Origin of the sequence: Hymenobacter lucidus (genome assembly GCF_020447265.1) — a bacterium.
Taxonomy (GTDB): Bacteria; Bacteroidota; Bacteroidia; order Cytophagales; family Hymenobacteraceae; genus Hymenobacter; species Hymenobacter lucidus.
Map to the genome: position 1 here is coordinate 1 of NZ_JAJADR010000006.1, position 57,671 is coordinate 57,671.

General features: G+C 60.8%; 49 protein-coding genes and 1 pseudogene (1 of these 50 running past the window's edge). 17 read left to right on the forward strand and 33 right to left on the reverse strand.

Annotated features, from left to right (window positions below):
* Positions 1–944, forward strand: a 944-nt coding sequence (locus LGH74_RS18255; RefSeq protein WP_226177819.1) for a hypothetical protein, incomplete at its 5' end; no start/stop codon positions are given.
* A gap of 157 nt (positions 945–1,101) precedes the next feature.
* Positions 1,102–1,749: an RNA 2'-phosphotransferase gene (locus tag LGH74_RS18260; protein ID WP_226177821.1), complete on the forward strand. Its 648-nt coding sequence runs from the start codon at positions 1,102–1,104 to the stop codon at positions 1,747–1,749.
* Here the strand turns inward: LGH74_RS18260 and LGH74_RS18265 are convergent.
* Both LGH74_RS18265 and LGH74_RS18270 read right to left on the reverse strand, forming a co-directional pair.
* Positions 1,744–2,220 carry an RES family NAD+ phosphorylase gene (locus LGH74_RS18265; RefSeq protein ID WP_226177823.1) on the reverse strand — a complete coding sequence of 159 codons (477 nt, stop codon included), beginning with the start codon at positions 2,218–2,220 and terminating at the stop codon, positions 1,744–1,746. The two genes, LGH74_RS18260 and LGH74_RS18265, sit on opposite strands and share 6 nt — an antisense overlap.
* Before the next feature lie 150 nt (positions 2,221–2,370).
* Positions 2,371–2,823 carry an Xre family toxin-antitoxin system antitoxin gene (locus tag LGH74_RS18270; RefSeq protein WP_226177824.1) on the reverse strand — a complete coding sequence of 151 codons (453 nt, stop codon included), beginning with the start codon at positions 2,821–2,823 and terminating at the stop codon, positions 2,371–2,373.
* 174 nt (positions 2,824–2,997) lie between these two features.
* Between LGH74_RS18270 and LGH74_RS18275 the strand changes: the two genes are divergently transcribed.
* The 6 genes from LGH74_RS18275 (at position 2,998) to LGH74_RS18300 (ending at position 10,306) form a co-directional block, all read left to right on the forward strand.
* Positions 2,998–3,336: a cupin domain-containing protein gene (locus tag LGH74_RS18275; protein ID WP_226177826.1), complete on the forward strand. Its 339-nt coding sequence runs from the start codon at positions 2,998–3,000 to the stop codon at positions 3,334–3,336.
* A 5-nt stretch (positions 3,337–3,341) separates the two neighbouring features.
* A complete protein-coding gene (locus LGH74_RS18280) occupies positions 3,342–4,037 on the forward strand; it encodes an HD domain-containing protein (protein ID WP_226177828.1) in 696 nt (231 codons plus the stop codon).
* Positions 4,038–4,097: 60 nt separating this feature from the next.
* On the forward strand, positions 4,098–4,340 hold the full coding sequence (locus LGH74_RS18285; protein WP_226177830.1) for a hypothetical protein: 243 nt from the start codon (positions 4,098–4,100) through the stop codon (positions 4,338–4,340).
* Between the two features lie 113 nt (positions 4,341–4,453).
* Positions 4,454–7,036, forward strand: coding sequence for a DNA gyrase subunit A (gyrA, locus tag LGH74_RS18290; RefSeq protein WP_226177832.1), 2,583 nt, complete (start codon positions 4,454–4,456; stop codon positions 7,034–7,036).
* Positions 7,037–7,206: 170 nt separating this feature from the next.
* On the forward strand, positions 7,207–8,346 hold the full coding sequence (locus LGH74_RS18295) for a tetratricopeptide repeat protein (RefSeq protein WP_226177834.1): 1,140 nt from the start codon (positions 7,207–7,209) through the stop codon (positions 8,344–8,346).
* 961 nt (positions 8,347–9,307) lie between these two features.
* Entirely contained in the window at positions 9,308–10,306 is a 999-nt protein-coding gene (locus tag LGH74_RS18300; RefSeq protein WP_226177836.1) for a hypothetical protein, read from the forward strand.
* Between the two features lie 152 nt (positions 10,307–10,458).
* Here the strand turns inward: LGH74_RS18300 and LGH74_RS18305 are convergent, their stop codons facing one another.
* The 9 genes from LGH74_RS18305 to hisG form a co-directional block, all read right to left on the reverse strand.
* A complete protein-coding gene (locus LGH74_RS18305) occupies positions 10,459–11,094 on the reverse strand; it encodes a lipid-A-disaccharide synthase N-terminal domain-containing protein (RefSeq protein WP_226178938.1) in 636 nt (211 codons plus the stop codon).
* Positions 11,095–11,251: 157 nt separating this feature from the next.
* Positions 11,252–11,896 carry a bifunctional phosphoribosyl-AMP cyclohydrolase/phosphoribosyl-ATP diphosphatase HisIE gene (gene hisIE / locus LGH74_RS18310; protein WP_226177838.1) on the reverse strand — a complete coding sequence of 215 codons (645 nt, stop codon included), beginning with the start codon at positions 11,894–11,896 and terminating at the stop codon, positions 11,252–11,254.
* 78 nt (positions 11,897–11,974) lie between these two features.
* Complete coding sequence (hisF, locus tag LGH74_RS18315; RefSeq protein WP_226177845.1) at positions 11,975–12,733, reverse strand: imidazole glycerol phosphate synthase subunit HisF; 759 nt, start codon at positions 12,731–12,733, stop codon at positions 11,975–11,977.
* A gap of 36 nt (positions 12,734–12,769) precedes the next feature.
* On the reverse strand, positions 12,770–13,486 hold the full coding sequence (gene hisA, locus LGH74_RS18320) for a 1-(5-phosphoribosyl)-5-[(5-phosphoribosylamino)methylideneamino]imidazole-4-carboxamide isomerase (protein WP_226177846.1): 717 nt from the start codon (positions 13,484–13,486) through the stop codon (positions 12,770–12,772).
* Between the two features lie 8 nt (positions 13,487–13,494).
* Entirely contained in the window at positions 13,495–14,082 is a 588-nt protein-coding gene (gene hisH, locus LGH74_RS18325) for an imidazole glycerol phosphate synthase subunit HisH (protein WP_226177847.1), read from the reverse strand.
* Between the two features lie 156 nt (positions 14,083–14,238).
* Positions 14,239–15,342 carry a bifunctional histidinol-phosphatase/imidazoleglycerol-phosphate dehydratase HisB gene (gene hisB / locus LGH74_RS18330; protein ID WP_226177848.1) on the reverse strand — a complete coding sequence of 368 codons (1,104 nt, stop codon included), beginning with the start codon at positions 15,340–15,342 and terminating at the stop codon, positions 14,239–14,241.
* Positions 15,343–15,393: 51 nt separating this feature from the next.
* A complete protein-coding gene (gene hisC / locus LGH74_RS18335; protein ID WP_226177849.1) occupies positions 15,394–16,449 on the reverse strand; it encodes a histidinol-phosphate transaminase in 1,056 nt (351 codons plus the stop codon).
* 68 nt (positions 16,450–16,517) lie between these two features.
* Complete coding sequence (gene hisD / locus LGH74_RS18340) at positions 16,518–17,813, reverse strand: histidinol dehydrogenase (RefSeq protein WP_226177850.1); 1,296 nt, start codon at positions 17,811–17,813, stop codon at positions 16,518–16,520.
* 161 nt (positions 17,814–17,974) lie between these two features.
* Positions 17,975–18,826 carry an ATP phosphoribosyltransferase gene (gene hisG / locus LGH74_RS18345; protein ID WP_226177852.1) on the reverse strand — a complete coding sequence of 284 codons (852 nt, stop codon included), beginning with the start codon at positions 18,824–18,826 and terminating at the stop codon, positions 17,975–17,977.
* 509 nt (positions 18,827–19,335) lie between these two features.
* Between hisG and LGH74_RS18350 the strand changes: the two genes are divergently transcribed.
* Entirely contained in the window at positions 19,336–20,286 is a 951-nt protein-coding gene (locus tag LGH74_RS18350) for a DUF2911 domain-containing protein (RefSeq protein ID WP_226177855.1), read from the forward strand.
* Positions 20,287–20,422: 136 nt separating this feature from the next.
* Here LGH74_RS18350 and LGH74_RS18355 read toward each other — a convergent pair whose 3' ends face one another.
* From LGH74_RS18355 to mnmA, 6 genes are all read right to left on the reverse strand, one after another.
* On the reverse strand, positions 20,423–22,966 hold the full coding sequence (locus LGH74_RS18355; protein ID WP_226177856.1) for a TonB-dependent receptor: 2,544 nt from the start codon (positions 22,964–22,966) through the stop codon (positions 20,423–20,425).
* Positions 22,966–23,673, reverse strand: a complete 708-nt coding sequence (rpe, locus tag LGH74_RS18360; protein WP_226177857.1) for a ribulose-phosphate 3-epimerase — start codon at positions 23,671–23,673, stop codon at positions 22,966–22,968. Before rpe ends, LGH74_RS18355 begins: the two co-directional genes overlap by 1 nt.
* 175 nt (positions 23,674–23,848) lie before the next feature.
* Positions 23,849–24,172, reverse strand: coding sequence for a hypothetical protein (locus LGH74_RS18365; protein WP_226177858.1), 324 nt, complete (start codon positions 24,170–24,172; stop codon positions 23,849–23,851).
* A 168-nt stretch (positions 24,173–24,340) separates the two neighbouring features.
* Complete coding sequence (locus LGH74_RS18370; RefSeq protein WP_226177859.1) at positions 24,341–26,044, reverse strand: S8 family serine peptidase; 1,704 nt, start codon at positions 26,042–26,044, stop codon at positions 24,341–24,343.
* Between the two features lie 181 nt (positions 26,045–26,225).
* On the reverse strand, positions 26,226–26,990 hold the full coding sequence (locus LGH74_RS18375; RefSeq protein WP_226177861.1) for a hypothetical protein: 765 nt from the start codon (positions 26,988–26,990) through the stop codon (positions 26,226–26,228).
* A complete protein-coding gene (gene mnmA / locus LGH74_RS18380; protein ID WP_226177863.1) occupies positions 26,987–28,141 on the reverse strand; it encodes a tRNA 2-thiouridine(34) synthase MnmA in 1,155 nt (384 codons plus the stop codon). The genes LGH74_RS18375 and mnmA overlap by 4 nt, the downstream gene beginning before the upstream one ends.
* 280 nt (positions 28,142–28,421) lie before the next feature.
* Here mnmA and LGH74_RS18385 point away from each other — a divergent pair, with 280 nt between their 5' ends.
* Complete coding sequence (locus LGH74_RS18385; protein ID WP_226177865.1) at positions 28,422–29,048, forward strand: beta/alpha barrel domain-containing protein; 627 nt, start codon at positions 28,422–28,424, stop codon at positions 29,046–29,048.
* A gap of 21 nt (positions 29,049–29,069) precedes the next feature.
* Here the strand turns inward: LGH74_RS18385 and LGH74_RS18390 are convergent, their stop codons facing one another.
* From LGH74_RS18390 to holA, 14 genes are all read right to left on the reverse strand, one after another.
* On the reverse strand, positions 29,070–29,912 hold the full coding sequence (locus LGH74_RS18390; RefSeq protein ID WP_226177867.1) for a maleylpyruvate isomerase N-terminal domain-containing protein: 843 nt from the start codon (positions 29,910–29,912) through the stop codon (positions 29,070–29,072).
* A 12-nt stretch (positions 29,913–29,924) separates the two neighbouring features.
* The gene (gene trmB / locus LGH74_RS18395) at positions 29,925–30,587 is read right to left on the reverse strand and encodes a tRNA (guanosine(46)-N7)-methyltransferase TrmB (protein WP_226177868.1); all 663 of its coding nucleotides are present in this window, start codon (positions 30,585–30,587) and stop codon (positions 29,925–29,927) included.
* Between the two features lie 104 nt (positions 30,588–30,691).
* The gene (locus LGH74_RS18400) at positions 30,692–31,993 is read right to left on the reverse strand and encodes a bifunctional folylpolyglutamate synthase/dihydrofolate synthase (RefSeq protein WP_226177870.1); all 1,302 of its coding nucleotides are present in this window, start codon (positions 31,991–31,993) and stop codon (positions 30,692–30,694) included.
* A gap of 122 nt (positions 31,994–32,115) precedes the next feature.
* Positions 32,116–33,000: a hypothetical protein gene (locus LGH74_RS18405; protein ID WP_226177872.1), complete on the reverse strand. Its 885-nt coding sequence runs from the start codon at positions 32,998–33,000 to the stop codon at positions 32,116–32,118.
* Positions 33,001–33,184: 184 nt separating this feature from the next.
* A complete protein-coding gene (locus LGH74_RS18410) occupies positions 33,185–33,595 on the reverse strand; it encodes an ExbD/TolR family protein (protein ID WP_226177874.1) in 411 nt (136 codons plus the stop codon).
* Positions 33,596–33,700: 105 nt separating this feature from the next.
* Positions 33,701–34,414 carry a MotA/TolQ/ExbB proton channel family protein gene (locus LGH74_RS18415; RefSeq protein WP_226177876.1) on the reverse strand — a complete coding sequence of 238 codons (714 nt, stop codon included), beginning with the start codon at positions 34,412–34,414 and terminating at the stop codon, positions 33,701–33,703.
* 1 nt (position 34,415) lies between these two features.
* Complete coding sequence (locus LGH74_RS18420; RefSeq protein ID WP_226177878.1) at positions 34,416–35,582, reverse strand: HU domain-containing protein; 1,167 nt, start codon at positions 35,580–35,582, stop codon at positions 34,416–34,418.
* A 159-nt stretch (positions 35,583–35,741) separates the two neighbouring features.
* Positions 35,742–37,442, reverse strand: a complete 1,701-nt coding sequence (locus tag LGH74_RS18425) for a TonB-dependent receptor (protein WP_226177880.1) — start codon at positions 37,440–37,442, stop codon at positions 35,742–35,744.
* 100 nt (positions 37,443–37,542) lie between these two features.
* Positions 37,543–40,758, reverse strand: a complete 3,216-nt coding sequence (locus LGH74_RS18430; RefSeq protein ID WP_226177882.1) for a tetratricopeptide repeat protein — start codon at positions 40,756–40,758, stop codon at positions 37,543–37,545.
* Positions 40,759–40,968: 210 nt separating this feature from the next.
* Positions 40,969–42,693: an ATP-binding protein gene (locus tag LGH74_RS18435; RefSeq protein ID WP_226177884.1), complete on the reverse strand. Its 1,725-nt coding sequence runs from the start codon at positions 42,691–42,693 to the stop codon at positions 40,969–40,971.
* The gene (locus tag LGH74_RS18440) at positions 42,690–43,001 is read right to left on the reverse strand and encodes a circadian clock KaiB family protein (RefSeq protein ID WP_226177887.1); all 312 of its coding nucleotides are present in this window, start codon (positions 42,999–43,001) and stop codon (positions 42,690–42,692) included. Before LGH74_RS18440 ends, LGH74_RS18435 begins: the two co-directional genes overlap by 4 nt.
* Positions 43,002–43,334: a circadian clock protein KaiB gene (gene kaiB, locus LGH74_RS18445; protein WP_226177889.1), complete on the reverse strand. Its 333-nt coding sequence runs from the start codon at positions 43,332–43,334 to the stop codon at positions 43,002–43,004.
* A gap of 9 nt (positions 43,335–43,343) precedes the next feature.
* Positions 43,344–45,089 (reverse strand): circadian clock protein KaiC, encoded by a 1,746-nt coding sequence (gene kaiC, locus LGH74_RS18450; protein WP_226177890.1) that lies wholly within the window; start codon positions 45,087–45,089, stop codon positions 43,344–43,346.
* 206 nt (positions 45,090–45,295) lie between these two features.
* Positions 45,296–46,348, reverse strand: coding sequence for a DNA polymerase III subunit delta (holA, locus tag LGH74_RS18455; protein ID WP_226177892.1), 1,053 nt, complete (start codon positions 46,346–46,348; stop codon positions 45,296–45,298).
* A 177-nt stretch (positions 46,349–46,525) separates the two neighbouring features.
* Between holA and tyrS the strand changes: the two genes are divergently transcribed.
* The gene (tyrS, locus tag LGH74_RS18460) at positions 46,526–47,821 is read left to right on the forward strand and encodes a tyrosine--tRNA ligase (protein ID WP_226177893.1); all 1,296 of its coding nucleotides are present in this window, start codon (positions 46,526–46,528) and stop codon (positions 47,819–47,821) included.
* A gap of 212 nt (positions 47,822–48,033) precedes the next feature.
* Here tyrS and LGH74_RS25135 read toward each other — a convergent pair.
* A pseudogene (locus tag LGH74_RS25135) lies at positions 48,034–48,204 on the reverse strand (histone H1); the annotation flags it as partial.
* Positions 48,205–48,451: 247 nt separating this feature from the next.
* Entirely contained in the window at positions 48,452–49,696 is a 1,245-nt protein-coding gene (locus tag LGH74_RS18470; RefSeq protein WP_226177897.1) for an aminotransferase class I/II-fold pyridoxal phosphate-dependent enzyme, read from the reverse strand.
* Between the two features lie 435 nt (positions 49,697–50,131).
* Here LGH74_RS18470 and accC point away from each other — a divergent pair, with 435 nt between their 5' ends.
* The 6 genes from accC to LGH74_RS18500 form a co-directional block, all read left to right on the forward strand.
* The gene (accC, locus tag LGH74_RS18475; protein WP_226177898.1) at positions 50,132–51,637 is read left to right on the forward strand and encodes an acetyl-CoA carboxylase biotin carboxylase subunit; all 1,506 of its coding nucleotides are present in this window, start codon (positions 50,132–50,134) and stop codon (positions 51,635–51,637) included.
* 99 nt (positions 51,638–51,736) lie between these two features.
* A complete protein-coding gene (locus tag LGH74_RS18480) occupies positions 51,737–52,189 on the forward strand; it encodes a hypothetical protein (RefSeq protein WP_226177899.1) in 453 nt (150 codons plus the stop codon).
* A 135-nt stretch (positions 52,190–52,324) separates the two neighbouring features.
* The gene (locus LGH74_RS18485) at positions 52,325–52,804 is read left to right on the forward strand and encodes a hypothetical protein (protein WP_226177900.1); all 480 of its coding nucleotides are present in this window, start codon (positions 52,325–52,327) and stop codon (positions 52,802–52,804) included.
* 266 nt (positions 52,805–53,070) lie between these two features.
* Entirely contained in the window at positions 53,071–53,733 is a 663-nt protein-coding gene (locus tag LGH74_RS18490; protein WP_226177902.1) for a carboxypeptidase-like regulatory domain-containing protein, read from the forward strand.
* Positions 53,734–54,015: 282 nt separating this feature from the next.
* Positions 54,016–55,764 (forward strand): sensor histidine kinase, encoded by a 1,749-nt coding sequence (locus tag LGH74_RS18495; protein ID WP_226177904.1) that lies wholly within the window; start codon positions 54,016–54,018, stop codon positions 55,762–55,764.
* 774 nt (positions 55,765–56,538) lie between these two features.
* Positions 56,539–57,671, forward strand: partial view of a hypothetical protein gene (locus LGH74_RS18500; RefSeq protein ID WP_226177906.1) — the beginning only. 1,984 nt of this gene lie beyond the right edge of the window; only the first 1,133 of its 3,117 coding nucleotides appear in the window; it begins with the start codon at positions 56,539–56,541; the stop codon falls past the right edge of the window.

Consider the following 57,671-nt stretch of genomic DNA (forward strand, 5'->3'; position numbering starts at 1 on the left):
ATGAGCGTACCGCCCGCACGTTCGAGCAGCCCACCGGCGGCATGGGCTTTTTCGAGTGCATCGACGACCAGGCCGCCGCCGACTGTCTGCTCAACGCCTGCCGCGACTGGCTGGCCGCCCGGGGTATGGAAGCCATGGACGGCCCCATCAACTTCGGCGACCGGGACCAGTGGTGGGGCCTGCTCACCGACAACTTCGGCCCGCCGGTGTACGGGCAGAGCTACAACCCGCCCTACTACCGGCGCCTGCTCGAAACCTATGGCTTTGCGGTGTACTTCAACCAGTATACCTATTTCCGCAAGCTGGCCGACCCGCTCACGCCCGAGTATCAGCGCAAGGCCGCCGTGCTTTTCAACGACTCCAACTACAGTTTCGAGCACCTACGGCTGAAAAACCTGGCCAAGTACACCGAGGATTTCCGGCAGGTCTACAACAAAGCCTGGGTGAAGCACGACGGCGTGAAGGAAATGACGCCCGAGCAGGCGGCCCACATCATGCGCAAGCTGCGCCCTATCATCGATGAGAAAGTGTGCTGGTTTGGCTATTACCAGGGCGAGCCGGTGGGCTTCTTCGTCTCGCTGCCCGAGCTCAATGAGCTTTTTCGGTACGTGGATGGCCGCCTGAACTGGCTTGGCAAGCTCCGCTTTGCCTGGTACCGCTGGCGCGGGGCCGTGCGCACGCTCACCGGCATTGCCTTCGGTATCGTGCCCGAACACCAGCGCAAGGGGCTGGAAATGGCCTTTGTGCTAGCCGTGGCCAACATGGTACAGGATACTAGCAAAGTCCGCTACGAAGACTTTGTGATGAACTGGATTGGCGACTTCAACCCCAAGATGATGCGCGTGGCCGAGGCCATCAACGGCCGCATCTGGCGCACCCACGCCACGTTCCGCTACCTGTTCGACCGCGAAAAGGAATTCAGGCGCGCCCCGGTTATTGAGTAGTGAGGTAGTGAGTTGTTTTTGAGGTGTTTTGCTGCCAACGGCTTATGTCCCTGCAAGGCGGAGCCGAAGCAATCCGTCCTCTGCAATGTAGAAAGCTTCCTAAAGTGAAAAGCCCCTCAATCGTTGGTACGGTTGAGGGGCTTTTTGATAAAAGCATATGACTACCTTCGCCGCCAACGGATTGCCACGGCTGTGGCTCGCCCAGGCCCGTTGCCTCATTGCGCAGTCGAGACAACGAAAAACTCACCATCTCACCATCATGGACAAAGCCCAGCTTACCCGAATCAGCAAGTTTTTGAGCCTGCACCTGCGTCATGAGCCCGAGGCGCTGGGCCTGGAGCTCGAAGAAGGCGGCTGGGTGAGCATCGAGGCCTTGCTGGCCGGGGCGGCCCGGCGGGGCATGCTCATCTCGCGGGCGCAGCTGGACGAAGTGGTAACCGGCAACGACAAGCAGCGCTTTGCCTTCGACGCGGCCGGTACGCGTATTCGAGCCCAGCAGGGGCACAGCGTCGAGGTCGACTTGCAACTGGTGCCGGCCGTGCCGCCCGCCGTGCTCTATCATGGTACTGTGGCGGCGGCGTTGCCCGCCATCCGGGCGCAGGGCCTGCAGAAGATGCAGCGGCACCACGTTCACCTCTCGCCCGATGCCGATACGGCCCGGCGTGTGGGGCAGCGGCGCGGGGAGCCCGTTATTCTCATCATTGATGCCGCGGCTATGCAGCAGGCCGGCTTCGGGTTCTACGAGTCCGGTAATGGCGTCTGGCTCGTCGAGCAGGTGCCACCGCAGTTCCTGAAAGGGCTATAAAGACTCTTTGCTGCCCAGTTCCGGCTTCAGGCGGGCGTCGAAGGGGTGGGGCTCCAGGGCAACTATGCGCAGCTGGGCGTGGGCCGGGTGCAAGGGGTTGAGCAGGTAGTTCCACTCGTTGGGCGCGTGGGCCGAGGGTACTTTCATAATCCAGAACGCGGCTTCCTCCATCCAGGCGCGGGTTAGCTGGGCTAGCTCCAGGGGGTAGGGCAGCTCCTGCCAGTTGGCGGGCAGCTGGGCCAGGTCAATTTCCCGGATGGGCGTCTCGTCGGGTACTTCCAGCGTCAGGGCAAAGTAGTTGCGGGGTAACGAGGGCGAGTTAGCCAGCACCTCCAGCTTGGCCAGCGACAAATGCTCGGAGGTGTATAGAATCTGGGTGCCTTTTTCGTGCCAGCGGCCCGAGTAGTACAAGCCGCCCTGGCCCGTGAGGTCTTTGATATAAGGGTGCTTGCCGAGCCGGTAGAGGTGCATTGTTGAATGCTGCTTGGTGCTTGTTAATTGGTGCTTGCCGATTGTTAGGAGTTGTGCAATAAGAGCAGGAGGGAAGTCTGTTCCGGAAAGCTAGTCAGTCGCTTCCGGGAATAACAATCAACAATCAGCTCCCAACAATCAACTGCCAACTTAAGAGTAGATGCCGTGCTCAATGCGGCCCAGGATTTCGCGCACCTGCTCCCGCCCGATGGCCGACGACAGCAACTCCTTGGGCCGCACGCTGCCCAGGGCCGGGTTAAGCGTATCCAGCCAATGGTGAAAGTCGTCCTGATCCTCGAATACGTCGAGGCCCTTGGCCAGCACGGCCGAGAGCTGAATGGTTTTCTCCGCCTCGTCCAGTGTGAGGGCGCGCTTGGCCTGTTCGCGCCGGGCCAGCGTGCTTTCCGATACGCCCAGCACCACGCTGATTTCCTTGTTGGAAAAGCCCAGCCGCTGCTGCAACGCCCGCAACGCCTGCACCGACAGGCCTTTCAAGGCCACGGCCAGCAAATCCAGCTCGTTGTGCACCAGCTGCGGAATGACGGCCCCGCCACCCATCAGATCAACCATAGTGGCCACGGGAGTTTTACGTATAACAGTCATTTGCTTGTTTTTTAATCGTCATTTGATGGCAATATACGCAATAACTTTTCCCGGGGCTGAAAAATTCAAACCAGCCGGAGTAGCCAGCTGGGCCAACCGGCCGGAACCTACTAATTTGCCGCCTCAATTTCTGTTTACCCCGCCCCGTTGTCGCGCATGAGTCAGCCCGCGCCTTTGCCCATTAGTATCGTCACTGCTCCGCACTACCACTGGGGCGAGGGCTGCGACGGCTGGCACCTGGTCGATACCGCGGCCCTAAGCATTATCCAGGAGCGGATGCCCGCCGGAAGCCGGGAAGCGCGGCACTACCACCAGTACGCCCGGCAGTTCTTTTTCATACTGGCCGGGGAGGCCACGCTGGAAATAAATGGTGTTACGCATCGTTTGCTTCCGCATACGGGTCTGGAAGTGCCGCCCGGCGCGCCCCACCAGCTGTGCAACGAGTCGGCCGGGGAACTGCTCTTTACCGTCACGTCGCAGCCCAAAAGCCACGGCGACCGAATCAACCTTTGAAACCTATGCCAACTACCGCCCTGAGCGCCGAGCAGATTATTACCCAAACCGCCGACTTCGTCCGCGCCAAATTCCTGGGCGAAGGCTCCGGCCACGACTGGGCTCACATCCGCCGGGTGTGGCTCAGCAGCCGGGCCCTGGCCGCCACGCTGCCCGCCGCCGATCCGCTCGTAACCGAGCTGGCCGCTCTGCTCCACGATGTGGCCGACTGGAAGTTTCACGCCGGTGACGAGGAAGCCGGCCCCCGTGCCGCCCGCGCCTGGCTCACGGGCCTGCAGGTTGACGAAAGCGTTATTCAGCGGGTCGAGACCATCATTCGGGAAATATCCTTCAAGGGCCTGGGGGTGCCTACACCCATGAGCACGCCCGAGGGCGAAGTAGTACAGGATGCCGACCGCCTCGACGCCATCGGCGCCATCGGTGTAGCCCGGGCCTTTGCCTACGGGGGCCACAAGGGCCGCCCGCTCCACGACCCCGAAGTAGCGCCCATCATCCACGACTCCTTCGAGAGCTACAAGCAGAACACGGCTCCCACGGTAAACCACTTCTACGAAAAGCTGCTGCACCTGCGCGAGCGGCTGCACACGCCCGCCGCCCGCCGCATTGCCCAGGAGCGCCACCAGTTCCTGGAAACCTTCCTGGCCCAGTTCCTGCGCGAATGGGAGGGAGCCGACCTGGCCGAGCTGCCCACGCCGGCTTAAATTATTCTGCTGAGGGCGGCTAACAGGCCGCGCCGGCCGCCGAACATCTACCTTTGCCGAATGAACTTTCGCCTGTTTGCCCTACGGTTTATCGTGCCGCTTCTTCTACTGATTGGCGCCGCTGGCTGCCGCACTTGTCCCATGGCGTCCTGTCACACGCGCAAGGTGCATTTCCACAACGGGGCCCGCTACCGGGGCCAGCCCCTCTGGAAAAAACAGAACCCAGCGGTGGGTGAAAAAATCAAGACCTACAATCCCAAGTCGGGCACGCACAAAGCCGATAGGAGTAAGACAAAGGAATAGGCTGAATTAGGCAAAACGGGCCTTTTTTCGTATCTTGCGGGCTTCTCGCAGTACTCATTCACTGGTGCCGGAAGCCCTTCTTTCCAGGGGCTCCGGCCGACTTAGATTTCCCTATGGCGGAAGGCGAAAAGATCATTCCGATTAACATTGAAGACGAGATGCGTGGCGCCTACATCGATTACTCGATGTCGGTCATCATCTCCCGGGCTCTGCCCGACGTGCGCGACGGCCTGAAGCCCGTGCACCGACGCGTCCTCTACGGTATGTCCGAGCTGGGCGTGTCCTACAACAAAGCCTATAAGAAGAGTGCCCGTATCGTGGGCGAGGTGCTGGGTAAGTACCATCCCCACGGCGACTCGAGCGTGTACGACACGATGGTGCGCATGGCCCAGGACTGGAGCCTGCGCTACCCGCTGGTCGACGGGCAGGGTAACTTCGGCTCCATCGACGGCGACTCGCCGGCGGCTATGCGTTACACCGAAGCCCGCCTCAAGCGCCTCTCCGATGAGCTGCTGGGCGACCTGGACAAGGATACCGTCGATTTTCAACCCAACTTCGACGACTCGCTGGAAGAACCCAGCGTGATGCCCTCCAAGTTTCCGAACCTGCTCGTCAACGGTACTACCGGTATTGCCGTGGGCATGGCTACCAACATGGCGCCCCATAACCTGACGGAAGTGGTCAGCGGCATCATTGCCTACCTCGATAATTCGGAAATTACCATTGCCGAGCTCATGGAGCACGTTACCGCCCCGGATTTTCCCACGGGTGGTACTATCTACGGCTACGAAGGGGTAAAGCAGGCCTTCGAAACCGGCCGGGGACGCATCGTGATGCGGGCCAAGGCTCACTACGAAACCCTGCCCAGCGGCAAGGAGCAGATCGTCATCACCGAAATTCCCTACATGGTGAATAAGGCCTCGATGATTGAGAAAACGGCTGCTCTCATCAACGAGAAGCGCATTGAAGGCATCAGCGACCTGCGCGACGAGTCTGACCGCGACGGTATGCGCATCGTCTACGATCTGAAGCGCGACGCCATGCCCAACGTGGTGCTCAACCAGCTTTACCGCTACACCCAGCTGCAGTCGTCGTTCGGCGTCAACAACGTGTGCCTGGTGAAGGGCCGCCCGATGACGCTCAACCTCAAGGAGCTGATTCACTACTTCGTGGAGCACCGCGCCGACGTGGTGGTGCGCCGCACCCGCTACGAGCTGGCCGAAGCCCAGAAGCGGGCCCATATTCTGGAAGGCCTGCTTATCGCCCTCGACCACCTCGACGAGGTGATTGCCCTGATCCGGGCCTCGCGTGACGGCGACGTAGCCCGGGCCCAGCTCGTGGAGCGTTTCTCGCTGAGCGAAATCCAGGCCCGCGCTATTCTTGACATGCGGCTGCAGCGCCTCACGGGCCTGGAGCGCGACAAGATCGTGGCCGAGTATGAGGAGCTGATGCGCCTGATCGACCATCTCAAAGCCGTATTGGCTTCGGATGTGCTCCAGCGCCAGATCATCAAGGATGAGCTGCTCGATATTCGGGAGCGGTACGGCGACAAGCGCCGCACCATGATTGAGTACGCCGGCGGCGACTTCTCAATGGAAGATATGATTGCCGATGAGAGCATGGTGATTACCATCTCCCGCGAAGGCTACATCAAGCGCACTGCCCTCGACGAGTACCGCACCCAGGGTCGGGGCGGCGTGGGGGCCCGCGGGGCCGCTTCTAAGCAGGATGACTTCACCGAGCACCTGTTTGTGGCCACTACCCACGAGTACCTGCTGTTCTTCACTGAGCTGGGCCGCGTGTTCTGGCTCAAGGTGTACGAAGTGCCGGAAGGAGGGAAGAACGCCAAAGGCCGCCCGATTCAGAACCTTATCGAGATTCCGCGCGAAGATGCCGTGCGCTCGGTCCTGAACGTGCGCGGTCTGCGCGACCCGGACTACCTGGAAAACACCTTCCTGATGTTCTGCACCGAGCAGGGCACGGTGAAGAAAACCCCGTTGGAAGCCTACTCACGCCCCCGCACCGCCGGTATTAATGCCATTACCATCAATGATGGCGACCGGCTGCTCGACGTGCAACTGCTGGCTCCCAACGCCGAAGTAGTGCTGGCCTCGCGTAGTGGTCGGGCCGTGCGCTTCAACGAAAGCGCCGTGCGCTCGATGGGCCGCTCGGCCGCTGGCGTGCGTGGTATCCGCCTCGATGATGCCGAAGGCAACAAGGTTGTGGGCATGGTTTGCGTGGCCGATCCGACGCAGGAACTGCTGGTGGTCAGTGAAAATGGATTTGGTAAGCGCAGTGAGCTGGCCGAGTACCGCGTCACCAACCGGGGCGGCAAAGGTGTGCGAGCCATGAAGCTGACCGACAAAACCGGTTTGCTGGTCGCCATTAAGGATGTCAACGACGGCGATGATCTGATGATTATTAACAAGTCGGGCATCACCATTCGTTTGCGGATGAGTGACTTGCGCATCATTGGCCGGGCTACCCAGGGCGTACGACTGCTGAAAATCAGCGCCGGCGACGAAATTTCGTCGGTCGCCAAAGTGGCTGCCGATGAGAAGGATGTCGAAGCCCTGGAGGGCGAAGGCCTCGAAAACGGCAGCCCGGATGCGGCAGGGGAGACGCCCCTGGAAGCGGGTCTGGCCCCCGACGATATGGCGGCTCTGACTGATCCGGATGCGCTGAGCGTAAACTAATATTTCCAAAAGGCTTGAGTACTTTCGGGCACGGTATTCGTTTTGAATAGCCGGTCTGGGGGTATTCAGGCCTTTTTCCTTTCCCGCCGGGGTGCTGAACCAAGTGTTCAGTCTGGTGGTTTCTTTTCCAATTCTTTCCACTCATCCATCCTTATTCTTCAGCAAAAACCATGAAGAAGATTTTTCTGACACTAGTAGCGGCGGCGGCACTCCATACTGCCTCGGCTCAGAACTCAGCCGTCACCAATGCCATTCTCAACCAGCGCAGCGGGTTGCTTGATAAGGCCCAGGCGGAAATCGACAAAGCAATTGTTCATGAGAAAACCTCGGGTAAGGCCAAGACCTGGTACACACGCGGTGAAATCTACGAGCAAATGGCGGCTAGCCCTATCTATAGCAAAACCCTGAAGGCTGGCGAGGGTACCAAAGTGCCTTTCGAATCGTACACCAAGGCCGTATCACTCGACGGCAAGGATGGCGAATTCGGCAAGCTGGCGGTTCAAAAGCTGGACAATCTGTATGGCTTGGCGCTGAATGCCGGCGTTGAAGGCTATAATGCCAAAAACTACGATGCCGCCTTGGAGTCGTATCGAATGGCTCAGCAAATCCGCCCGCAGGACACGACTGCGTATCTGTATGCAGCCTACGCGGCGGAGGCTAAGCAGGATTTTCCGGCAGCCAAGGAAACCTACAACAAGCTGCTGGCGATGAACTACAAATCGCCGGCTTTGTACGCCCGTATGCTGCAGATTGCGCGTCAGGAAAAAAATGAGGCGGAAGCTATGAAAGTAGTGCAGCAGGCTATGGCAGCGTATCCCAATAACAAAGCCTTTATGCTGGAGGAGTTGAACATGTATCTCAGCACGGGACGTGGCCAGGAAGCTATTGGCAAATTGGAGAAGGCTATTGCTGCTGATCCAACTAACGGCAACCTGTACGCAGTACTTGGTTCGCTCTACGATCAGAGCAAGCAGTCGGATAAAGCTTTGGTCGCCTACAGAAAGGCTGTAGAAGTAGATCCGAACAACTTCGATGCGCAGTTTAACCTGGGCGTATACAACTACAACAAGGCGGCTGATCTGTACACCAAGGCCAGCAAGATGGATCTGGCGACGTACCAAAAGTCGGGCAAGAAGTTCGAGGCCGACGGCAAGAAGTATTTCCAGGAGTCATTGCCATACTTTGAAAAGGCGCTGCAGCTGCAGCCTAATGATAAGGCCGTAATTTCTTCGCTGCAGAAAGTGTATGTGCGTCTGAACCGTACGGCCGATGCAGAAAAGATGAACGCTAAGCTGGAATCTCTGAAGTAGCCTACGGCAACAGCAGGGGATAGGAAAAACGAGCCCGGGCAGTATCCCGGGCTCGTTTTTAAAAAACATTACTTAACATAATATAAATTATAAGACAATACGTACGCTATGTCGTATTTCAGCATTAGTGCTTCAGCATTAGTGCTCTTATCCAGGCTCCAGGTAGAACGTGTATAGCGGAAAGAATCTGGTAGCCCGACTACCTCAGCTTAAGGTTGCCCCTGACAACTACAAACGTTTGTCCTCGGCCAACTTGCTGGTGGTTGGTTTGATTTGTTCTAGCTACCATATTAGTGGGCCTGCTTTTGCCTACTAATGCCTCTCTTGATTCGCAGCCGAAATAAGCTGCACTTGCCAGTAGATTCGGTCCTACAGATGCTCTGTCTGCTACAAGAGATATAATCCTGTGTGTTTCTATGCTTCAGTTGTTTCGTGAGCCGCAGGCTGTATCACTGTTGATGACAGCTTGGGCAGTGGCTTTGTTAAGTGAATCACACTCGATAAAGACGTATGGCCTGGGCTCTACAAAATCGCAGCAAGTGTTTTTGGCGAGTACCTCGCAAAATCGCAGCAAGTGTTTTTGGCGAGTACCTCGCTCCTGCTGCCAAATCTGCGTTCTAGTGATACTTGCTACTTATATATCGCTGCTGCTGGCTATTGCTTTAAAAATGCTTTGTAGGGTCTTCTGGTGAGCTGTAAACCCCTTTAGGGCTCCCCTGTCGCCCGGGCCCGGCCTTAGGTATGAGTAGTATTTTTATACTGTATTAACACAATAAGAGAATGTTAGGTAATGCAGTTAGGTAATGAAGTGAGGAGTAAACAATAACAAAGTATATTTAAGCACAAAAAAGTATATAAAAGTTATTAATTTGTATACTTTTTTGTGCTTTGTACTACTATTATATACTTATTTGTCTTATACTTGCGTATCTACTCTTTCCTAGACTTACTTTCTCTTTATATGCCTAAAACCATTGACTACCCACGTACCAGCTATATGAGTGCCTGGGAAATAGCAGAAGTTGTAGATGATACCGGTGGCAAATGTGCCATTGAAACCTGTGCCCGTAAACTAAGTCGTAAAGTGAGTGGGTCATTCAAGGCCATTATTGGCTCTGCGGTTAAGTTTGGACTAGTTACCAGCAAGCGGGAGTTGCTTACCACTACCAACCTGTTTCGCCGCATTAAGCACGCATATGATAAACAGGAAGAGAAAATCTTCCACCGGGAGGCATTTCTGCACCCTCCCTTGTTCACGCAGATCTGCCGCAAGTTCCGAAACCGGGAGCTTCCCGTGCACATGCTCGACGTGATGCTGATCCGGGAATTCGGCGTAGAGGAAATAAATGCTCAGGTCGTTGCGAAGGCCTTTGTGGAGGGGGCGCGCATGGTTGGGGTAATTGATGAACGCAACGTTATAGCAGACATCGACCTACTAGCCGCCCAGCAGGCGCCCCGGCAGCTGGCCAGTACTGAGCTCCCCCAGAATCTATTTCGTACCCCTCCTACCAGCGTGTCCCCGGATACCTCTCCTAGCAATAAGCCAGAACCTGCTTTTATACCGCCGGCTCGTTCTTCCCATACCCACGATGCTATATCCAGTCTGTTTGGACTGGATACGGAGGACATGGAAGACGCAACCCCGGATTCTTATCCTGCGCGGCCAACGGAAGCGCTGGGTGGCCCACAAGCGGTATTTCCGGCCAACGAGCCTCTCACAACTGCTACAGCCATTGCAGCAGACGAAGCCGCCTCGGCTTCTGTAGCAACTCTACCTACGAGTCGCCCAACCGAAGCGGCCCCTACAGTAGCTTCATTGGCGCAGCCCGGGCAGCCAGAAGGGTACTTTATTCGCATTAGCGGACCGGGCATTGACACCCAACTCAATATTCAGGACACTGATGACCTGCAAATCGTGGGGATTTTACTGGAAAAGGTAAGGCGGCAACTAGGCCGCTGACACTTTGACCGCCTCCCCCACATGAGGAAAGAATCAGCGCAACAAAGAATCAGCGCAACTTGGCTTGTTTATTTTTTATGTTAAACAGGTTACCTGGCCAAGTCGGCCGGGCAACCTGTTTAAATTAACGTTCCTATAAAGCCAAACACCCTTCAGGCAGCTTGCTCCCGGCGCAGCAGCAGAATATTCCGGGCATATACAACCGTTCCGAATACATTACCCATAATAAGCACGGCATCCAGGCGCAGGAACGCATACGTCAGAATCAACACGGAGCCCGCCAGACTTACCACCCAGAAGCCCAACGGGAGCACCGAGGTGCCGCGCCGCTCCGAGTAAAGCCATTGGTAGACGAAGCGCAACAGAAACACCAACTGCCCTACTGCCCCCAGCACCAGCCACCCCCGGGGAATGGGCGTGTGCAGCATGGCCCGCAAGCTGAAATGAGCATTGCCCAGAACAAACCACCCGAGCATCACCAGGGGGAAGCTGACGGCCGCTGCCCGAAACCAGCCGCTCAGAGTGCGCCATTCGCCCAGCAGCTGTAGGTTGCGGATATAGATGCCGTAGCTCAGCAGCTGGGCCGCCAGGATAACTGGGTCGTGGCGCAGCATACCGTAGATAATCATCATAAAGGATGAGAGCAGACTGATCTTCCAGAACAGCGTGGGCACCAACACCCGGCGGGCCCGCTCACTCTGCACCCACTGCAGCACGATGCGGCTGGAGAACAACAGCTGCGACGCCAATCCGATGGCTAAGGCGAGGGTCTGGCCAGTAGCGGGCATCACAGCTGGACGGTAGCAAAGCCGTGATGCCGCCGGGTAGTCAGGGCACTGAAAACGAAAGCAGAGCTCATAAGGAGCAACAGGAAGTTGATAGGATGTATTTACGGCAACGACCAGCGGTTGATTCAGCCCTTACCAACTTAGGCCCTCCCGTGTCCTATTCCCGGCGCGTACCGGCCGAAATGGTAGCGTGGCGCTGCCGCAGTATGGCTACTACATCGTCCAGCGTCAGGCCCGAGGCGGTGAGCAGCACCAGCAGGTGATAAAGCAAATCGGCGGCTTCACCGGGCAGCCCGGCCGTGTTGCCGGCCACGGCATCAATGACAGTCTCGACGGCCTCCTCTCCCACTTTCTGGGCTATTTTGGGCATTCCCTTCCGGAACAGCGACGCGGTGTACGAGTTCGGGTCTTCCTGCGGGTGCTGGTAGCGGCGCTGCACCAAGCGCTCCAATTCGGCCAGAAAGCCCACCGGCGGCACGGGCCGGGCCTGCTCCCCGGCGTGCTCGAAGCAACTGGTGGTACCCCGGTGGCAGGTGGGGCCATCGGGCAGGGCCCGGATCAGCAGCGCGTCGTTGTCGCAGTCGGGGTGCAGGCTCACCACAGATAGGAAGTTGCCGGAAGTTTCGCCCTTAGTCCAGAGCCGGTTTTTGGAGCGGGAGAAAAACGTGACCCGGCCTTCGGTGCGGGTTTTCTCCCAAGCCTCGGAGTTCACGTAGCCCAGCATGAGCACCTGCCCCGTCGCGGCATCCTGCACCACGGCAGGAATCAGCCCATCGGGCATTTTCTGAAAATCAAGTTGCATGTTTTTAGTGCTTGGTTGTGGGTGGCTCGTGCTTAGAGCTTGGGTGGTAGTTGATAAGGCCTGGTGTTTCGGGGTTAGCTACAGCCGCATGGGAATTCCCTCGGCCTGCAAGTGCTCTTTAAGCTCCCGGATACCGATTTCGCCGAAATGAAAGATACTGGCTGCCAAGCCGGCGTGGGCCTGGGCCTGCTGAAACACCTGGGTGAAGTGCGCCATGGTACCGGCCCCGCCCGAGGCCACTACCGGAATGGATACGGCCCGGGCCACCGCCCCGGTCACATCCAGGGCAAAGCCGTCCTTGGTCCCGTCGTTGCTCATCGACGTGAGCAGCAGCTCCCCCGCCCCCCGCTCGGCAGCCTCGCGGCACCAGGCCACGGCATCCCGCTCGGTATTGTGGGTGCCGGCGCGGGTGTAGATCTGCCAGCCGGCCTGGGCCGTGTAGCGCGCATCGGCGGCGACTACGATGCACTGGCTGCCGAAGCGACGGGCCAGCTCGTCGATAAGTTCGGGCCGGTGCAGGGCTGCCGAGTTGATGCTGACCTTATCGGCCCCGTTCATTAGCAGCGCTTCCACATCAGCCACGGTACCGATACCCCCTCCCACGGTGAAGGGAATATCCAGTTCCCGAGCCACGTCGCGTACCAAATGAATAAGGGTGGTGCGTTTCTGGTTGGTAGCGGTAATATCGAGAAACACCAGCTCATCGGCTCCTTCGCGGGCGTAGCGGGCGGCCAGGGCTACCGGGTCACCGGCGTCGCGCAGGCCTTCGAACTGCACGCCCTTTACGGTGCGGCCGTCTTTTACGTCGAGACAGGGAATGATTCGTTTGGTCAGCATACAAGTTGAATAAAGACTATCAGGATACGGATACGGCTAGAGAAACCGGCGCAGGTCGGCCAGGGAGATAGTGCCTTCGTAGATGGCTTTGCCGATAATGGCCCCGTGCATCCCAACTTCCACCAGGGCTTCCACATCGGCTATCGTCGTGACGCCGCCACTGGCCACCAACTGGGCGGCGGGCAGTTCCCGGCGCAGCTGCCGGTAGGTTTCCAGCGAAGGTCCCTGCAGCTTGCCATCCTTGCTGACATCGGTACAAACGAAGGTAGTAGCCCCCTCTCGCAGGTAGCCCTCGATAAACTCGCGCACCGTCCGCTCCGACTGCTCGGCCCAGGCATTGATGGAAATATGGTTGTCGCGGAAGTCAGCCCCCAGCAGAATCCGGGCGGCTCCGAAGGTTTGCAGCCAATGCGCGACGGTTTCAGGCTCCCGCACGGCAATGCTGCCGGCTGTAATCTGGGCGGCTCCGGCCTCGAAGGCCTGGCGTACGGCCTGCTCGCTCTGCAGCCCGCCCCCAAAGTCGATAACCAGGCTGGTATGGCGGGCAATGCGCTCCAGCACCGGCAGATTCACCGGCTGGCGGGCCCGGGCTCCATCCAGATCCACTAGGTGCAGGCGGCGCACCCCGGCCGCTTCGAAGCGCTGCGCCACGGCCAGCGGGTCGGAGTCGTAGGTGGTTTGCTGAGTGAAGTCGCCTTCGGTGAGGCGCACACACTGGCCCCCGATGAGGTCAATAGCGGGTATTATCTCCATGGGAAAGGTTAAAGCTTCAGGAAGTTTTCGAGAATACGCGTCCCCACCGGGCCGCTCTTCTCGGTGTGAAACTGCACGGCGTAGAAGTTCTGGTGCTGCACGGCGGCACTGAACGGGGCCGGGTATAGGGCCTGGGCAATGGTGTAGTCGCCCACGGGAGCGTAGTAGCTGTGCACGAAGTACACGTAGTCTTCTTCCCGCAGGCCGTCGAACAAGGGGGAACGAAGCTGCTGCAAATTATTCCAGCCCATGTGCGGCACCTTGTAGTCGGCCAGGGCCGGGAAGCGCTTTACCTCGAAGGGCAAAATACCCAGCATCGTGGCATCGTTTTCCTCGCTGTGGGTACCCAGCAGCTGCATGCCCAGGCAGATACCCAGGAAGGGCTGCGTGAGCGTGGGCAAGAGCTGGTCGAGGCCCTGGGCCCGCAGTTCCCGCATGGCTGAAGCAGCCTCGCCTTCGCCGGGAAACAGGATCTTATCGGCTCGCCGAATCACCTCCGGATCGGCACTCAGCGTGGCCTGCACCCCAAGGCGCTCCAGGGCGAAGAGCACTGACTGCACGTTGCCCCCTTTGTAATCAATTACTGCTATTTCCATTTGAGCAATACTATGCTTTTACTCATTTGTGTAAACACCCTGCTGTGGGCCTTATTTTGTGCGCACCCCTTCCTTCCAAGCCTTTTAGCTAACCTAGAACTCCCACAGCAAGGTCTTTATCCAAAAGTTAAAACATTTGGATAAAGACCTGTCAGACTACAGAATACCCTTGGTGCTGGGAATTTCCATTTTACCGGCATCCCGCACTAGGGCCATTTTAATGGCTTTGGCCACGGCTTTGAAGATGGCCTCAATCTTATGGTGTTCGTTCTGACCTTCGCACTTAATGTTGAGGTTGCAGCGGGCTGCGTCGGAAAAGCTCTTGAAGAAATGGTAGAACATTTCGCAGGGCATATCCCCTACCCGCTCCCGCTTAAACTCGGCGTCCCACACAATCCAGGGCCGGCCGGAAAAGTCGATGGCCGCCTGAGCCAACACGTCGTCCATGGGCAGCAGGAAGCCGTAGCGGGCCAGCCCGCGCTTGTCGCCCAGGGCCTGGCTGAAGGCTTCGCCCAGGGCAATAGCCGTGTCTTCGATGGTGTGATGCTCGTCGATGTGCAAGTCACCCTGCACCTCGATTTTCATATCCACGCCCGAGTGCTTGCTGAGTTGGTCGAGCATGTGGTCGAAGAAGCCCAGGCCAGTGTGCATCTCGGGGCGGCCGTTGCCGTCGAGGTTGAGCTCGATGCGAATTTTGGTTTCGTTCGTGTCGCGCTGCACGAGGGCCGTGCGAGCGGGCAGCCGCAGAAACTGGTAGATGCTCTCCCAGCTCGTGGTCGTCAAGGCGGCGCGCTCGTCAGCTTCTTCCCGAATCAGAATGGACTGGCAGCCCAGGTTCTGGGCCAGCTCCACGTCGGTGAGCCGGTCGCCGATGACGAAGGAGTGTTGAAGATCGTATGCCCCTTCTGCCAGGTACTGCTGCAGCATCCCGATACCGGGCTTGCGGGTGGGCAGGTTTTCGTGGGGAAAGCTGCGGTCGATATGCTCCCGCACGAACTCCACTCCTTCCGAGCGTAGAATGTCGAGCATCATCGTGTGGGCCGGCCAGAACGTATCCTCGGGGAAGCTCGCCGTGCCCAGCCCATCCTGGTTGCTGACCAGCACCAGCTCGTAGTCTAGCTCGCGGGCAATACGCGCAAGGCCGGTAATGGCGCCGGGTACAAACTGGAATTTTTCCCGGGTCAGGGCATCCACCTGAAAATCCGTGGGCGGCTCGATAAGGATGGTCCCGTCGCGGTCAATGAAAAGAACTTTCTTCATGGTATATACTAGCCGGCAGTTTTTATACCGGTTGGTGAAGAGGTGAAAAATTTAGGCCGCGTACTCCCGCAAGGCCGCTACCAACTGCTCATTCTCGGCGGGCGTGCCCACGGTGAGGCGCAGCGTGCCGGCGCAGCCGGGCTGGGAAGTGCGGTTGCGCACCACAATGCCTTTACCGAGCAGGTAGTCATACACGGCCGTGGCCTCGGGGCGGAAGCGCACCAGCAGAAAGTTGGCATCCGAGGGAAACAGCTGGGCCACGATGGGCAGGCCCGGGAGCTGCTCCAGCAGCCAGGTGCGGCCTTCGAGCAGCTCTTGGCGCATCTGCTCGAAGTGCGGGGCGTCGGCTAACGCAGCCAGGGCGTGCTGCTGCGTGGCTTCCGACACATTATAGGGCGGCTTGATCTTATTGAGGTAGCCAATGATGTCGGGCGAGGCAAAGGCCATGCCCAGCCGCAGGCCGGCCAGGCCCCAGGCCTTGGAGAAGGTTTGCAGCACCACCAGATTCGGAAACTCGGCCAGGCGGGTCGTCCAGCTGGGGGCCGCGGCAAAGTCGGCGTAGGCTTCATCCACCACCACCAAGCCCCGGAAGTTGCGCAGCACCTGCTCGATGGCCTCGGCGTGGAGCAGGTTACCGGTCGGGTTATTAGGCGAGCAGATAAACACCAATTTAGCCTCCGACGCAATGATTTGCTTAACGGCATCAGCGGAAAGCTGAAATTCGGGCGTGAGCGGTACCCGCTCCAGACGCACGTCGTTCAGGTTGGCAGCCACCTCGTACATGCCGTAGGTAGGTGGCAAGATCAGGATGCTGTCTTCCTGGGCGGGGCGGCAGGTCAGGCGCACGAGCAGGTCGATGGCCTCGTCGGAGCCGTTGCCCAGAAAGATCTGTTCGGGCGCTACGCCTTTCAGCTTGGCCAGCGCGGCTTTCACGGCGCGCTGGTGCGGGTCGGGGTAGCGGTTGAACAGCTCGGGGCCGGCGCTGCCCAGGCTGTTTTCGTTGGCATCGAGCATCACGCGGGCTTCGCCCTGAAATTCGTCGCGGGCCGAAGAGTACGGCTGCATAGCCCGGATGTTGGGCCGGATAAGGTTGGCAAGCTCAAACATAAATCGAAGAAAAAGCTGGGGCCGCTCTGAAACGGGCTGGCAGCAGATGAATAGAGAATAAAGTAAACCTAGGCGTCGCCCAGCAGGCTTTCCAGGCGCAGCGTCACGGCCCGGGCGTGGGCCCGCAGCCCTTCGGCCTCCGCCATGATTTCCACCACCGGCCCCACGTGTTGCAGGCCCTCGGCGGTGATGCGCTGGAAGGTAATCTTCTTCAGAAACGAATCGAGCGACACGCCGCTGTAGTTGCGGGCATAGCCGCCAGTGGGCAGCGTGTGGTTGGTGCCCGAGGCATAGTCGCCGGCGGCTTCCGGGGTAAGGTGGCCCAGAAACACCGAGCCAGCACTGGTAACGCCTTCCGAAAACTTCTCCGCGTCGCGCACGGCCAGAATCAGGTGCTCGGGGGCGTACTGGTTGGAGAAGAACAGCATTTCCTCGGGCGTGCGCAGCAGCACGGCCCGGCTTTCGGCCAGGGCCAGCCGGGCCACGTCGCGGCGGGGCAATTCGGCCAGTTGGCGCTCCACTTCTTCTACCACTTGGGGCAGCAGTTCGGCCGAATCGGTGAGCAGTACCACCTGCGAGTCAGGGCCGTGCTCGGCCTGGGACAGCAAATCGGCGGCCACGAAAACCGGACTAGCCGTTTTGTCAGCAATGACGAGTACTTCCGACGGGCCGGCCGGCAAGTCGATGGCCACCCCACGCTGGGCCGCCAGCTGCTTGGCCGCCGTTACGTAGCGGTTGCCGGGGCCAAAGATCTTGTCAACGGCCGGCACGCTCTCGGTACCACCGGCCAGGGCAGCTACGGCCTGGGCCCCGCCGGCTTTCACGATGAGGCTGATGCCCAGCAGCTGGGCCGTAAACAGAATCACGGGATTCACGGAGCCGTCTTTTCGGGGCGGCGTGCACAGTACTATCTCCGGGCAACCCGCCAGCCGGGCTGGCACGCCCAGCATGAGCAGGGTGCTAAACAAGGGCGCGGTACCCCCGGGAATGTAGAGGCCCACCCGCTGCACCGGCACCGACTTGCGCCAGCACGTGACGCCCGGCATCGTTTCGACCCGCACTTCGGCTTCGCGCTGGGTGAGGTGAAATTTCCACAGATTGGCGTGGGCCTGGCGGATGGCCGTTTGCAGCTCGGCCGGTACCTGGGCTACGGCGGCGGCTATTTCCTCGGCTGTGGCGCGCAACTCCGTGACCTGCGCGCCGTCGAGTTCCTGGGCGTAGTGGCGCAGGGCCTCGTCGCCGCGCTGGCGCACGTCGTCGAAGATCTGGCGCACCCGCTCCTCTACCTGCCGGGCTTCACCGGCGGCGGGTCGCTGTTGCAGCGTAGCCCACTCCTGCTGGCTGGGATATTGAAAAACCTGCATCTTCATCAATGTGGAGAATGTGGAGAGAATGTGATTAATGTGGGAGAATGTATTGGATGGAAATACTGAGAAGCGTGTGTTCAACCATCAGCCTGTTAGCTGCTGCATGGAGCCGATTTCTCACATTAACCACATTCCTCACATTCTCTCCACATTAACAATTAGGCTATCATCTTTTCGATGGGCAGTACCAGGATGCCTTCGGCGCCCACGGCTTTCAGCTGGCCGGTGATGTGCCAGAAGTCGTCCTCATTTACTACCGACTGCACCGACACCCAGCCTTCCTCGGCCAGGGGCGTCACCGTGGGCGACTTAATTCCGGGCAGCAAGGCCTTCACCGCATCCAGGGAAGCCGACGGGGCATTGAGCAGAATGTACTTGTTGCGGCGCGCCCGGCGCACCGACTGCATCCGGAACTGGAGCTGCTCAAGCAGTTCCTGCTTTTCGGCCGAGAGCTGCTGGTTGGCAATCAGCACGGCTTCGGAGCGGAACACGGTTTCCACTTCGCGCAGGCCATTGCCCAGCAGCGTGGAGCCCGACGAGACGATGTCGCAGATGGCATCGGCCAGGCCAATGCTGGGGGCAATTTCTACCGACCCGCTAATGGTGTGCAGATTGGCCTGCACGCCCTCACCGGCCAGGTAGCGGCCCAGAATCTGCGGATACGAGGTAGCAATGTTCTTGCCCTGCAGATCAGCCACCGAGTCGTAGCCCTCGGAACGCAGGATGGCCAGCGACAGGCGGCACTTGCTGAAGCCCAGCTTTTCGACCTCCAGGTCCGGGAAACCGGCTTCTACCAGCACGTTCTGCCCCACGATACCCAGGTCGGCCACCCCATCCTGGACGTAGCCGGGAATATCGTCGTCGCGCAGGAATAGGATTTCCAGGGGAAAATTAGTGGCTTCGGTCTTGAGTTTGTAGGAGCTGCTGACGAAGGAAATGCCGCACTCACGGATAAGAGCAAGCGAATCCTCGCTTAGGCGGCCCGACTTCTGAATGGCTAAACGAATCATAGGGAATTGGTAAGAAAGTAGTAAGTGATTGGTAAAAAGGAAGAATACCGGAAAAGCGTATCCAGGCCGGTATTCGGAAAGTGATACAAAGGGAGGGGAAAAGCCGGCGGCCGGGCCCTGAGGGCAACAGCGGGCGGGGCAGCCTTTGGGGGCGGCCGGGCACTCGATAGGTGAAGTGCCCCACGGGGTCAATATGCTTGTATAATTCCTCTCTTAAGAGGAATGGTGCCCGTGCAGATGATGGTGCGCCGCGCGCAGCCAGCCAGTAGCCTCGCCCGTGTGGGCGGCCTGGGAGCTGAGAGTGCAAAGGAAAAGCGCGGCGAAGGGCATAGAGGCGAATTGCTGGGCAAAAGTACACGCGTCAGGCTCGAAACAAAATTATTCCGAAAATAAATATTCGGAACCCTGAACTTTGCGCTTTACTTCCCGGTCAACCTCGTTTCTGGCACTATTGTTTCGGAGCGGGTTGTTTCTGGTTTTGTTTCCGCCGCTCCTGCCTATTGCTGCTTATGGTATTGTCCCACCTGTTTTCTTCTTTCCGCTGTGGCCGGCTGGCTCTGCTACTGGTCCTGGCCGGTGGCTGCACTACGGCTCAGGCCCAGATGGCCGACTCCATCCGGGTAGTGGCCCCGGCCACCACCAAGCCTACGGCGGCCGTGCCCGAGCTGCCCCTGCCCCAGGCCAGCCCCCACGCCCTGCTGGTGCAGACCATTGGGCTCACCGACGTCACGGTCGACTATCATACGCCCGCGGTGCGGGGCCGGGCCGTGTGGGGACAATTGGTGCCCTACGGCCAGGTGTGGCGCGCGGGAGCCAATGAAAACACAATTCTTACCTTCTCCGACCCGGTTTCGCTGAATGGGCAGGCCGTGCCGGCCGGTAAATACTCGTTCTACGTACTGCCCAAATCCGACCAGGACTGGGAGCTGATTCTCAACCGGGTGACCAACCACTGGGGCACCGAAGGCTACGACGCCAAAGCCGACCAGGTGCGCCTGCCAGTAGTACCCGAAGCCTCGCCGATGCACGAGAACTTAGTCTACTGGTTTTCGGAGGTGAAACCCGCCAATGCCCGCCTGAACCTGTCGTGGGAAAAGCGCACGGTGAGCATGCTCATCGAAACCGACGTACATGCCAAAGCCCTGGCCGGTATTCAGAAAGTGCTGGCAGCCCACCCCGAAAACTGGCAGCTGCTGGCCCAGGCCGCCGACTACCTGGTGCAGAATAACATTCAGGCCGAGCTGGCTCTGCAGTACATCAACGAGTCGCTACGCCTGAAGGAAGCTTATACCAACACCTGGATCAAGGCCCGCCTGCTCGCTTCCAAGCAGGACTACGGCACAGCCATCGTTTACGGCCGCCGCGCCCTGAAGCTGGGTGAGCGAGACGACCCCGACTTCAAAACCCGGCAGCCCAACATGCGCATCACCCTTACCGAGTGGCAAAGCAAGGCGTATTAGCAGTTTTAGAATTTTAGGCTTTAGGTCTTAGTGGCCACCCAAACTCACCAAAATAGAAAGGGCCGCAAGCACTGCTTGCGGCCCTTTCTATTTTCTTCTAAGAGGAAAAGCACGGCCTATTTCCCCGTCATTCACCCTAAAACCGGGCAATAACTCGCAGATTGACGACGCGCCGGGAAAGGTAGTTGGGCACGGCGTAGGTCCGGCCGCTCACGTCCTGCACGTAGCTGTAGCCGGCCACGTTGTTGGCGGCCAGCACGTTCAAGATTTCCAGGCCCAGCCACAGACTTTCCAAATGGCCCGCCCGGCGCGTTTCGCCGGTGTTGCTCAGGGCAATTACCTTGGAGAAGCCCAGATCCACGCGTTTGTAGGAGCGGGTCAGCTTGGTGGTGCCGCGTTCCTCGGGCAGATTCGGGGGGCTGAACGGCAGGCCGGTACCGAATACGAAGTTCACGTAGCCCTTCACGGAGGGGTTGTTCGGCAGCTGGTCCTGGAAGAAGATACCGAAGTTCAGGCGCTGGTCGGCCGGCCGGCGGATGTAGCCCTGGGGCGTGCGGCCGATGGTGTCGCCCTGGGCATTATACACATTGACCGAGTCGCCCACGATATTTTCGCGGGTCGTCAGAATACCCATGCTGAACCAGGATTCCACGCCTTTCACAAACTCGCCGCTCACCCGCGTATCGAGTCCGGCGGCGTAGGCCTTGGCGTTGTTCTTGGCGAAGTAGCGCAGCCGCACGTTGTCGATGTCGTAGGGAATAACGTCGGTCAGGTGCTTGTAGTACAGCTCCCCGGTAAACACGAACGGCCGGCCCCACCGGCGGAAGCGCAACTCGTTGCCGGCAATGAAGTGCAGGCTGCGCTGGGCCCGCAGCTCGGGGTTCAGCGAGGCCTGCTGCACCATAACCGACTGCGGCGTGGCCTGGGTGCCCCGGGTCTGGTCGCGCAGCTCGCGGTAGAACGGCGGCTGGTAGTACACGCCCGTGGCCAGCTTAAACGACAGGTTGGGGTTGCGCCGGGTAATGAACGAGTACTGTACCCGCGGGCTCACCGTCAGCTGCTCATTCACCGACCAGTAGTTGGCCCGCACCCCATACGTCAGCGTCTTGAGCGAATCCAGCTCGATGGTATGCTGGGCGTAGCCCTGGTAGCGGGTGCTGCTCAGGTCGAGGTCCGAAACGAGGCGGGTGCGGCGGTAGTCGGGCACGAAGTCGGCCGAGTCGGCGAAGCTGTACTCGTTGAGCTGGTCGGTAATTTTCTCCCGGCCCATTTTGGCTCCCCAGCGCACCGAGTGGCGCGAGCCCGGCGTCCAGCGGGCCCGGGCTTCGAGCGTGGCCACCTGCGCCGTCAGCGTGTTGCGCGAGTGGTCGAAGCGCGAGCCCACGTCCCGGATGCGCACCGGCTGATTGAAGTCGTCCGAGTTCGGGTCCCGGTTAACGTCGGCAAAGCTGTATTTCGCCTCCACGTCGCGGTACTCAAACTCCCGGGAGAAAAAACCACCTGCCAGCAGCTCACCCTGCAGGTTGCTGGTAAAGTTGTGGCGCAGATTCAGCCCGCCCTGGTAGGTATCGTACTGCATCCGCTCCCGTCCGTCATAGTCAATATAGAGGCGGGTTATCTGGTTGGTAGCGGTGCTGAACGAGGCCTGCCCCGACTCGGGGTTGAAGCGAAAGTCGTTGTGGGCAAACGTGGTCAGCAGGCCCAGGCTGGTCCGGTCGGGGTTGTCTTTGGGCCCCAGCGCGGCATTGAGGTACACCTGCCCGTCGTAGAACGTAGGGTTGTAGCCGCCCTGCTGCTGCTTCAGCGAGCGAAGCACGTAGGTGGCATTCTTGTAGCGGATGCCAGCCAGGTAGCTAAGGCGCTTGTTGGGCGAAGTAGCCTCCACGTGCATCGTGCCGCCCACCAGACTGGCCGTGGCCGAGCCGCCGAACCGCTGGGGCTTCTTGTACTCGATACTCAGTACCGACGAAAGCCGGTCGCCGTACTTGGGCTGCCAGCCGCCCGACGAAAACTCGATCCGGTCCACCAGATCGGGGTTCACGAAGCTGAGGCCTTCCTGCTGGGCCGAAGTCACCAGAAACGGGCGGTACACCTCGATGCCGTTGACGTATACCAGGTTTTCGTCGTAGTTGCCGCCCCGCACGGTGTAGGTGCTGGTCAGCTCGTTATTGGCCACCACGCCCGGCAGCGTGGTCAGAATCTTGTTGAAGTCGCCGAAGGCCGAGGGCAGCTCCTTTACGGCGCGCGGGTCGATACGCACCACACTCACCTGCTCGCGGGTATTGGCCTCGTCGTTGCGGGCCCGCACGGTCACGTTTTTCAACGCCCGCGGGTCCAGGGCCAGCGTGAGGGTCAACTCCCGGGTTTCGGCCAGGTTCAACTGCACGCGCTGGGTTTGGTAGCCCAGGCGGCGCGCTACCAGCGTGGGCTGCTTGCCGGTGAGAGGGCGCACCACGTTCAGGGCAAAGCGGCCCTTGTCGTCGGTATTGGTACCGCCGGGCTGGCCTTCTACCCCGATGCTGACCTGCTCGACCGGCGCGCCGGCCGCGTCGCGAATAGTACCCGTGATAAGCACGCGCGCGGTCTGCTGGGCCTGCGCGGCGGGCAGGTATGCTACCAGCAGGGCCGCACTCAGCAGGCCGGCCCGGAGCGTATGCTGGAAAACAGACGACTGCTGCATTAGCGGGACGACTGCGCTTCGGCTTCCACCAGCGCGTTGAGCTGCTGGCGCATTTCAGCCAGGGTAGCCACCGGGTCGGGTGAGTTGAACACGAAGCTACCCGCTACCAGCACGTCGGCCCCGGCCTCTACCAGCGCCGCGGCGTTGTCGAGGCTTACGCCGCCGTCAATTTCAATCAGGGCGCTGGAGTTGTAATCAACAATGAGCTCTTTCAGGGCCGCTACCTTGCGCAGGGTGTTGGGAATAAACGACTGCCCGCCGAAGCCCGGATTGACCGACATGATGCACACCAGGTCAAGGTCGGCAATGATGTCTTCCAGCACGCTCACCGGCGTGTGCGGGTTCAGGGCCACGCCGGCGCGGCAGCCCAGGGCCTTGATTTGCTGCACGACCCGGTGCAGGTGCGGGCAGGCTTCGTAGTGCACGGTAATGTTGGCCGCCCCCGCGTCGCGGAAGGCCGCCAGGTAGTGCTGGGGCTCCTCAATCATTAGGTGCACATCCAGGGGCTGCTGGGCGTGGCGGTGAATAGCCTGCAGCACCGGAATACCGAAGGAGATATTGGGCACGAAGCGGCCATCCATGATGTCGCAGTGCAGCCAGTCGGCGGCGCTGCCGGCCAGACGCTCAGTTTCGGATTGGAGGTTGCCAAAGTCGGCGGCAAGCAGAGAGGGAGCCAGCAACGGCACGATACGACGGGTCGGATTCATAGTGCGAAGGTAACGGTTTGGGGGGCAGGTTTTGGTATACCCGCTGCCGTTGAAATACCGGATTTTCCCGGATTAACCCAGCCAATGCCGGCAAACCGGGCTGAAAAGCAAAACCGCCGCCCGACTGCCGCGCAGCCGAACCGCGGTTCGCCGATACTCTACCCTTCGGAAGAGTCTATTTCTCCGCCTTTTTCCAGGCTTGCCAGTCGAGCTGGCCGGCCTCGTTCTTGCGCAGAAACACGGTCTGGTCGTCCTTCTGGGTTTTGCCGAAGGTTACGTCGCCGCGACAATCGAGGCACTTGACGGAGGTGTACTTAAACTTATCCTGAGCCACGCGCGAGGACAGGTCCAAATTCTCGGAGCCGCATAGGCCGCAGGCCAGCACGTCAGGGAAGCTTAGCCGGTCGTATTCCGACACTACCTCGTGAAAGTTGGTGCCCTGTACCGTGAAGTGAAACTGGCGGCGGCCAATCCGCTTAGTGACCATTAATTGTAGCATACAGCAAAAGGTTAGCAGGAAACTGAATCTGCCAGAAAGATACTAATATTTTTAACAATCAACAATTCTCGAAACCGGTTTAGCAAAAGCAAATGGCATAAAAAAGAGCTTTACGTGGTTTCCCACCGCAAAGCTCTTTTTTTAAGTCAACTAAAAATATTAGCAAATCTACAGTTTCACGAACCGCACAGTTTGCTGGCCTTTACCGCTGCTGATGGTGCAGGTATACACACCCTTAGCCAGCGGGCCGGGCCGCAGCTGCACCTGGGTGGCCGTGGTAGCCGGCAGCTGCTGCTGAGCCACTACGGCACCTCGGGCATCAAACACCTTCACACTCAGCGGGCGGCCCTGAAAATCGGGGGTGAGCTGCACATACAGCTCGTCGGTACGGCTCGGGTTGGGGTACACGGCCAGCAGGTCGGGGCGGTCCTGGGCGTTGGCGGCGGCCAGCGGCGTATTAGGGTTGGCCAGCTGATAAGCCGTTACAAAGTTGGGAATGCCGTAGCCGAGGCGGTTGTCGGGCGCCGTAGCCTGGGAGCCGGCGCGCTGCAGAAAGCTGATAACCTGCTGAGCGGTCAGGTTGCGGTTGGCCTGCCAGAAGCCCGCTACCATACCGGCCATGATGGGGCAGGAAAACGAGGTGCCGTTGCCGCGCGTGGCCGCGCCCGAGGGCGTCAGAATAGCTGATTGCACGCCCTGGGCCGCTACGTTGGGCTTGATACGGCCATCGGCCGTAGGACCGATAGAGCTGAAGCTGGCCGGCCGTAGCGCCGCATCCACGGCGCCCACGGTCAGGATGGAGTCGGCATCGGCCGGGGCCGAGATATAGCGCCAGCTGCTGCTGCCTTCGTTACCGGCGCTATTGACGACGAGCATACCCACGCGGGCCGCCACGGCAGCGGCCCGGGTCGAAATAGCGGTCCGGCCGTTCATATCGGCGTAGCTGTAGTCCGTCGATGGCAAATCGAAGGTGGTGTAGCCCAGCGAGGAGCTGATGATGTCCACCCCCACCGAGTCAGCATATTCGGCCGCAATCAGCCAGTTCATTTCTTCCACCGGGTGTTCCGAGTCAATGTCCTCGGTAATGCACAGATGGTAGGTGGCTTTCGGGGCCGTGCCAATGAAGAAGCCGGCCTGGTTGGCGGCCATGGTTGAGAGGCAGTTGGTGCCGTGGTCGTTGCGCAGAAACACGCTGCCGGTCTTGTCCACGAAGTTGAACGTGCTGGCCAGGCGCCGCTCCTGAAACAGGGGCTCGAAGGCCGGAATCCGGTCGACGCCGGGGAAGCCGGCATCAAAGACGGCAATCTGGATACCCTCACCCCGGAAGTTGGCGTTGTGCATCGTGACGGCCCCAATCATGTTGGCCTGCCCGTAGGCCGTGCCGTAGTCGGCGGGGCTGGTACGCGCCTCCTGGGGCAATACTACCGGCTGCGGATCAAGCTTGCGCGTGCCGCTCTGGTTGCGGTTCAGCGTCACGACTTTGCCCACAAAAGGCAGGGTCTGAATAGTAGCCAGCGTGGTCGAGTCGCAGGCTACCACGGCGGCGTTAAACCAGCGCGAGGTATACCAGAGCGTGGCCCCGGCCACGGTTTTGAGCTGGGTCACGTAGGCCGGGTTCACCGGCAGGTCGCGGGGCTGCACGCTGATGTTCTGGCGGGTGCGGCGCTGCACGGCCCGGGCCGACAGAAACGCCTGGGGCTGCGCGGTGCTGAAGGGCGAGCCGGCTTTGTCGCGGAAGTAAATCAGGTGCTTGCGGACGGTGGCCGTGGCCCGGGCCGGCGCGGGGGGCGAACCGGGGCCGCCGGGAGCGGCAAAACCGGCAAGGGAGCCCAGACTCAGGCCCGAAAGCAGCAGCAGAGTAGAAAAACGCATTCGTGTGGGAGAATTCGGTGAAAGTAGCTTGCGGGAAGATACGCAAATACCGGATTTCAGACCAGCTAACGACAGTATGGGCCGCACCTGGCAGTACAGTACAAAAAAGGCGACAGGTGAAATACACCTGTCGCCGGAAATACGTTGCCGCGGCGGCCCGCAAAAGCGGCCGGGCCGGAAGCTAGAGCTTGCCTTGCTCAATCAGGACTTCCACCCGGGCTTGTCCCTTGTAAATGCGGGTATTGGAGCGGGAGCACGACAAAGACTGCTGGTCGCAATAATTGAAGCGGCGACGCACCCGGTACACCGGCCCCATCCCCTTGGCGTATACCTGGCTGTAGGTCGAGCGGTAGTACTCATCATCGGAACCATACGGATTGCCATTATCCACAATCAGACTCGTCGTCAGGGTGTGTGGGTAGAGGTAGTCTTTGCCGCCCGCCGTCGCCTGGAAAGGCTCATCAACGGCTTCATACTGGCGGTTTTGATCCTCCTGAACCGTGGTAGTATCAATAAAGGAAAAGGCATACATATCCCAGGTGCGGTCCTTGCGCACGGGAAATATCAGCTCCACGCTACGTCGGTTGTTGCGCGTGAGCAGCACAGCATTCCGCACTTTGGTAAGCACCATCACACTGTCGTCGCGCCAGGCATCGGTGGCCAGCACCCGTTTGGCGCGCACCACCCGGTAGCTGGGCTGGCCGGTGGCATCGGGAATCTGGTCGGTGATGGTTTCCCGAAACTGATAGCTCGACACCTTACGCTGATAGGCGTCCCAGATGGTATCGGCCACGGCGTAGACGCGGTAGCTGCCTATTTCCAGCGGGTAATAGTCGGTGCCCGACTCGGGGCCGGGCACCGTCTCGTTCTCACAGCCGGTCAGGGCCAGGGCCGCCAGCGGCAGCAGGCGCAGAAGTTGTTTCGGAACCAAATAGCGGTTTATCATACGGTAGTAGCAGTTGCCAGCGTCCGGTCGGGCACTTCGGCAATGGTGTGGCGCTCAATCCAGCCACCGCCGAGCACGTCGTTACCGTCGTAGAAGACGGCCGCCTGGCCCGGGGTAATGGCGTGCACCGGCTCCTCGAAATATACGCGGATTTTGTCGCCGACCTGCTCCAGGAAAGCCGGGGAGCCGTTGTGGTTGTAGCGTACTTTGGTAGTGGCCGGCACCAGGCCGCGGCCTTCGAGCGAGGCCAGCTTGCCCATGTTCAGCTTGCCCACGTAGGTGGTGGTGCTAGCCAGCTCGTCGTAGTTGCCGAGCACCACCTGGTTGGTATCGGGGCGGATTTCGGTGACGTAGGCCGGAAAGCCCAAGGCAATGCCCAGCCCCTTGCGCTGCCCGATGGTGTAGAACGGGTAGCCTTCGTGGTGGCCCAGCACGGTACCGTCGCGCATAATGAACTCGCCACCGGCCACGCGCTCCTCCAGCCCTTCCACGCGGCGGCGCAGAAAGCCCCGGTAGTCGTTGTCGGGAATAAAGCAGATTTCGTAGCTCTCGGGTTTGTTCACCAGCTCAGTGAAGCCCCGGCGGCGCGCCTCGTCGTAGATTTCGGTTTTGCGCATGCCGCCCAGCGGGAACAGCGTGCGGGCCAGGCTTTCCTGCGACACGCCCCAGAGGGCATACGACTGGTCCTTGTGCTCATCGAGGCCCTTGCTGACCACGTAGCGGCCGTTTTCGTGGCGCACGTTGGCGTAGTGGCCGGTGGCAATGAACTCGCAGCCGAGCTGGTCGGCCCGGCGCAGTAGCGCGTCCCACTTAATATGAGTGTTGCAGAGCACGCACGGGTTAGGCGTGCGGCCGGCTAAGTATTCGGTGGTGAAGTTGTCGATAACGAAGTCGCCGAATTCGTCGCGAATGTCGATGATGTAGTGCGGGAAGCCCAATTCCACGGCAATCTGGCGGGCATCGTTGATGCTGTCGAGCGAGCAGCAGCCGGTTTCCTTTTTCGAGCCGCCCGCCGAGGCGTAATCCCACGTTTTCATGGTCATCCCGACCACTTCGTAGCCTTGTTCGTGCAAGAGCACGGCGGCCACCGAGCTGTCGATGCCGCCGCTCATGGCCACCAGCACCCGTCCTTTCGATTCTGAAGTATTCATATTCATTGGTTGAAAGCCAAGAGAGCTGCCGAAAGTTTCCGGCGCTCATACTTGCAAAGGTAGGAAGTCCGCCGGTGTAGTCCGTCTCGTAGGTACCGAAGGCCTTCGAAATGAGGAATAAGGCCGGTTTTGGGGCCGCCCAGGCAACCTTATCCCCGGCTTTTACCGAAGGCTTTTTAGCCGGGCCACGGTAGGCCAGTTGTGACGCAATGAGTTTTTATGCCGAATATTACCGCGGCATCTTTCTTTTTTCCTGTTCGTTCCGCTCATCTTCTGCCCCATGCCCCTGATTACCTCCGTGCTTGTACGCGGCATCAACAACCTATCCGACGCCCGCTACTGCGCCGGCATGGGTGCCGACTACCTCACGTTTCGCCTCGACCCGGCCCTACCCAATCATGTGGAGCCGGCGCTGGTGCAGGAGCTCAGCGGCTGGGTAGCAGGCGTGCAGCTCATTGGCGAGTTTGATACGCTTTCGGCCCCGGAAATCAATGCCCTGGCTAGCAGCTGCGGCCTGCACTACGTGCTGCTGCACCGCCGCCGCACGCCCGAGGAGCTGGCCCAACTGAGCGTGCCGGCCCTGAAGCTCATCAAGTGGATTCCGGATATGCTGACCGAAGACGTGGAAAAGCGCTTCCGCGACCAGCAGGCCCACCTGGCCGGCTTCGTGCTGGCCACGCCCCCTTCCGACACGCTCACGGCCATGCAACGGGCTCAGCTCACGCAGCAGGCCCGCACCTACAAGCTGTGGCTCGGCACCGGCTTCGCCCCGCCGGCCAGCCTGCGGCAGTTTGTAGAGGAAATCCAGCCCAACGGCATCGTGCTCGAAGGCGGCGAGGAAATCAAGACCGGCCTGCGCGACTTCACTGAGCTGGAAGCCGCCTTCGAGCAGCTGGAGGACGAATAAGCCGCTCCGCTCCTGACCCTGCTAGCCCATTACGGTAATCAGTCCGAAAATGGGCTCCCCCAGGTGCCGCTCCCCGCTGAGCTGAATACTGGCTTCGGCCAGCGGCCGGGGCAGGCTCTTGGTAAAAAGCCGCCACGCTACGTCGCCCTCAATGGTAATGGTAGCTGCTACCGGCCCGGCGGCTTCCGGCGCCTCGCCCAATTCCCAGCCACTGGCCGTGCGCCGCAGATACCACGTGCCGCCTGCCGCCCCGGTTACAACAACAGCAATGACCTGCCCGGTTTCGGCGGCCACCTCGCGGTAGTGATAGGGCAAGGCCCGCAGGCAGGTGGCCAGAAACGGGTGGTACAGCTCCCGCGTGAGCAGTGCGGCCGGCTGCCCCACGGCCTGCCGGATCTGCTGCTGGTGGTGCCACTTCTCGGTGTAGTCGCGGGCAATGTGAAACCAGTTGGCCGACTCCGACTCGCCGGCCCAAGCTACGGCAAACGTAGCCGGCGCCTCCGGGTCGAGGCCGGCCAGGTAGCGGTTATACGCCGGCCCCGACACCTCCAGCAGCCACCGAATTATCTGTGGGCTCAGCCGCTGCCCGGCCGTAATCCAGTCGGCATTTAGCTGGTTGAGAAAGGTTACTATTTCGGGATACGAGCCGCCCGTGGGCTGCACCCCGAAATACCCGTCGCGCAGCATGGAAAGGCTGCGCAAGTTGCCGTCGAGCAGATGCAGGGCCACGTCGCGCACCCGCCAGCGCGGGGCCAGTGTGGGCAGCTCCCACTGCGCGGGCGTCAGCTCGGCCAGCAAGGTCAGCAGGTGCTGGTCGAGGACCGGAAACAGGTGGACGGTGTGCAGCGGCGGCAGGGCGGGCATAATCAGAAGTGGTTAGCTAAGCTGAAACTGCAGGTATTTGATGGGGATGCCTTCGGCCCGGAAGCGCTTTTCGTAGTGGGTCTGAATGTCCTCGGCGTGCGGCAGCAGTTCGGGCGTGGCATAGAGGTCCTTGGTGTGGGCCAGCACGGTGGCACCGGGGCGCTGTTGTACCACGTCCAGGGAATAGTCGAACAGGGCCTCGTCGTCGGTTTTGAGGTGGACCAGTCCGCCGGGCCGTAGCAGGTGCTGGTACAGATCCAGGAAGCGCGGGGCGGTAAGGCGGCGCTTGGCATCACCCAGGCGCGGGCGCGGATCCGGGAACGTAATCCAGATTTCAGCCAGCTCGCCGTGGCCAAAGTGCTGGAGCAAATCCAGGGCCCGCATCCGCACGAAACCCACGTTGGTGAGCCCCAGCTCCTGGGCCCGGTGGCTGCCCTTCCAGATTCGGTCCCCCTTGATGTCGAGGCCCAGGAAATTGCGCTGCGGGTAACGCTCGGCCAGGCCCACGGTGTAGTCGCCTTTGCCGCAGCCCACTTCGAGGGTGATGGGCGCGGGCGCGGCAAAAAACTCGGTTTGCCAGCGGCCACCCAACTGCTGAAAGTTGGCTTTGCCCGGCTCCACGATATCCGGCCGCTCGGCGTTGTTGGCAAAGCGCTTCTGTTTTACTCGACTCACTGAATTCGGGGTTGGTTGTTATTTAGTTGTTAGTTGCTGGTTGTTAGTTGTCAGCTGTTGAGTGGCATCCGCCTAACTGACAACTGACAACCAGCAACTAACCCTTACAGCTCTTCTATTTCGGCTACTACAAAGGTACTGCCCCCGATAAATACCACGTCGTCGGGAGCCGCCGCCGCCCGGGCCGCCGCCACGGCAGCAGGCACCGGGCCCACTACCGAGCCCCGCAGCCCCACGGCCGCGGCCCGGGCGGCCAGCTCTGCGGCCGGTAGGGCCCGGGGAATGTTGGCCTGGCAAAAGTAATACGTTGCCGCCGCTGGCAGCAGGGCCAGCATCTTGGTCACGTCCTTGTCGTTGACGACGCCCAGCACGAAATGCAGCTGCTGGTAAGGCAGACGCGCCAGCTGGGCCGTGATAAAGCGGATGCCGGCCTCGTTGTGGCCCGTGTCGCAAATCACCAGCGGGCGGCGGCCCAATATCGTCCAGCGGCCCCGGAAACCGGTGAGGCGGCGCACGTCGCGCAGCCCTTCCCGCACGGCCGCATCCGGAATTTGCCAGCCCTGCCGGCGCAGCTCGTCTAGCACGGCCAGCACCCCGGGCAGGTTCAGGCGCTGGTAGTCGCCCACCAGGCCCAGCTCCAGGGCCGGACTTTCGGCCTGACCATCCTGCCTGATCTGCACCAGCTGAGCTTCTGCGTCGGGGGCCGGCGGCTGGGCCAACGTGGCCTGGTAGCGCGTATCGGCAAACAGGATTGGGGCCTGCAGCTCCCGGGCTTTCTGCTCGAATACGGCCTGCACCGCGGGCTGGGTCTGGCTGATGACGACGGGCACGCCGGGCTTGATGATGCCGGCTTTTTCGGCCGCAATCAGCGGCAGCGTGTCGCCCAGCAGGTTCTGGTGGTCGAGGCTGATGTTGGTGATGAGCGATACCAGCGGGGTGATGATGTTGGTTGAATCCAAGCGGCCGCCCAGTCCTACTTCTACCACGGCAATATCCACTTGCTGCTCGGCGAAATATGAGTAGGCCAGCGCCACGCACATTTCGAAAAACGAGGGTTTGATCTGCTCAAACAACGGCCGCCATTTTGCCACCCAGGCCACCAGGTAGTCGGGTGCCAGATCCTGGCCGTTGAGCTTGATGCGCTCCGTGAATTCGCGCAGGTGGGGCGAAGTATACAGGCCCACGTGGTAGCCGGCCACCTGCAGCGAGGCCGCCAGCAGGTTGGAGCTGCTGCCCTTGCCGTTGGTGCCGGCCACGTGAATGGCTTTGAACTGCCGCTCGGGGTGGCCCATGGCTTCGGCCAGCGCCTCGGTATTGCCCAGGCCGCTCTTGAAGCCGGCCACGCCCACGCGCTGAAACATCGGGAGCTGGTCGTAGAGGTAGGCTAAGGTTTCGGCGTAAGTCATGCGGCAAAGTTGGGGGGCACAGGGCGGTAAATTGGTGGCTCGGCAGCCAACGGGAGTACAAAAGAAAACCGCCGGCCGGAATAATCCGACCGGCGGCCCTGCATTGGCAGTAAAACCGGCGCCTAGCGCACCGTAATTTTGAAGGTATAGAACCCAGTAGCACCGCCGGCGGCCGAGCTGGTACGGCGGAAGTCGGCGTTTTCCAGCGCGTCGCGGCACACTTTCTCCTGGGCCGGCGTCACGTTGCCCGACACCTTGGTGACAGCCTCCACTTCGCCGTCAGAGTTGATTTTAATCTTGAAGCGTACGAAGCCCGAGGTGTTATCCAAGGCCGGGGCGTCGGGTTTCGAAACGAAGGCCCAGCCGGACATTTCCAGTCCGCCCGAGCCGGGGCTCAGGCCGCTGCCGCCACTACCGGGCTGCCCATAGAGGGCTTTGGCATCAAGGGAGCCGTTGGGGTTGCCCTGGTCGCCCACCGAGCCGGGTTTGTCGCCGTTGTTGTTACCGGTAGCCGCGTTGCTGGTGCCGTTTTCGCCGCTACCGCCGCCGTTGGCGCTGCCTTTGGGTGTGTACAGAGTGCGGGGCTTTTCCACGGGCTTGGGTACTTCCTTCACCTCTTCCCGCTTGGGCGCGGGCTTCTCTACCGGCGGTACGCTCACGGGGCTTTCCTCGGCTTCGCTGGTCACGATTTTATCCTCGGACGCCTGTTGGGGCACGGGCTCGGCCGCCTGCTGCACGGGCCGGGGCTCGGGGTCGGGTGAGGACGCGGGCGGGCGGCTGTCCTCCCGGTTCTGCGACTCGTTGGCCAGAGCTTTGCTCTGAATGTCGCCCGAGCCGGCTTCGTCGATGCCGTAGTTCAGCTCCACCCCGTCGCCGCCGAGGCCGAGCAGCGGCGGGTCGGGCCCTTTGAAGACGGTGAAGACAAACAGCGCCACCAACAGCGCGTGGACGACCACCGTGCCGATAATTGCCTCGCGGCGGTGCTGTTCGCGGTATTCGATAGCCATGGTTGGTTTTTCGTTAGTGGTGGTTGGTTTTTGGGCGGCTGTCATCATCAACACATGTTGACTGGGCATTATTCCAAAACCAGGCACAAAATCAGCGGTTGTAATGGCCCAAAATACAAAATGTGGGCAATGCGCTAACGGCCACTAGCACATTACTCACATTTCCCACATTTCACACCTTCTCTTACTTGCCGCCCGACTGCTGGGCCTGCGTTGCCATCACCATCTTCACTTTCAGCCGGTTGCCGATTTCGAGGATATCGACCAGCTTCTGCACGTTTAGCGACGAGTCGACGCGCAACACCACGGTGGGCGCTTCGAGGCCGGCAATACGCTGCTGCAGGGCCGTTTCCAGGGTAGCAGCCGTTACGGGCTGCCGGTCGAGAAAATACAGGCCGGCGGCATCCACCGAGATGTTGATGGTTTCCTTCATGACGGCCTTGCCCGAACGGGCATTAGGCAGCATGAGCTTGATAACGTTGGGGTTGACCATGGTACTCACGATCAAAAAGAACAGCATCAAAAAGAACATGATGTCGTTCATCGAGCTGGTCTCGACGTGCGAGGAAAGCTTACGGCGCCGGCTGAGGTCCACGGTTTTGGAGTTAATGAGGGTAAGAGGGTATGGGTGCGGGAGGTGGTATGGCTGGGCCCAATTACGACTGGGTACCTCCTACTCCCTTACCCTCCTAAACTGTTTCTAGTTGTCCTGAAGAATGTCCATGAACTCAATGGCGGAATTTTCCATGCGGAAAATCAGGCGCTCGACCATGATGCTAAGCCAATGGTAGCCCACGTGGGCAATGATGCCGACGATGAGGCCGGCGGCCGAGGTAACCATCTTGGTATACAGACCACCCGAAATCTGGGCAATACCGAAGTCGCCGGTGGTGGAAATGGCGTAGAAAATCTTGATTACCCCGATGATAGTACCCACGAAACCCAGCATGGGCGCGATACCGGCAATAATGCCCAGGATGCTGATGTTCTTTTCGAGGCGGGCAATTTCAATCTTGCCCACGTTCTCCACGCTGCTTTCAATGTCTTTCAGCGGCAGGCCGATGCGGCGAATACCTTTTTCCACCATGCGGGCCAGCGGCGAGGGGTTCTGGGCGCAGAGCATTTTGGCGCCCTGCAGGTCGCCTTTCACCATCAGCCCCCGGATACCGGCCATAAACGAGTCGGGGTTTACGGCGGCGCGGCGGATGGTCAGGTACCGCTCGATGATGATGTAGATGGAAACAAAGGACAGCAGAAAGAGCGGCACCATGATCCAGCCCCCTTTCAGGATCAGATCAATCAGGGAAAGGTCCCCAGCGGCGGCCGCAGCATCGGCGGCCTGGTTTGCGGCAACGGCGGCGGTATCGGTGGCAGTAGTAGCGGCGGTGGTAACCTGCAACAGGAAAGAGGTCATGCTAGTAATTGAGTACCCAGAGAGAAGAGCCTAAGTGCTTGCGCAGCACGGGCAGTTGTTGTTGCGCCTCGGTCTTGTTGGCGTAGTCGATGGCGGAGAGGCGGTACTTGCGGCTGCCGGGCGCGGGCAGCACGATGCGGGCATTGCGGTGCCCGTGCTTTACCAGCGCCTGCCGGCCTTTTTCGGCGTGGGCCAGCGTGGTGTAAGCCCCCACGATAACGTAGGAACGGCCGGTGCGGCCTTTAATTGTGGAGCCGCCGGGCTCGGTAGAAGCTACCGCGGGTGCGGCAGCCACCGGAGCCTTTGACTTGGCAACTGACGCTACAACGGCCGGCTTGGTTGCAGCCGGCGCTTTTACCGCGGGTTTGGCTACCACGGCTTTGCGGACGACGGCGGCCTTTACCGGCACAACCGTTACGGGCGTGGTTTCGGGGGCCGCGGCCGGCGTGCTGGCCGGAGCGGCGTTATCCCAGTTGTCGTTGGCCAGGGCCGCCTGCTGGCGGGCTATGGGCTGCGCTACCTCCTCGGCGGGCGTGGTCAGCACGGTCGTCTGCTCACTGCCGGAGGTTAACTTCCAGCTTTCGGGCAGGTAGCCCAACTGCGAGGCGAACTGATAGTTAGCCGACAAAATCAGGCCGGTGATAACCAGGGTAGCGGCAATTCGAAACGTTTTCATCGCGCGGCGGGAACGGCTTACGGCTAAGAGTGGAGCAGCCTGCTGCCGGTCGCGGGCCAGCAGGGCATCGGTGGCCCGAATAGGGCGCGACACCAGCTCGGGCAGGCCGTAGCTGGCCATCAGCAGATTCTGGCTGCCGGTGTACTCGAAGTCGAGGCCGCGGCCGGCCGATTGGCGGAAGATGCCGATGCCGGGCAGTTCGGTGCGCTGGCTGCTTTCAAGCTCGGCCTGCAGGCGGTGCACGGCGTCGCGCACGAGCAGGCGGGCCTGGGCCGTAGTCAGGTTCAGGGAGCTGCTCAGCGCGTCCACCAGCAGCCCGTCGTTGCGGGTCAGAGCCTGGTTGAAGGCCACGCGCTTGGCCGGCGGGGCCAGCGTGTGGCGCACGGGGTGCACCTGGGCCGGGGCGTAGTCGGCAATCAGCCCCCCGAAATCGGGGATGATAACGCAGTCGTGGTCCCGGAGCAGGGTGCGGATATGGTCGGAGAGCTGCATCGGCGGTAAAAGTTACGTGACGTGAGCCGGAAGCAAAAGCAGCAGGTACGCAAAAGACCTCCGGACCGTGTGCAACCCCTGAAGCGGGCGTTGCGGGCGACCTGGAGGCCTTTGCGGGTTAACAGCTGATCAGCGACTGGGGCATCAACTCAATTATGTTCAAAAATCATACGTTACGCCCGCCAGTACGTTGAATCCTTTCACCGGATAGTTCAGGAAACGCTCGTACTTACGGCCCAGCAGGTTATTGCCTAGAGCAAATATGGACAGATTTTCCATAATACGGTAATCGGCCCGCAAGTTGAGGTCGACAACGGTGTCGGTTGGCCGCACCACTTCGCCCACTGGCCGGCCGTTTACGAGGCGGCGCACGTAGCCCGAACCGTAGCTTGAGCTGTAGGTATACAACTCGGCACCCAGCAGGAGCTTATCGTACATATTGTAGTTACCAAAGAGCGTCGACTGGAAGGCCGGACGGTGGAAAGCTTCGGCTAGCGTGGGGGTTTTGTAGCCGTTATAATCAGCCTTAAAACCAATGCGCACTTGCTCAGCGGCATTGTAGAGCAACTCGCCGTGGACGTTAATCAGCTGGGTGGCCTTGCGGTCATACACTAGGTCGAACTTAGTGGAGTCGCGGCGGCTGTTGTTGTAGAAGTACAGGTTCCGGTCGTTGCTGAGCGTCACCTTGGCATTGAGCGACAGAGCCCGGGCCGGCGTGGAGTTGAAGCCGAAGTAGAGCGTGGGGCCGCGGTGGGTGTCGGCCACGCGCTGGTTGGGCGCCAGCCAGGGGTTTTCGGTGGTCAGGTCGTACATCGTGACGCGCTGCAGGCCACCGCCGAGACCGGCAAATACCACGAACTTATCCTCAGAAACGGTGTAGCCCACCCGGATAGCCGGATAGACGTTGAACTGCGGCGCGCGCCGGATGGTGTCGCCGGTGTAGCCCAGCGTGGCCCCGATGGATACGGCCAGCCGGTCCAAAGTCAGCTCGTAGGCGGGCGTGATTTGCAGGAAGGGCCGGCTTACTTTCAGCGAGTCCTTGTAGGAAATCAGCGACACGTCGCCATTGACAGCCACCCGGCTTTTCTCGCTCAGCGCGTAGCCCGAGCGCAGGGCCACGTTGAAGTTGCTTTCCGAGGCCTGGTAGTTGTCTTTCCAGTAGTTGAAGCCCACGCCCAAATCGTACTGAAAGGGCGCGTCGGCGCTTTGGTTGCGGGCGTACACCTTCAGGGCCGCCCGGCTGAAAACCTGCTTGATGCTGTCGGCGGACGGGGCCAGGCGGCGCACCTCGCGGTTGTAGCCGTAGAAATTGTACCGCTCCCGGCCCAGGTCCACCTTGGCGCCCAGTGTCATGGGGCCGTTGTAGGTTTCGCCGCTCAAGCCCAGGCTGGTTTGGCTAGAGCCCGAGTTTTTCTTGTCCACCGGACCGTTGGCCGAGGAAATGTGGCTGAAGTCGAGGCCGTAGCTGGCCGTTTCGCTGCGGGTGTTGTGCAGGTAGGCCTTGCCGTAGAAGGTGCCGTAGTTGCCGATGGCGCCCTTAAGGTAATTACCAGTCTGTGGGGTCAGCTCTTCCTGCTGAATCGACAAGACCCGCACCGAGGGGTTGAGCCGGTCGGCGGGCAGGCGGAAATCGGGGTAGGTGTAGGTAGTTTGCCCGGTTTGCTTGGTAGGTGGGTCAATCTTGATTTTCTCGAAGTTGCGGGTGGCTTCGGGCAGCTGGTTGACCCGCTCTTTCACAATCTCGATTTCGGCGTCTTCAATCTTGCCGCCCGTTTTGCCGGTCTTCTGGGCCTGCGCCAGCACGGGCGCGGCCGCCAGCAGAACGGCTATAGGCAGCATTTTAGGGGAGCGAAGGGTCATATGGGTAGGTCTTGGGCGGCTCCGGACCAGCGGTATGGGCTGAGTCCGGAGTGCGCCCTGGTTGACTTTCTGATTGGATTACGCAGCCGGGGCGGGCTGCTTACTCGGTGCCGCCGGCCGGCGTAGCCGTCGAGTCGGCGGGGGCCGCCTGGGTGGGCTGCAGGCCTTTGGTAGCCGGCGTCTTGCCCTTGGTAGTCGGCGTTTTGGGCGGGGTGCCGGTTTTGCCGGCTGGCGGGGTTTTGGTAGCGGGTGTCTTGGCGGGCGGCGTTTTGGTGCCGCCGCTGGTGCCCCCCGCCGGCTCGGCCGACAAAGCGGCCAGGCGCTGCTTGGCCCCTTCGATGACCTCGGCCACCGGGAATTTATTCTCGATGATGGAGTTCAGCGTGGCCTTGGCCTGAAAAGCTTCGCCCTGGGCCGTGTAGATGTCGGCAATCAGCAGGAAGCCCCGGCCCTGCCAGAGCTCGTAGTTTGAGGAGTTGGTTTTGTAGGCCGCGTCCAGCGCCTCGGGGTATTTCTTCTGCTGAAACAGCACGTCGGCCAGCAGGTACTGGGCTTCGGCCCCGGTTTCGTCGGTGGCGGCGGCGGCCGTGGTCAGCTCGGGCGTGGCCAGGTCGTAGTTGGCCATCCGGTAGCTGGCTTTGCCCAAATACAGATTGGCCGCGTTGGTGGCGTTCAGCGAAGCCCCGGCTACGCTGCGCAGCTCCTCGGCCACGCGGCGGGTGCCGGCATAGTCACCGGTTTCGTAGAGGCTTTTCATCAGCCCGATGCCGGCGTTGGCCACCTCGCGCTTGTTCTGCGACACTTCCCGCAGGCGGGTGTAGTACTTGATGGCCTCGGGGTAGTTTTTGGCTTCAAACTCCAGGTCGGCCACCCGGCCCACGGCCCGGTTCACAAACTCGCTCTTGCCTTCCGTCACCACGGCCCGCATGCGGGTCAGGCCCTCGGCTTTCTTACCGGTTTTCAGGTAGGAATCGGCCAGGAAATAGCGGCCGTCGGGCGAGAGGGCATTGCTGGGGTACTGCTTCAGGTACGACTCCAGGCGGGTAATGGCCTGGGGGTACTTTTCGGCCAGGTACAAGGACTTAGCGGCCTCAAACTCGACGCTTTCAGTAGCCTTGCTCTCGGGGTTCTGCTGCTTGAACTGGGCCAGGTACTGATCAAACTCTTCCGTTTTGCCCAAGGCCGACAGACTTTCCTGCATACTGTAGATGGCGCTGCTGGCGGCCTTGGTACGTGGGTGCTGGTCGAGCACCTGCTTGAAGTCGGCAATGGCCTTGTCGTGCTGGTTGAGGTTGGCGTAGGCCACGCCGCGCTTCTGCAGCGCCTGCGGAATCAACTGGCTGTTGGGCCGGTTGTCAATCAGCTTGGTGAAGCCATCCACGGCGGGCTGGAAGTCGCCGGCCTCGAAGTCGAACTGAGCCTGCTGGTACACCGCGTCGTCGGCGTAGCGCGAGCTGGGCGCGGTTTTGAGCAGGGTGCTGAGCGTCTTGGTGGCCTCGTCGCGCCGGCCCATGAGGCCCAGGGTCACGCTTTTCTGGTAGTAGGCGTAGTCTTTGTCGGCCGCGTTGGCCGCAATTACCTTGTCGTACAATTCCAGGGCCTGGGCGTAGCTTTTCCCCACGTAGTAGGTATCGGCCACGCGTAGCGTCACGTCGTAGTAGTTCGGGTCGGTGGGCTTGGCAATCGGGTCGTTCAGATACGCCTGAAACTGGGTGCGGGCCGGCCCGTACTGCTGGGTGTTGTAGTAGGCGTAGCCCAGGCCATAGCGGGCTTTCTGGTCGAAGTCAGTTTCGGCGGCCGAGCCGCTGCGGGCAGTACGGGCGGCGGCGGTGTAGGCCGTAATGGCCTCGGGATACTTCTGCCCCACCGAATAGATTTCGCCCTTGAGCACCTGCGCGGCGGCCCGCAGGGCATCGTCCTGCGGGTATTTCAGCGACTTATCCACCAGCGGCAGGGCCTGGCTGTACTGGTTGTTGTTGTAGAACGTTGCAGCCTGCAGATACGTCACGCGCTGGTAGGTGGCATTCAGCTTGTTGCTCCTATCGTCGAGGCCTTCGAGGTAGTTAATGGCCTGGGTAAAGTCGCTGGAGTTGAGGAAACTCTCGCTGAGAATGTCGTCGGCCGTGGCCGCGTTTTTGGAGCGCGGAAACCGTTTGTTGAAGTCCTTCAGGGCCGCAATTACCTCCTGGGTATTGCCCAGCTCGTAGTTGATCTGGGCGTACTTGATGGTAGCGTTTTCGGTGATATTCTTGTCGAAAGCCGTTTTACGGGCCGCGTCAAACGAGTTCAGGGCCTGCTGCTTCTGGCTGGTTTTGAGGTAACTCAAGCCCAGGTGGTAGGCCGCGTTCTGGCCCAGGGAGTCACGCTGGGCAGCCACGCCCTTCAGGCTACCAATGGCGCCCTTGAAGTCGCCCATCTTGTAGTTTGAGTAGCCGATCTTGTACTGCACCTTGGGCTCGATCTTCTTGCGGCCGGCGGCGTACTTGTCGAAGTACTCGGCGGCCTGTTTGAAGTCCTGCTTCTGGTAGAAGGCGTCGCCCACGAGCAGCTGAATTTCATCGGCGCCCTGCGGGGGCGGCGTCTGGGCCAGGGCCTTGGTGCCGTAGTCAATCAGGCCATCGAAGTTGCCCTCCTTGTAGTAAATCTGGCTCATGATGGCTGGCACCACGAGACGGTAGGCGTCGTTCTGCTCGGCCACGCCCAGGTCCTGGCGGGCGGCGGCGTAGTCGCCGGTCCGGAAGGCCAGGTAGCCCGCGTAGTAGCTGCTGGCGTAGCGGTACTCGTGGTTGCCCTGCTTGTTGCGGTCGAAAAGCAGCTTGGCCTTGTCAAACTCCTTCTGGGAGAAATAGCTGTAGGCCAGCTTAAACTCCGACTCGGCCCGCTGCTCGTTGCTCAGGTTGTCGGCCCCCACGCGCTGCAGGTAGTCGATGCTTTTGGCGTAGTCCTTCTTGTCGAAGTAGAGCTTACCGAGCTCGAAAAACGCCTGGGCGGCTTTGGGGTGGGCCGGGTTGTTGGCCGCGAAGGCCAGCACCTGCCCCTCGGCGTCGGGGTGAAACAGGTAGAGGCCCGACACGGCCCGGTAGTATTCCGCGTCGGTGGTCCGGTCGCGGGTTTCGCCACTGCGGCGCTGGGTCAGCTCCAGGTAGCGTTGGAAGGCCTGCTGGGCGGCGCCGAATTTGCCGCGGTCAAAGAGTTCGAGGCCTTCCTGAAAGTGTCGTTCGTCGGCGGTAAAAACCTGCGTTTGCTGGGCCGTAGCAGCCAGCGGGGCCGCGGCGCTGAGCGAGGCGGCCAGCGCAATCCGGGGAAATATCTTCATTAACGGGGCGTTACGGGAAAAGGGCGCTGCCGGCCCGGTACTGGCCAAAAGTAGCGAAAAAACGCAATGGGTTGCTTTCTTTCTGCCTTTCAGGCTAGGGTAACGTACCGCACGGCCGGTTTGGTGTGAGCCGGCCCAATGCCGGCTTTCCCGATTCGCCCGACCGGCGTTAAGCCGCCCGGGAAAAAAGAACTGGGTTGAGCGGGAAGCCTACCGCCGGAAATACACGTTGAACGTGGAGCCCACGCCTACCTGGCTTTCGACCGTAATACGGCCCCCGGCGTTTTCCACGATTTTCTTGACCATGTAGAGCCCGATGCCGGTGCCTTCTACGTGGTCGTGCAGGCGCTGAAACATGGCAAACAGCTTCGGCCCGTCGTGGCTCAGATTCAGGCCCAGGCCGTTGTCCTGCACGCGTAGCACGGCGTAGTCGCCCTCGGTGCGGCACCAGATGCGCACCCGCGGCGGCCGGTCCGGCGAGCGGTACTTCAGCGCGTTGCTGAGCAGGTTGTAGATAACGCTACGCAGATTCTTCTCCGAAAATGAAATCGTGGGGCAGCTCTGCACGTCCATTTCCAGCGTCGCGCCGGACGACTGCACCATCGGAGCCAGGTCGAGGCACACCTCGGAAATCAGCCGGTCCAGATCGACGGTGGCGGCCGAGTGGCCGTGTTCCTTCTGCAGCTTGGTGACTTCGGTGAGGTGCTCGATGGTGCGCTTGAAACGGTCTACCGAGTCCTGCATCATGTCCATAATCAGCGGCACCTGGTCATTGCCGCCCGCCCCGGCAGCCAGCGGCAGCTCCAGGAGCAGCGCATGCAGCAGGCCTTCGATGTTGCTGATAGGCGCTTTTAAGTCGTGCGAGGCGGTGTAGATGAAGTTGTCCAGGTCCACGTTGGCGCGGGTGAGCTGCTCGTTGTTGCGCTGCAGCTCGCGCTGGGCCTGGTCGATGCGGGCCAGGGCCAGCTTGTGTTCGTGAATATCGGTGTAGGTGCCGATCCACTGAATAATCTCGCCCTGCTCATTGCGCGAGGGCAAGGCCCGGCCCAGCATCCAGCGGTAGTCACCGGCCGCGTTGCGGATGCGGCACTCTACTTCCAGCGGCTTCTCCGTCTGCAGGCTCATCAGCCAGCGGGCGGTGGCCGGCGCCAGGTCGTCGGGGTGCAGCAGCGCCCCGAACGAGGCCGGTACGGCCTCGCTCACCTGCTGGCCGGTGTAATCGAACCAGCGCTGGTTGAGGTAGGTATTGGCGCCCCGGGCGTCGGCCGTCCAGGCAATGTGCGGGATGCCCTCCAGAATCCGGCTGGTTTCGGCGGCGGCCTGCTCCACGGCCCGGCGGGCCACTGCTTGGGCGTGCAGCTCCTGGTTTTTGCGGTCAATCAGGGCATTCTGGGCCGCTACCCGGGCCTGTATCACGCTGATTTCGCGCTGGGCCGACACATCCGTAACAATAACGGCCAGCGTGGCCGCCTCGTGAAAGTCAAGCACGTTCAGGGCCAACGCGAAGGGCCGCAACAGGCCGGTTTTGCTGCGCAGCGGCATTTCGCCCTTGCTCCGGCCGCGCCAGCCGGCCGCCACCAGCGTGGCCCAGTATGGCTGAAACTCGGCGGGCACATACTCGGCAAACGAGGCCCCGATCAGCTCCTGCAGCGGTGCTTCGAGCAGGCCGGCCAGGCAGGCATTGCAGTAAAGCACGGTAGCATCGGGGCCCAGCAGCAGCGCCCCCTCGTTCATCTGCTCAATCAGGGTGCGGTAGCTCTGGTCGGCACCTTCCAGGGTAAAGATGCGTGGGCCCTCGGGGCCCTGAATGGCCAGCGCGTCGACGGCCCCGGTACGCACGGCCTCAATAATCTCCTCGGCTTCTTCGAGCCGGAAGCGCAGCTCCTCATTTTCGCGGGCCAGTTCGGCCGCGCTTTTTTCGTTTAGCTCACTCATGACATGAGCGGAGTAATACCGAGCGCCTTGAGCACCCGCTCCCGGTCCGACAGGTCGCCCACCAGGCGGCGCACCAGGCCGGGCCGCCGCTTGATGAGCGTGGGCGCGCCGATGAGCTGCTCGTGCTGGGCCAGCTCGGGCTGCTGGTAAATATCCACAATGAGCAGCTCGTAGCGGCCCTTCAGGTAGAGCTCACAGATTTCCTTGATATTGCGCACCGCCCGCGTGGAGTTGGGAGTAGCGCCGGTAATGAACAAATGGAGTACGTATTCGACTTCCTCACCGGCTGGCTCTTGTTGGTCGGCCATCTAGTGTGAGGCTTTGTAGTCGATGGGCCGGATATCGAGCCCCACCAGCACCCGCTCTTCGTTCGACAGGTCGCCGATAATCTTGCGGATGGGCTCGGGCACTTTGCGCACCAGCGTCGGGATGGCCAATATTTGGTCACCCTCGGCCAGTTGTGGGTTTTTCAGCAGGTCGATTACTTCCAGCACGTAGCGGCCCGGCAGGTACTGCTCGCAGTAGCGCTTCAGGTTGGCCAGGGCCGTTACCGATTTGGGCGTCTGGCCCGCTACGTACAGGCGCAGCTCCCAGGATTCTTCCGCCGCGTTTTCTAGGGGTTGGGGGGCAGTGGTTGTCATAGCGGGGGGTTATAAAGCGCGGGGAGGCTTTTCGGACTGCAGCGGCAGCGGCTGGGCAAACTGCGCCTTGTTGTGAGCCAGGGTTTTCTGGCGGGCCAGCTCTTCGTCGTTGATCTGGCGCAGCTCCTCCTCTACCGATTCAAATTCGGTACGCAGGTTGCCGATAGTGGCTTCCAGCACGCGGCGGCGGCGCTCCAGCTCCCGGTCTTTGCGCTCCTGCTCCTGCTGAGCGGCCAGCGTCTGGGCCTGTTCGTGCAGCTGCTGGGTGAGGCGGCCGGCTCCGGTCACGATGCCGGCGGGCCCGATGACCACGTCCAGCAGCTGAATACCCTGGTCGGTGACCAGGAACTCGCGCACCTTGTTGGAGTGGCTCATCCCGCGCGACTTCAGGATGCTCAGGCCCCGATTTCGCTCCCCGATGCCTTCCAGGTCGCGCACGCTGATCCAGGTATCGACCAGCGACGAGACGCCTTCCTCGGTCATTTCCTGCTGAATGTTGCGGCCACTGACCAGAGAGGTAAACAGGGCCGTGATGTTGTTGACTTTCAGAAAGTCGATAAGGCGGATGAGCATGCTTTTCACCTCGCTCAGGTTGCCCACCGAAATCAGGTTGCTGATCGGGTCGATGATGACGGCATCGGGCTTATAATCGCCAATAATCTTGTGAATCGTGACCAGGTGGCGCTCCAAGCCGTTGAGCGTGGGCCGGGCCGCCTCGATGCGCAGCAGCCCATTGGCCACGTACGAGGCCAGCTCGATATTGACCGAGTGCATGTTGCGCACCAGCTGTTGCGGCGACTCTTCGAAGGCCAGAAACAGGCAGCGCCGGCCCGTACGGCATACTTCGGCGGCAAAGGTGGCGGCCAGCGTGGTTTTGGCCGTACCGGCCGTACCCGTAATGAGCACGCTGCTGCCCTGGTAGAAGCCGCGCCGCCCGAACATCTCGTCCAGGGCTGGAATGCCCGACGAGACGATGTCGTTCGACACCGCGTGGTTGAGCTGCAATGAGGTGACGGGCAGCACCGAAATGCCGTCCTCGGTAATCAGGTAGGGATATTCGTTGGTGCCGTGGGTGCTGCCCCGGTACTTCACGATGCGCAGCCGCCGGGTGGTAATCTGGTCAATGACGCGGTTGTCGAGCAGAATCACGCAGTCGGACACGTACTCTTCCAGGCCCTGGCGCGTGAGGGTGCCCTCGCCCCGCTCGGCGGTAATGACGGTGGTGACGCCCTTGTCCTTAAGCCAGTGAAACAGCCGCCGGATTTCGGAGCGCAACACCCCCTGGTTGGGAAAGCCCGAAAACAGGGCCTCGATGGTATCGAGCACCACGCGCTTGGCCCCGATGGAGTCGATGGCGTGGCCCAGGCGGATAAAGAGGCCTTCGAGGTCATATTCGCCGGTTTCCTCAATCTCCGAACGGTCTACGTGCACGTGGTCGAGGCGCAGCTTGCCCTCGGCCTGCAGCCCGGGCAAGTCGAAGCCCAGGGAGGTGACGTTGGCGGCCAGCTCGGCGGCCGTTTCCTCAAAAGTCATCAGCACGCCCGGCTCGTTGTAGTCCTGAATGCCGCGCACCAGGAACTCGATGCCCATCAGGGTTTTGCCGCAGCCGGCGCTGCCGCAGACCAGCGTGGGGCGGCCCAGGGGCAGGCCTCCTTCCGTTATTTCGTCCAGGCCATCAATGCCCGAAGGGGCTTTGGGCAGCTTGGGCAGGGCGGCAGAGGAGCCGGTAGAAGGAGAAGTCGGGTTGTCTTGCATGCAGCGTTAATTTCAGCAAAAGAATGCCGGGTCCAAGGTACGGGGTTTCCGACAGCCAGGATAGATGCAGGGAGGGCAAAAGCGGTACGGCTGAGCTTGCGGGCCGCTTTTGGGGCCGCCTCACTATAAGCTCAACGGAGAAAAACGAATTTAGACCAAACTCCTGCCCACTATTTCTAAGTTCCCGGCCGGCGGCCCGGCCCGGCTCAGCCCCCGGTTATGGCGCTCAGCGGCACGGGGTGCAGAATCAGAAACACCAGCTCCCGCAGAATTTCCCCGTCGCTCATCGAGCCGCTTTCCACGCCCTTGCTCTGCAGATCGGCCCGGCGGATAAGGTGAATAATGGCCCGGGTGCGGCCGAAGTCGTACACGCGCATGGCCTGGCTGTACTCCTTCTGGGCGAAGCTGTTCATAATGCCTAGCTTTTTGAAGTCGGCGTCGGAGGGGTTGCCGCGCTGGTGCAGCACGAGCAGCTTGGTAAAAAAACCGAAGAGCAGCGTCAGGTTCGGAATCAGCGGGTTGGCCTTGGGGTTGGCCTCGAAGTACATCAGGATGCGGTTGGCCTTGAGCACGTCGCGCTGCACCAGGGCCTTCTGCAGCTCGAAGATGTTGTAGTCTTTGCTGATGCCCACCAGGCGCTGCACCAGCTCCTCATCGATGGACTGGCCGGGCTTAAGGCTGAGCAGCAGCTTATCGATTTCGTTGGTGAGGCGGCCCAGATCGGTGCCGATGTACTCGGCCAGCATGGCCGTGGCCTGGCCCGTAATCTGCTGCTGCCGGCTGCGCACGAAGCTCGTAATCCAGGCCGGCACCTGGTTGTCGTAGATTTTCTTGCTGGTCATCACCACCGCCTTTTCGGCCAGCAGCTTGCCCAGCTTTTTGCGCGCATCCAGGGTTTTGTGCTTGTAGCAGAACACGAGCACGGTGCTGGTCAGCGGGTTTTTGAGGTAGGCTTCCAGAAACGGGAAGTTCTTTTCCGCCTCCAGGTCGGCCACGGCCTGGGCCTCTTTCACAATCACGACGGAACGCTCGGCCATCATCGGAAAGCGCCGGGCCTGGCCCAGAATGCCGGCCACGTCGGTATCCTTGCCGTAGAGCACCACCTGATTGAAGCCCCGGTCGTGCTCGGGCAGCACGTTCTTTTCCAGGATATCGGCTACCAGATCCACGTAGTACGGCTCCTCGCCCTGCAGAAAATACACGGGCGCATACTGCCGCTGGCGCAGCTGGTGCAGAAGTTCGTCGGGGGAGGAAAGCAAGGGTGACGCTGTGAAGTTGTGAAATTGTGAAGTGGGCCGGGCGCACATCTGCCCGCCATTCACTATTCGAACCGCAAATGTACCACCGCCCTTTTTACCTTTGTACCTTTCCCGGGAGAGAATAGTGGCTTTGCCCGCTATTGAACTCACAACTTCATAACCTCACAACTTCACCTCTTGGACTTACTAGAAGAGCTTCGCTGGCGCGGGATGTTTCACGACATGATGCCCGGCACCGATGAGCACCTGCGCCAAAACGCGCCCATCACCGGCTACATCGGCTTCGACCCCACGGCCTCGTCGCTGCACATCGGCAATCTGGCCACCATCATGCTGCTGGTGCATTTGCAGCGCGCCGGCCACCGCCCCCTGGCCCTGGTGGGCGGCGCCACCGGCATGATTGGCGACCCCTCGGGCAAGTCGGCCGAGCGTAACCTGCTCGACGAAGAAGCCCTGCGCCGCAACCAGGCCGGTATTCAGGCCCAGCTGGAGAAGTTTCTGGTCTTCGACGACTCGCCTACCGGTGCCCAAGTGGTCAACAACTACGACTGGTTCAAGGACTTCGGCTTCCTGCAGTTTCTGCGCGAAGTAGGCAAGCACCTGACGGTAAACTACATGATGGCCAAAGACTCGGTCAAGCGCCGCATCAGCGGCAACGAAGACTCCGGCGCCGAGGGCCTGAGCTACACCGAGTTCAGCTACCAGCTGCTGCAGGGCTACGACTTCTTCCACCTCTACAAGGAGCTGGGCACGACCCTGCAAATGGGCGCCAGTGACCAGTGGGGCAACATCACCACCGGCACCGAGCTGATCCGGCGCATGAGTGGCGGCGAGGGCAAAGCCTACGCCCTCACCGGCCAGCTCATCACCAAGGCCGACGGCACCAAGTACGGCAAGAGCGAAACCGGCACCGTGTGGCTCGACCCCACGATGACCTCGCCCTACCAGTTCTACCAGTTCTTCCTCAACGCCGCCGACGAAGACGCCCCGCGCCTGATTCGCGTGTTTACGCTACTCTCCCAGCCCGAAATCGAGGCCCTGGAAGCCGAGCACCAGGCCGCGCCCCACTTGCGCATCCTGCAGAAAGCCCTGGCCAAAGACGTAACCATCCGGGTGCATTCCGAGGAAGCCTTCGAAGCCGCTTTGGCCGCCTCTCAGGTGCTGTTTGGCGGCGACCTGGCCAGCCTCAGCGAGGCTACGCTGCTTGATGTATTTGCCGGCGTGCCCCACATTGAAGTCTCGCACGCGCTGCTCGCCGAGCTGAACGTGGTGAACCTGCTCAGCGAGGCGACCAACGGTGTTATCTTTCCTTCCAAGGGCGAGGCCCGCAAAATGATGCAGAGCGGCGGCGTGAGCCTAAACCGCCAGAAAGTAGCTCCCGAGCAAATGGCCCTCGACACGCCCCTGCTGCTCGACAAGTACTTCGTGGCCCAGAAAGGCAAGAAGAACTACTACCTCATCAAGCTGGTGTAAGCGCCGCCGCTTACCGCCCCTAAAACAAGAAAGGCCCCGCCAAATTTGGCGGGGCCTTTCTTGTTGCTGGCTCAACCGGCAACCAAGGCCGGTTTCGCTCGCAAATGCAGATACTACTTCTTCTTGGCAGGAGCAGCTTTCTTGGCGGCAGCCGGAGCAGCAGCCTTTTTGGCTGGCGCAGCTTTGGCAGCACCGGCAGCATCACCAGCAGCGCTGTTCTTGGCGTTCTGCACTTCCGTGCGGATCGTCTGGGCCAGGTTCTTCAGCTCCTGCATACCCTTGCGTACCCGGGTACCAGCGGCCGAGTTCTGCTTGTCGTAGAACTTCTCGAAATCCGATTCCAGGGAGAGTACGAGGTCTTTCAGTTGGCTATAATTGCTCATGAGAAAAAGGTTGATTGGTGTGGGTTGATGTTTTTGAACGGCCCTAATATACAGGGATTTCAAATACAAGCAATAGTTATGATTTTTTTTCAAAACTGCCCTGACAGCTTTTAAAGCAATGTTTTGACAAAATCAAACCCCGTTTCCAGAATATATATTTACTTGAATATAATAGGAATAATACAAAAACAAAGGGGCGCTTTCCCTATGAAAAGCGCCCCTGGCAGTTAGCATCGGCAAAGCCGGCCTAGCTGGCCGGAACCGCCTCTGTTTTGGAATAAAGGCCCTTATCGAGCTTCTCGGCCACTACTTCGAAGGCTTTGATAGTTTGCTCCACGTCGCTGAGCGAATGTGCGGCCGTTGGAATCAGGCGGAGCATGATGACGCCCTTGGGAACCACCGGATAGACCACGATAGAGCAGAAAATACCGTGATTCTCGCGCAAATCGAAGGTTATTTGGGTTGCGTCGGGAATCTGGCCGTTCAAAAACACGGGCGTTACCGGGGAAGTGGTAGTGCCGATGTTAAAGCCTTTTTCGCGCAAGCCGCTCTGCAGGGCCCGTACCACGGTCCAGAGGTTGTCTTTGAGCTCGGGCTGGGTGCGCAGCAGCTCCAGACGCTTGATGGCGCCCACGACGAGCGGCATGGGCAGGGATTTGGCGAAAATCTGGCTCCGCATGTTGTAGCGCAAATATTCAATTACGCTTTCCGGCCCGGCCACGAAGGCGCCGATGCTGGCCATGCTCTTGGCGAAGGTCGAAAAATAAAGGTCGATACCATCCTGTACGCCCTGTTCTTCGCCCGTTCCGGCGCCCGTAGCGCCCATCGTGCCGAAGCCGTGGGCATCATCGACGAACAAGCGGAACTCGTATTTCTCCTTCAAAGCCACCACGCCGCGCAGGTTGCCCTGGTTGCCCGACATGCCAAACACGCCCTCGGTAATGACCAGGATGCCGCCGCCGGTTTCGTCGGTGAGGCGCTTGGCCCGCTGCAGTTGCTTCTCCAGGCTCTCCATGTCGTTGTGGGTATACACGAAGCGCTTGCCCGCGTGCAGCCGCACCCCGTCGATGATGCAGGCGTGCGACTCGCCGTCGTACACGATAACATCGTGGCGGTTGACCATGGCATCGATGATGGATACCACGCCCTGGTAGCCGAAGTTGAGCAGCATGCACTCGGGCTTCTGCACGAAATCAGCCAGCTCACTTTCCAGTTGCTCGTGTAGGTTGGAGTTGCCGCTCATCATGCGCGCGCCCATGGGCAGGGCCATACCGTACTGCGCTGCGCCCTCGGCATCGGCCTTGCGCACTTCGGGGTGGTTGGCCAGGCCCAGATAGTTATTCAAGCTCCAGGTAAGAACCTCTTTGCCGCGAAAAATCATACGGGGCTCAATTTCGCCTTCCAGCTTAGGGAACGTGAAATAGCCGTGGGCGTAGTGCGAATGGCTGCCCAGTGGGCCGCGGTTCGCGGCAATCTTTTCGAAAAGATCCACGAGGGAATGGGTTAAATGTGAAAAGGAAACAGGCGGTCAGCTGGGGGCAGAACCTCCTGCTACTGTACAAAGTTATGGCAATCTGCAAAAGTAGCCCTAGCGGGCGTGGCATCCAACTACAGGATTTTTACCCCACCCGTTTTCCGGAGCCGGCAGAATGGCGTTTATTTGAGCCCGGAATTGCTTTATGCGTCTCTGTTTATTCTGTCATCCTGAATGGAGTGAAGTGGAGTGAAGGACTTCCTCACCTACTCCACAAAGCTTCTTTCGATGTGCTACGGCAGCTTTTGCAAACAGCCGATATTCCATCAAGATAAGCTTAGTGCGTTGAATCAACCTTGTCACTTAGGAGAGGAAGGTTCTTCGCAAGGGCTCAGGATGACAGTATAAACACAATAACAACCTCCCCACCTCACGCCTCTCCACTCCCACCTGATGAAAGAAATCAAAAAGCTGCTGGTTGCTAACCGTGGCGAAATTGCCCTGCGCGTGCTGCGCTCGGCCAAGGAAATGGGTCTGCAGACCGTGGCCATCTACTCGGAAGCCGACCGCAACGCGCTGCACGTACGCTACGCCGACGAGGCCGTGTGCGTGGGCGGGCCGCAGTCGTCGGAAAGCTATTTGCGCGGCGACGCCATCCTGGAAGTGTGCCGCCGCCTGGGCGTCGATGCCATTCACCCCGGCTACGGCTTTTTGTCGGAAAACGCGGAATTTGCCCGCATGGTAACGGAAGCAGGGCTGATTTTCGTGGGGCCCTCGCCCGAGGCCATGAATATTATGGGTGATAAGCTCTCGGCCAAGCAGGCCGTGAAGGCCTACAACATCCCGCTGGTGCCCGGCACCGACGAGGCCATCAGCGACGTGGAGGAAGCCAAGCGCATTGCCGCCGAAGTCGGCTTCCCGATTCTGATCAAGGCGTCGGCCGGCGGGGGCGGCAAGGGCATGCGCATCGTGAATAACGCCGAGGAATTTGAGGAGCAGATGCAGCTGGCCATTAACGAAGCCACCTCCGCCTTTGGCGACGGCTCGGTGTTCATCGAGAAGTTCGTGACCGGCCCGCGCCACATCGAAATTCAGGTGCTGGGCGATGAGCACGGCAACATCGTGCACCTATTTGAGCGGGAATGCTCGATTCAGCGCCGGCACCAGAAGGTGATTGAAGAGGCCCCCTCGGCGGTGCTCACGCCCGAGCTGCGCGCCGAAATGGGCCGCTGCGCCGTGGACGTGGCCCGGGCCTGCAACTACACCGGGGCCGGCACCGTGGAGTTTCTGCTCGACGAGCACCGCAACTTCTACTTCCTGGAGATGAACACCCGCCTGCAGGTGGAGCACCCCGTAACTGAGCAAATCACCGGCCTCGACCTGGTGAAGGAGCAGATTCGGGTGGCGCAGGGCCTGCCGCTGGCTTTCACCCAGGACGAGCTGACCATCACGGGCCACGCCTTGGAGCTGCGCGTGTACGCCGAAGACCCGCAGAACAACTTCCTGCCCGATATCGGGACGCTGACCACCTACGTGCGCCCCCAAGGCCCGGGCGTGCGCGTGGATGACGGCTTTGAGCAGGGCATGGACATTCCGATCTACTACGACCCGATGATTGCCAAGCTCGTCACCTTCGGTAAGGACCGCACCGAGGCCATCGGGCGGATGCTGCGCGCCATCGACGAGTATAAAATCACCGGCATCCAGACCACCTTGCCTTTCGGCCGCTACGTGCTCCAGCACCCGGCCTTCGTCAGCGGCGACTTCGACACGAACTTCGTGCGCGACCATTTCACCCCCGCCGACCTCGACGCGAAGCCCGACGAAACCACCGCCAAGCTTGCCGCCGTGCTCACGGCCATGCTCATGAGCGAAAAGAAAGCTCCGGTAGCGGCTGGTGATGCGCCGGCTACGGCTACGGGCTCCAACTGGAAGCGGAACCGGCTGGGGGTTCGGTAGGAAGTTTGGTTTTTGTATAGACTTAAAAAGCCCGGCTGGTTGGCCGGGCTTTTCTTTTGGGTTGAATCGTAAGCTTATTCACTACACATTCAGGACGCAATGAGAATAAAAATCATCCGGGTGTTCTTTATTATTGGTTGCCTCGGCTTCTTTCAGTGTCAGGAGGATAAATTTTCTTTCTATAAAGACCCGATGCAGGCCCACGATGTCTGGAGACTTCCACTTATTGAGCCCCATCAACTAATCACCGCGTATTGCTGCGAGGGCTGGAACTTCCAAGAAAAGGAGTTTTCAAAATCATTTAGCGCCGACTCCATAAACCTTGACAATAACTATGTTCTGTTTTGGAGCGGAGCAGAGAATTATGGCTTGCTAGATATAAAAAGAAAGACCGTCAGCCAGTTTGGCACTTACCAGCAGTTTGCGGACTCTGTTAAGTTAAAGGGAATTACCAAAAAGCTCTACTGTACGAAAACAGTTTATGCCAACTGGCGCGAGACCGGGCAGCTTCCTTGGGCAGAAGAAATTTTGACCGCACAAGTCTTCGATTAGAGCAGGGTACTTGCCTTCCCCGACATTCACTCGGCATAGCCGAGCAACTACACCGGAGATAAGGCTACATACAATACGCAGCCGGGAGCCTCGTTGCATCCTTCAAATATTTCTTCCACTACTTCTTCTACCCTTATGACAAACAGAAACCAATTATTCGTGGGCTTGCTGCTGGCCGGGCTGATGCAGGGTTCTGCAATGGCGCAGTCGGTGGAGCAGTCGAAGGCCGAGGCGGGCACCGCTACCGTCCACTTTTATCAGGGCAAGGCGTATGGGCTGTTTTACATCAAATACCGGGTGTATGCCAACGGGCAGCTGGTGTGCAAGCTGGGCCGCAACAGCCACTGCCAGGTAGAGCTGCCGGCGGGGGCCACCACTTTCACCGCCAATACGGCCCTGACCAAGCCGGCCATGTTCACGTTCGGCTCGAAGCCGGCCTTGCCCCTGACGCTGGAAGCGGGCAAAAGCTACTACCTGCAGGGCGACTTGGCCGCGGCCGGGGCCCGCACGGCCGGGGTTTCCTACGGCTTCTCGGAAGTAGTGCCCAATGCCAGTAAGCTGGCCCAGATAAGCCAATCCAAACCCGTGCAGCCCCTGGCCCTCACAAGCCGGTAACCCCGGCCAATAACAACCTGCTGCCCGTTCGACTCATTATCATGCCAAGGCCCCTGGAGCTATGTTTCAGGGGCCTTGTGTGTCCTTAGGAAACACAGGTGAGGGTTTGGTAGAGTAACCCGGCGGTAGAATCATAAAACTTGCTCCGCCGTGTGTGCCATTGGGCCGAAGCCGGCATCAGGAAACAGTCCACCCCGCTCGGCGTGGCGGCGTTAAGCAGGTCCTCTCGCTTCCTTACCTTTATCTTCGCTACTCCTCGCCTACCTATGAGCAACCTGCCCAAACCCCAACCCTGCGGCCAGAACTGGCTGGCCATGCAGCCCACTGCCAACGGCCGCCGGTGCGGGCAGTGCGAAAAGGAGATTTACGACTTCTCGGCCATGTCGTGGCCCGCCATAGCCCGCACCCAGGCCGCCCACGGCAACGCGCTGTGCGGCATGTATGCGCCCGAGCAGCTGGCGCACTGGGGCCAGACGCCACCCGCCAGTGCCTGCGCCCGGCTGGCAGCGGCCACGAGTATAGCGCTGGCGCTGGCCGCTATTCCGGCCGCGGCCCAGGTGGTGCCCCCCACCCGGCTCACGCTCAGCGGCACGGTCACGATGCTTTCCCCGAAGGGTAAGCCCAAGCCGCTGCCCTTTGCTACGGTGCTGCTGGCGGGCACCAGTACGGGCGTATCGACCGACGAGCGGGGCTACTACGAGCTACCCGTGCCCGATGACGTAGCCACGCCCACGCTGGTTTTCAGCAGTATCGGCTTCGAGAATGTGGAATGGGCAGTGCCGGCCGCCAGCCAGGGCGTAGTGCAGCACGATGCCCAACTGGCCATCAACCCCAATAGCGCCCTGAGCGTATTTTCGGTGCGCAAGCCAACCGCTGTTGAGCGAACCAAGTGGACGCTGCGCCGGTGGCTGGGACGGCAGCCGCAGTAGCTGGCTTCTTTCCTGAATAGCCGCCCTGTCGCGCCAGCGGCAACCCGCAACCGCGCCGCCCGGGTTTCTTTGGGCGGCGTGCTCGTTCTGCTATGGCAGGCGGCACCTCCCGGCGTGGCGCGTTATACATTACGCGGTGCTAAATCGGCGCCAGTGCAGGCATTCTGGCCGGCGCCCGGCCCCAGCAGCCAGCCCGGGCCCGAACGGTTCCGGCTCTTTTACGTTACCAGAGCCCACATCCTTTTTGTATCTATACTTTCCCATTCGGTCCTAAGTGCTTCCATGCTCCCTTTTCCTTCTTCCGAAGACGCGTTATCCGATGAAGCCTTAGCAGCTCACCTGTTTCCGAACGGCGGCGAAATGGGGGCCCGCATCCGGGCCCTGGACTGGTCGGCAACCCGACTTGGGGCAATGCGCACCTGGCCGCAAAGCCTGCGCACGGCGGTCAGCATCATGCTGGGCTCCCGCTTTCCGATGATGGTGCACTGGGGCCCCGAGCTGGTGCACTTCTACAACGATGGGTACGCCACCATCATGCAAAGCAAGCACCCCGGCGCGCTGGGCCAGCCCGCCGAGCCCTGGTGGCAGGAGATGTGGCCGTTTCTGCTCACCATCTTCGAGCCCGTGCGGACGGGGCAGACCACCTATTTCGAAAACGGGCTGGTGCTCCCCAACCGCCGGGGCTTCGTGGAAGAGGCCTACTTCACCTTCTCCCACAGCCCGATCTACGACGAGTCTGGCACGGTTGGGGGCATCTTCGTGACGGCCCTGGAAACGACTACCACCGTGCTGCAGCAGCGCCGCCTGGCCTTGCTCACCCACCTGACGGCCCAAACCGCCCTGTCGGCATTGCCCGCCGAGGCCGCCCAACACATCATTGCCGCGCTGGCCACTAATGCTGCCGACATTCCCTTTGCCCTGCTCTATACCCACGAGCAAAACGCCCCGGAGGCCCAGCTGCGCGCCTGGTTTGGCCTGCCCGCCGGCGAGCCAGCCGCCCCGGCTACGCTGCCGGCCGCTCCGGCTGCCCCGGCCCAGGGCTGGCCACTGACCGAGGTAATCCAATCGGGTGCGCCGCTGCTGGTTGAAAGCCTGGCCGAGCGGTTTAGCCTCTGGCCCATCGGCACGTGGGCGGAGCCGCCCACACAGGCTTTGCTCCTGCCGCTGCAGGCCGGCCCTACCAGCACGGGCACAACCAACATTCTGATTGTGGGCCTGAGTGCCCGCCGGCCGCTGGATGAGGCCTACCACACCTTTTTCGACCTGGTGGCCGACTATGCCGGCCGGGCGCTGGCGCGGGCCACTGCCACGCACGATGCCCAACGCCTCAACCAGGCCCTGCGCGAGGCCAACACCTCCCTGGACTCCTTCGTGCACATCGTGGCGCACGACCTGAAAGGACCGGCCACGAACTTGCGGAGCCTGCTGGACGTGTACCGCGAAGAAGCTCCTGGCCCGACCAAAGACCACGTTCTGACGCTGCTGGACCAAGAAATAGACCGGCTGACGGGCACCGTACAGGGGCTGCTGCAGGTGGTGCACGCCCAGCACGGGGCGGCGGCCCCGGCCACGGAAACAGTGGCCTTCGCCGACGTATTTGCCACGGTGCAGGCCGAAGTTGCCGAGCTGCTGCACCAGCAGCAGGGCCGGCTCACGGCCGACTTTCACGCGGCGCCCCGCACGCTCTACCCGCGCATCTATCTGGAAAGTATTCTGAAAAATCTGGTGCACAACGCCCTCAAGTACCGGGCCGCCGACCGGGCGCCGGTGATTCAGCTGCACACCCGCCGGCAGGGCCGGGAGGTGGTGCTCACCGTGGCCGACAACGGGCGCGGCATCGACCTGCCCCGGGACCGGGCCCGCCTGTTTCAGCCCTTCACCCGCCTGACGGCCGAGGGCGAAGGCGCGGGGCTGGGCCTGCACATGATTCAATCCATTATCCACCAGCGCGGCGGTACGCTGGGCGTCAGTAGCATCCCCGACGTGGGCACGACCTTCACCGTGACCCTGCCCGAAGCAGGCCCGGCGTGAGTGGCGTCTCCCCCGCCGCCGGGCTTATAGCACCGCCGCTGGATTAAGCAAAAGCCCTGGCAGTGGTCAATGAAGTACCCGCTATGAGCCCGGCCAGAGACAAGACGCACAGCAACTACCGTGGCATTTATTCATAACGGCAAGGAATTGTCCCCCTGCATCGTATCCCGAATACGCCATGCGCTGGGTCTGAAGCTGGCCAACCCCACCACTAAGAAACAGTGCCCTGCGCTTTATTGGCAGTAGGGTCGGGGTTGGTAGGGCAACTATAGATACAGCAGTTGCCAGTTATAAGAATTACAGAGCATCTTACTTTCCCGACCAGGCAAAGGTCCGGGCCGCCCACTGGCCTAGCCGCAATGGCTGACGAAACGCAGGGGAGTGAAACCGGTAATCTATTTTCAACTCTACCGCTGAGGCCATTGCAGCCGATGACGATGCGGTGCGCTACCACGCCTGGCTTATCGGCTGGCTACAGTGGCCCGCCTGGCCCCTGCCTGCCCCCGACGCACCCGCTGGCACCTGCTGCAGGCTCGCCTTGCGGTCCTAGAGGCCGCTACCTTGGCGGTATGCTGACCATACCAACCGTTACGCCATAAGCAACAGCGGCCCCGAGCGTAGCGGGCGGCGGCGGGCGGCGGCGGGGACAGCGCAACCTGGGTAGCGCGAGTAACCCGGCTTGCGCTACGGCATTTCCGGCTAATAGCTCATATTGCAAGCTGAACTGCCGGCCGCTCATTCCGCCTATTACTACCATCTTATTCAACCTTTCGAATGATTAATGACGACCAGCCCGCTGCCCAGCCGGCCCTGCTCACCTCTGCCAATCCCGCCCGGGCCCTTAGCGCGGTGTGGCACCTCACTCCCCCGGATACCACGCCGCCGCAACTGCTGGTGGACTTGCGCTTCGACCACCACCCCTACGAAGGACTCTGCCAGCTGGTGGCCAATGATGGCCAGCACCTGGTGGCCGTTTTCACCCAGCCTCTCGACCCGGCCTCGGCCAACGACCCGGCCAACTACACCATTACCCAATGGAACTCGACGGGGGGACCGGGCCGGGCCGTGAACCTCCCCGTGTTGGCGGTGGCACTGAGTCCCGATCGGCACGCGGTGAAACTGACCGTGGCCGAGCTGGCTCAGAACCCCCAGAGCAAGGGCCTGCTGCCGACCCCCATTACCCTGACTTTGGGCCTTATTAAAACGGACGATGCCGACCGGCCGCTATTTTTTTCCGGGGAGGCCAAGCTGCTCTATGCCCCCAATGCACCGGTACCGCCCCTGGCCACCACGCCCGTGGGCACCCGGGCCGCCCTGGCCCTGCAGGAGCTCGGGGCCCTGCGGCAGCCACTGGCGAAGGGCCGGCGGCTGGCCGTAGCCACCGAACTGCTGGCCCAGCCCCTGTACTGGGAGCCGGCCCAGACCACGGCCCTGCTGGAAAGCTGGCTGAAGCCCATCGAGCTGTACCTGGCCGAAAGGGCCGCCGGCAAAGCCGTGGTGCCCTTGCCCAACGGTAGCCACACCACGGCTTTGCCCCTGAAGGAACTGACGATAACCGAGACCCCGCTGGTGGAGCTGGCAGGGCGGCTGGTGCTGGCACCTCCAGCCGATGCCCCGGCCACCCCGGCCCCGGTCGGCTCCGAGCTCGATATACCTATTCTGCCCGCCGATATGCCGGATGAGCGTCTGGCAGCCCTGGGCCAGCAGCTGGAGCAGCTCCTCTACCGGCCGGGCAAGCACGAAATCAGGGTGGCCGTGAGCCCCGCGAAGACCGAGGGCGCCCGGACGCTGTGGGGTGTGCGGACCGAAGCCGGCAAGTGCCTGGGCTACGAGCTAACCGAGCCACGCAAGCCGGTGGTTCTCGTACCGACACCTTTTGCTACGCCACTGCAATCGGCCACCGATGT

Coding starts and splice junctions, on each gene's coding strand:
- LGH74_RS18385 (WP_226177865.1), top strand. CDS start 28,422: ATGCCCCTGATTACCTCCGTGCTTGTACGCGGCATCAACAACCTATCC.
- LGH74_RS18280 (WP_226177828.1), top strand. CDS start 3,342: ATGCCAACTACCGCCCTGAGCGCCGAGCAGATTATTACCCAAACCGCC.
- LGH74_RS18400 (WP_226177870.1), bottom strand. CDS start 31,993: ATGACTTACGCCGAAACCTTAGCCTACCTCTACGACCAGCTCCCGATG.
- hisH (WP_226177847.1), bottom strand. CDS start 14,082: ATGGAAATAGCAGTAATTGATTACAAAGGGGGCAACGTGCAGTCAGTG.
- hisD (WP_226177850.1), bottom strand. CDS start 17,813: ATGCAGGTTTTTCAATATCCCAGCCAGCAGGAGTGGGCTACGCTGCAA.
- LGH74_RS18405 (WP_226177872.1), bottom strand. CDS start 33,000: ATGGCTATCGAATACCGCGAACAGCACCGCCGCGAGGCAATTATCGGC.
- LGH74_RS18485 (WP_226177900.1), top strand. CDS start 52,325: ATGACAAACAGAAACCAATTATTCGTGGGCTTGCTGCTGGCCGGGCTG.
- LGH74_RS18270 (WP_226177824.1), bottom strand. CDS start 2,823: ATGACTGTTATACGTAAAACTCCCGTGGCCACTATGGTTGATCTGATG.
- hisF (WP_226177845.1), bottom strand. CDS start 12,733: ATGCTGACCAAACGAATCATTCCCTGTCTCGACGTAAAAGACGGCCGC.
- LGH74_RS18390 (WP_226177867.1), bottom strand. CDS start 29,912: ATGCCCGCCCTGCCGCCGCTGCACACCGTCCACCTGTTTCCGGTCCTC.
- LGH74_RS18365 (WP_226177858.1), bottom strand. CDS start 24,172: ATGCTACAATTAATGGTCACTAAGCGGATTGGCCGCCGCCAGTTTCAC.
- LGH74_RS18425 (WP_226177880.1), bottom strand. CDS start 37,442: ATGACCCTTCGCTCCCCTAAAATGCTGCCTATAGCCGTTCTGCTGGCG.
- LGH74_RS18355 (WP_226177856.1), bottom strand. CDS start 22,966: ATGCAGCAGTCGTCTGTTTTCCAGCATACGCTCCGGGCCGGCCTGCTG.
- LGH74_RS18305 (WP_226178938.1), bottom strand. CDS start 11,094: ATGCCCGCTACTGGCCAGACCCTCGCCTTAGCCATCGGATTGGCGTCG.
- LGH74_RS18295 (WP_226177834.1), top strand. CDS start 7,207: ATGAAGAAGATTTTTCTGACACTAGTAGCGGCGGCGGCACTCCATACT.
- LGH74_RS18260 (WP_226177821.1), top strand. CDS start 1,102: ATGACTACCTTCGCCGCCAACGGATTGCCACGGCTGTGGCTCGCCCAG.
- LGH74_RS18490 (WP_226177902.1), top strand. CDS start 53,071: ATGAGCAACCTGCCCAAACCCCAACCCTGCGGCCAGAACTGGCTGGCC.
- LGH74_RS18420 (WP_226177878.1), bottom strand. CDS start 35,582: ATGCAGCTCTCCGACCATATCCGCACCCTGCTCCGGGACCACGACTGC.
- hisG (WP_226177852.1), bottom strand. CDS start 18,826: ATGATTCGTTTAGCCATTCAGAAGTCGGGCCGCCTAAGCGAGGATTCG.
- accC (WP_226177898.1), top strand. CDS start 50,132: ATGAAAGAAATCAAAAAGCTGCTGGTTGCTAACCGTGGCGAAATTGCC.
- LGH74_RS18440 (WP_226177887.1), bottom strand. CDS start 43,001: ATGGCCGACCAACAAGAGCCAGCCGGTGAGGAAGTCGAATACGTACTC.
- LGH74_RS18435 (WP_226177884.1), bottom strand. CDS start 42,693: ATGAGTGAGCTAAACGAAAAAAGCGCGGCCGAACTGGCCCGCGAAAAT.
- rpe (WP_226177857.1), bottom strand. CDS start 23,673: ATGAATCCGACCCGTCGTATCGTGCCGTTGCTGGCTCCCTCTCTGCTT.
- LGH74_RS18300 (WP_226177836.1), top strand. CDS start 9,308: ATGCCTAAAACCATTGACTACCCACGTACCAGCTATATGAGTGCCTGG.
- LGH74_RS18430 (WP_226177882.1), bottom strand. CDS start 40,758: ATGAAGATATTTCCCCGGATTGCGCTGGCCGCCTCGCTCAGCGCCGCG.
- kaiC (WP_226177890.1), bottom strand. CDS start 45,089: ATGCAAGACAACCCGACTTCTCCTTCTACCGGCTCCTCTGCCGCCCTG.
- LGH74_RS18370 (WP_226177859.1), bottom strand. CDS start 26,044: ATGCGTTTTTCTACTCTGCTGCTGCTTTCGGGCCTGAGTCTGGGCTCC.
- kaiB (WP_226177889.1), bottom strand. CDS start 43,334: ATGACAACCACTGCCCCCCAACCCCTAGAAAACGCGGCGGAAGAATCC.
- gyrA (WP_226177832.1), top strand. CDS start 4,454: ATGGCGGAAGGCGAAAAGATCATTCCGATTAACATTGAAGACGAGATG.
- hisA (WP_226177846.1), bottom strand. CDS start 13,486: ATGGAGATAATACCCGCTATTGACCTCATCGGGGGCCAGTGTGTGCGC.
- mnmA (WP_226177863.1), bottom strand. CDS start 28,141: ATGAATACTTCAGAATCGAAAGGACGGGTGCTGGTGGCCATGAGCGGC.
- LGH74_RS18415 (WP_226177876.1), bottom strand. CDS start 34,414: ATGACCTCTTTCCTGTTGCAGGTTACCACCGCCGCTACTACTGCCACC.
- hisIE (WP_226177838.1), bottom strand. CDS start 11,896: ATGCAACTTGATTTTCAGAAAATGCCCGATGGGCTGATTCCTGCCGTG.
- LGH74_RS18375 (WP_226177861.1), bottom strand. CDS start 26,990: ATGATAAACCGCTATTTGGTTCCGAAACAACTTCTGCGCCTGCTGCCG.
- hisB (WP_226177848.1), bottom strand. CDS start 15,342: ATGAAGAAAGTTCTTTTCATTGACCGCGACGGGACCATCCTTATCGAG.
- hisC (WP_226177849.1), bottom strand. CDS start 16,449: ATGTTTGAGCTTGCCAACCTTATCCGGCCCAACATCCGGGCTATGCAG.
- LGH74_RS18495 (WP_226177904.1), top strand. CDS start 54,016: ATGCTCCCTTTTCCTTCTTCCGAAGACGCGTTATCCGATGAAGCCTTA.
- LGH74_RS18265 (WP_226177823.1), bottom strand. CDS start 2,220: ATGCACCTCTACCGGCTCGGCAAGCACCCTTATATCAAAGACCTCACG.
- LGH74_RS18480 (WP_226177899.1), top strand. CDS start 51,737: ATGAGAATAAAAATCATCCGGGTGTTCTTTATTATTGGTTGCCTCGGC.
- LGH74_RS18350 (WP_226177855.1), top strand. CDS start 19,336: ATGGTATTGTCCCACCTGTTTTCTTCTTTCCGCTGTGGCCGGCTGGCT.
- LGH74_RS18285 (WP_226177830.1), top strand. CDS start 4,098: ATGAACTTTCGCCTGTTTGCCCTACGGTTTATCGTGCCGCTTCTTCTA.